Origin of the sequence: Phenylobacterium sp. (assembly GCF_030651755.1) — a bacterium.
In the GTDB taxonomy this organism is placed as follows: Bacteria; Pseudomonadota; Alphaproteobacteria; order Caulobacterales; family Caulobacteraceae; genus Phenylobacterium.
Map to the genome: position 1 here is coordinate 1 of NZ_JAUSBZ010000100.1, position 56,025 is coordinate 56,025.

At 68.5% G+C, this 56,025-nt stretch carries 50 protein-coding genes, 1 tRNA gene and 1 riboswitch (1 of these 52 only partly in view); of the genes, 29 read left to right on the forward strand and 22 right to left on the reverse strand.

The genetic code is table 11. The features are described from left to right. Positions 1–144: 144 nt before the first annotated feature. Positions 145–1,413, reverse strand: coding sequence for an adenosylmethionine--8-amino-7-oxononanoate transaminase (locus Q7V15_RS09165; protein WP_304755257.1), 1,269 nt, complete (start codon positions 1,411–1,413; stop codon positions 145–147). A 64-nt stretch (positions 1,414–1,477) separates the two neighbouring features. On the opposite strand from Q7V15_RS09165, the gene bioF reads away from it, so the two are divergent. From bioF to Q7V15_RS09180, 3 genes are read left to right on the forward strand one after another with little or no spacing between them, the layout of a single operon-like run. Further along, positions 1,478–2,632, forward strand: coding sequence for an 8-amino-7-oxononanoate synthase (bioF, locus tag Q7V15_RS09170; protein ID WP_304755259.1), 1,155 nt, complete (start codon positions 1,478–1,480; stop codon positions 2,630–2,632). After that, complete coding sequence (bioD, locus tag Q7V15_RS09175; RefSeq protein ID WP_304755260.1) at positions 2,632–3,291, forward strand: dethiobiotin synthase; 660 nt, start codon at positions 2,632–2,634, stop codon at positions 3,289–3,291. The genes bioF and bioD overlap by 1 nt, the downstream gene beginning before the upstream one ends. 28 nt (positions 3,292–3,319) lie before the next feature. Continuing rightward, a complete protein-coding gene (locus tag Q7V15_RS09180) occupies positions 3,320–4,741 on the forward strand; it encodes a protein adenylyltransferase SelO (protein ID WP_304755262.1) in 1,422 nt (473 codons plus the stop codon). On the opposite strand, the gene Q7V15_RS09185 is transcribed toward Q7V15_RS09180, so the two are convergent. The 3 genes from Q7V15_RS09185 to Q7V15_RS09195 form a co-directional block, all read right to left on the reverse strand. Further along, a complete protein-coding gene (locus Q7V15_RS09185) occupies positions 4,738–5,652 on the reverse strand; it encodes a DMT family transporter (RefSeq protein WP_304755263.1) in 915 nt (304 codons plus the stop codon). The genes Q7V15_RS09180 and Q7V15_RS09185 overlap by 4 nt on opposite strands. Continuing rightward, the gene (gluQRS, locus tag Q7V15_RS09190) at positions 5,649–6,500 is read right to left on the reverse strand and encodes a tRNA glutamyl-Q(34) synthetase GluQRS (RefSeq protein ID WP_304755264.1); all 852 of its coding nucleotides are present in this window, start codon (positions 6,498–6,500) and stop codon (positions 5,649–5,651) included. The genes Q7V15_RS09185 and gluQRS overlap by 4 nt, the downstream gene beginning before the upstream one ends. Positions 6,501–6,628: 128 nt before the next feature. Further along, positions 6,629–7,252, reverse strand: coding sequence for a TetR/AcrR family transcriptional regulator (locus Q7V15_RS09195; protein ID WP_304755266.1), 624 nt, complete (start codon positions 7,250–7,252; stop codon positions 6,629–6,631). Positions 7,253–7,724: 472 nt separating this feature from the next. On the opposite strand from Q7V15_RS09195, the gene Q7V15_RS09200 reads away from it, so the two are divergent. After that, positions 7,725–8,285: an HNH endonuclease gene (locus Q7V15_RS09200; RefSeq protein WP_304755267.1), complete on the forward strand. Its 561-nt coding sequence runs from the start codon at positions 7,725–7,727 to the stop codon at positions 8,283–8,285. An 8-nt stretch (positions 8,286–8,293) separates the two neighbouring features. Here the strand turns inward: Q7V15_RS09200 and Q7V15_RS09205 are convergent, their stop codons facing one another. The 4 genes from Q7V15_RS09205 to Q7V15_RS09220 form a co-directional block, all read right to left on the reverse strand. Then, complete coding sequence (locus tag Q7V15_RS09205) at positions 8,294–8,677, reverse strand: response regulator (protein WP_304755268.1); 384 nt, start codon at positions 8,675–8,677, stop codon at positions 8,294–8,296. A gap of 111 nt (positions 8,678–8,788) precedes the next feature. Next, positions 8,789–9,946 (reverse strand): MFS transporter, encoded by a 1,158-nt coding sequence (locus Q7V15_RS09210; RefSeq protein ID WP_304755269.1) that lies wholly within the window; start codon positions 9,944–9,946, stop codon positions 8,789–8,791. A 176-nt stretch (positions 9,947–10,122) separates the two neighbouring features. Further along, complete coding sequence (locus Q7V15_RS09215) at positions 10,123–10,686, reverse strand: demethoxyubiquinone hydroxylase family protein (protein ID WP_304755271.1); 564 nt, start codon at positions 10,684–10,686, stop codon at positions 10,123–10,125. Beyond that, positions 10,683–11,198, reverse strand: a complete 516-nt coding sequence (locus Q7V15_RS09220) for a disulfide bond formation protein B (RefSeq protein ID WP_304755272.1) — start codon at positions 11,196–11,198, stop codon at positions 10,683–10,685. Before Q7V15_RS09220 ends, Q7V15_RS09215 begins: the two co-directional genes overlap by 4 nt. A 141-nt stretch (positions 11,199–11,339) precedes the next feature. Here Q7V15_RS09220 and hppD point away from each other — a divergent pair, with 141 nt between their 5' ends. The 6 genes from hppD to Q7V15_RS09250 are packed head-to-tail and all read left to right on the forward strand — an operon-like array spanning position 11,340 to position 16,409. Continuing rightward, on the forward strand, positions 11,340–12,443 hold the full coding sequence (gene hppD / locus Q7V15_RS09225; RefSeq protein WP_304755273.1) for a 4-hydroxyphenylpyruvate dioxygenase: 1,104 nt from the start codon (positions 11,340–11,342) through the stop codon (positions 12,441–12,443). A 2-nt stretch (positions 12,444–12,445) separates the two neighbouring features. Beyond that, complete coding sequence (locus Q7V15_RS09230; RefSeq protein ID WP_304755274.1) at positions 12,446–13,483, forward strand: isoaspartyl peptidase/L-asparaginase family protein; 1,038 nt, start codon at positions 12,446–12,448, stop codon at positions 13,481–13,483. After that, positions 13,483–14,616, forward strand: coding sequence for a homogentisate 1,2-dioxygenase (locus Q7V15_RS09235; protein ID WP_304755276.1), 1,134 nt, complete (start codon positions 13,483–13,485; stop codon positions 14,614–14,616). Before Q7V15_RS09230 ends, Q7V15_RS09235 begins: the two co-directional genes overlap by 1 nt. Continuing rightward, the gene (locus tag Q7V15_RS09240) at positions 14,613–14,888 is read left to right on the forward strand and encodes a hypothetical protein (protein WP_304755277.1); all 276 of its coding nucleotides are present in this window, start codon (positions 14,613–14,615) and stop codon (positions 14,886–14,888) included. The genes Q7V15_RS09235 and Q7V15_RS09240 overlap by 4 nt, the downstream gene beginning before the upstream one ends. Positions 14,889–14,910: 22 nt before the next feature. After that, a complete protein-coding gene (locus Q7V15_RS09245) occupies positions 14,911–15,918 on the forward strand; it encodes a fumarylacetoacetate hydrolase family protein (protein WP_304755278.1) in 1,008 nt (335 codons plus the stop codon). Beyond that, a complete protein-coding gene (locus tag Q7V15_RS09250) occupies positions 15,915–16,409 on the forward strand; it encodes a MarR family winged helix-turn-helix transcriptional regulator (protein WP_304755279.1) in 495 nt (164 codons plus the stop codon). The genes Q7V15_RS09245 and Q7V15_RS09250 overlap by 4 nt, the downstream gene beginning before the upstream one ends. Here Q7V15_RS09250 and feoB read toward each other — a convergent pair. Beyond that, positions 16,406–18,283, reverse strand: coding sequence for a ferrous iron transport protein B (gene feoB, locus Q7V15_RS09255; protein WP_304755280.1), 1,878 nt, complete (start codon positions 18,281–18,283; stop codon positions 16,406–16,408). The two genes, Q7V15_RS09250 and feoB, sit on opposite strands and share 4 nt — an antisense overlap. Next, complete coding sequence (locus Q7V15_RS09260; protein ID WP_304755282.1) at positions 18,280–18,624, reverse strand: FeoA family protein; 345 nt, start codon at positions 18,622–18,624, stop codon at positions 18,280–18,282. The genes feoB and Q7V15_RS09260 overlap by 4 nt, the downstream gene beginning before the upstream one ends. 167 nt (positions 18,625–18,791) lie before the next feature. On the opposite strand from Q7V15_RS09260, the gene Q7V15_RS09265 reads away from it, so the two are divergent. After that, positions 18,792–18,876 (forward strand) — tRNA-Leu (locus Q7V15_RS09265). 111 nt (positions 18,877–18,987) lie between these two features. Here Q7V15_RS09265 and Q7V15_RS09270 read toward each other — a convergent pair. Further along, entirely contained in the window at positions 18,988–20,397 is a 1,410-nt protein-coding gene (locus tag Q7V15_RS09270) for a DASS family sodium-coupled anion symporter (protein ID WP_304755283.1), read from the reverse strand. A 214-nt stretch (positions 20,398–20,611) separates the two neighbouring features. On the opposite strand from Q7V15_RS09270, the gene Q7V15_RS09275 reads away from it, so the two are divergent. The 5 genes from Q7V15_RS09275 (at position 20,612) to Q7V15_RS09295 (ending at position 24,648) form a co-directional block, all read left to right on the forward strand. Continuing rightward, positions 20,612–21,646, forward strand: coding sequence for a hypothetical protein (locus Q7V15_RS09275; RefSeq protein ID WP_304755284.1), 1,035 nt, complete (start codon positions 20,612–20,614; stop codon positions 21,644–21,646). A gap of 30 nt (positions 21,647–21,676) precedes the next feature. After that, complete coding sequence (locus Q7V15_RS09280; RefSeq protein ID WP_304755285.1) at positions 21,677–22,603, forward strand: DMT family transporter; 927 nt, start codon at positions 21,677–21,679, stop codon at positions 22,601–22,603. A 138-nt stretch (positions 22,604–22,741) separates the two neighbouring features. Beyond that, complete coding sequence (locus Q7V15_RS09285; RefSeq protein ID WP_304755286.1) at positions 22,742–23,311, forward strand: tetratricopeptide repeat protein; 570 nt, start codon at positions 22,742–22,744, stop codon at positions 23,309–23,311. A 65-nt stretch (positions 23,312–23,376) separates the two neighbouring features. After that, a complete protein-coding gene (locus tag Q7V15_RS09290; RefSeq protein ID WP_304755287.1) occupies positions 23,377–23,742 on the forward strand; it encodes a hypothetical protein in 366 nt (121 codons plus the stop codon). A 57-nt stretch (positions 23,743–23,799) separates the two neighbouring features. Then, on the forward strand, positions 23,800–24,648 hold the full coding sequence (locus Q7V15_RS09295; RefSeq protein ID WP_304755288.1) for a neutral zinc metallopeptidase: 849 nt from the start codon (positions 23,800–23,802) through the stop codon (positions 24,646–24,648). A 3-nt stretch (positions 24,649–24,651) separates the two neighbouring features. Here Q7V15_RS09295 and Q7V15_RS09300 read toward each other — a convergent pair whose 3' ends face one another. The 4 genes from Q7V15_RS09300 to Q7V15_RS09315 all read right to left on the reverse strand — a co-directional run bounded on the left by Q7V15_RS09300 (position 24,652) and on the right by Q7V15_RS09315 (position 29,382). Continuing rightward, the gene (locus Q7V15_RS09300; protein ID WP_304755289.1) at positions 24,652–25,341 is read right to left on the reverse strand and encodes an aspartate/glutamate racemase family protein; all 690 of its coding nucleotides are present in this window, start codon (positions 25,339–25,341) and stop codon (positions 24,652–24,654) included. Continuing rightward, entirely contained in the window at positions 25,338–26,342 is a 1,005-nt protein-coding gene (locus Q7V15_RS09305) for a D-cysteine desulfhydrase (protein ID WP_304755290.1), read from the reverse strand. Before Q7V15_RS09305 ends, Q7V15_RS09300 begins: the two co-directional genes overlap by 4 nt. A gap of 117 nt (positions 26,343–26,459) precedes the next feature. After that, complete coding sequence (locus Q7V15_RS09310) at positions 26,460–26,855, reverse strand: MAPEG family protein (protein ID WP_304755291.1); 396 nt, start codon at positions 26,853–26,855, stop codon at positions 26,460–26,462. A gap of 112 nt (positions 26,856–26,967) precedes the next feature. Further along, positions 26,968–29,382 (reverse strand): TonB-dependent receptor, encoded by a 2,415-nt coding sequence (locus tag Q7V15_RS09315; RefSeq protein WP_304755292.1) that lies wholly within the window; start codon positions 29,380–29,382, stop codon positions 26,968–26,970. A gap of 141 nt (positions 29,383–29,523) precedes the next feature. Between Q7V15_RS09315 and Q7V15_RS09320 the strand changes: the two genes are divergently transcribed. Further along, positions 29,524–31,125, forward strand: a complete 1,602-nt coding sequence (locus tag Q7V15_RS09320) for a tetratricopeptide repeat-containing sulfotransferase family protein (RefSeq protein ID WP_304755293.1) — start codon at positions 29,524–29,526, stop codon at positions 31,123–31,125. Between the two features lie 21 nt (positions 31,126–31,146). Here Q7V15_RS09320 and Q7V15_RS09325 read toward each other — a convergent pair whose 3' ends face one another. Then, positions 31,147–31,587 (reverse strand): DUF6491 family protein, encoded by a 441-nt coding sequence (locus Q7V15_RS09325; protein WP_304755294.1) that lies wholly within the window; start codon positions 31,585–31,587, stop codon positions 31,147–31,149. A gap of 131 nt (positions 31,588–31,718) precedes the next feature. Continuing rightward, a riboswitch (TPP riboswitch) is annotated at positions 31,719–31,827 on the forward strand. On the opposite strand from Q7V15_RS09325, the gene Q7V15_RS09330 reads away from it, so the two are divergent. Together Q7V15_RS09330 and thiC are read left to right on the forward strand one after the other, a co-directional pair. Then, complete coding sequence (locus Q7V15_RS09330) at positions 31,822–32,229, forward strand: hypothetical protein (RefSeq protein ID WP_304755295.1); 408 nt, start codon at positions 31,822–31,824, stop codon at positions 32,227–32,229. It overlaps the preceding riboswitch by 6 nt. Before the next feature lie 32 nt (positions 32,230–32,261). Beyond that, positions 32,262–34,097 carry a phosphomethylpyrimidine synthase ThiC gene (gene thiC, locus Q7V15_RS09335; RefSeq protein WP_304755296.1) on the forward strand — a complete coding sequence of 612 codons (1,836 nt, stop codon included), beginning with the start codon at positions 32,262–32,264 and terminating at the stop codon, positions 34,095–34,097. A gap of 6 nt (positions 34,098–34,103) precedes the next feature. Here thiC and Q7V15_RS09340 read toward each other — a convergent pair whose 3' ends face one another. After that, positions 34,104–34,583: a DUF421 domain-containing protein gene (locus Q7V15_RS09340; protein ID WP_304755297.1), complete on the reverse strand. Its 480-nt coding sequence runs from the start codon at positions 34,581–34,583 to the stop codon at positions 34,104–34,106. Positions 34,584–34,763: 180 nt separating this feature from the next. Here Q7V15_RS09340 and Q7V15_RS09345 point away from each other — a divergent pair, with 180 nt between their 5' ends. Both Q7V15_RS09345 and Q7V15_RS09350 read left to right on the forward strand, forming a co-directional pair. Then, positions 34,764–34,979, forward strand: a complete 216-nt coding sequence (locus Q7V15_RS09345; RefSeq protein ID WP_304755298.1) for a hypothetical protein — start codon at positions 34,764–34,766, stop codon at positions 34,977–34,979. Between the two features lie 74 nt (positions 34,980–35,053). Then, positions 35,054–36,982, forward strand: coding sequence for an alpha/beta fold hydrolase (locus Q7V15_RS09350; RefSeq protein WP_304755299.1), 1,929 nt, complete (start codon positions 35,054–35,056; stop codon positions 36,980–36,982). A 5-nt stretch (positions 36,983–36,987) separates the two neighbouring features. Here Q7V15_RS09350 and Q7V15_RS09355 read toward each other — a convergent pair whose 3' ends face one another. Next, positions 36,988–37,341: a DUF1428 domain-containing protein gene (locus Q7V15_RS09355; protein WP_304755300.1), complete on the reverse strand. Its 354-nt coding sequence runs from the start codon at positions 37,339–37,341 to the stop codon at positions 36,988–36,990. Positions 37,342–37,419: 78 nt separating this feature from the next. Next, positions 37,420–37,887, reverse strand: a complete 468-nt coding sequence (locus Q7V15_RS09360) for a YaiI/YqxD family protein (protein ID WP_304755301.1) — start codon at positions 37,885–37,887, stop codon at positions 37,420–37,422. A 159-nt stretch (positions 37,888–38,046) separates the two neighbouring features. On the opposite strand from Q7V15_RS09360, the gene Q7V15_RS09365 reads away from it, so the two are divergent. From Q7V15_RS09365 to Q7V15_RS09395, 7 genes are all read left to right on the forward strand, one after another. Further along, a complete protein-coding gene (locus Q7V15_RS09365) occupies positions 38,047–39,666 on the forward strand; it encodes an MBL fold metallo-hydrolase (RefSeq protein WP_304755302.1) in 1,620 nt (539 codons plus the stop codon). A gap of 57 nt (positions 39,667–39,723) precedes the next feature. Continuing rightward, positions 39,724–40,560, forward strand: coding sequence for a universal stress protein (locus Q7V15_RS09370; RefSeq protein ID WP_304755303.1), 837 nt, complete (start codon positions 39,724–39,726; stop codon positions 40,558–40,560). A gap of 120 nt (positions 40,561–40,680) precedes the next feature. After that, positions 40,681–42,636 carry a TonB-dependent receptor domain-containing protein gene (locus tag Q7V15_RS09375; RefSeq protein ID WP_304755304.1) on the forward strand — a complete coding sequence of 652 codons (1,956 nt, stop codon included), beginning with the start codon at positions 40,681–40,683 and terminating at the stop codon, positions 42,634–42,636. Next, positions 42,637–46,581 (forward strand): cobaltochelatase subunit CobN, encoded by a 3,945-nt coding sequence (cobN, locus tag Q7V15_RS09380; protein ID WP_304755305.1) that lies wholly within the window; start codon positions 42,637–42,639, stop codon positions 46,579–46,581. It begins immediately after the preceding gene. Further along, complete coding sequence (locus tag Q7V15_RS09385) at positions 46,568–47,038, forward strand: MotA/TolQ/ExbB proton channel family protein (protein WP_304755306.1); 471 nt, start codon at positions 46,568–46,570, stop codon at positions 47,036–47,038. Before cobN ends, Q7V15_RS09385 begins: the two co-directional genes overlap by 14 nt. Next, positions 47,038–47,343 (forward strand): DUF2149 domain-containing protein, encoded by a 306-nt coding sequence (locus tag Q7V15_RS09390; RefSeq protein WP_304755307.1) that lies wholly within the window; start codon positions 47,038–47,040, stop codon positions 47,341–47,343. The genes Q7V15_RS09385 and Q7V15_RS09390 overlap by 1 nt, the downstream gene beginning before the upstream one ends. A 116-nt stretch (positions 47,344–47,459) precedes the next feature. Continuing rightward, on the forward strand, positions 47,460–49,055 hold the full coding sequence (locus Q7V15_RS09395) for a leucyl aminopeptidase (RefSeq protein ID WP_304755308.1): 1,596 nt from the start codon (positions 47,460–47,462) through the stop codon (positions 49,053–49,055). A 53-nt stretch (positions 49,056–49,108) separates the two neighbouring features. Here the strand turns inward: Q7V15_RS09395 and Q7V15_RS09400 are convergent, their stop codons facing one another. The 3 genes from Q7V15_RS09400 to Q7V15_RS09410 all read right to left on the reverse strand — a co-directional run bounded on the left by Q7V15_RS09400 (position 49,109) and on the right by Q7V15_RS09410 (position 54,792). After that, the gene (locus tag Q7V15_RS09400) at positions 49,109–50,629 is read right to left on the reverse strand and encodes an ATP-binding protein (protein WP_304755309.1); all 1,521 of its coding nucleotides are present in this window, start codon (positions 50,627–50,629) and stop codon (positions 49,109–49,111) included. Between the two features lie 341 nt (positions 50,630–50,970). Further along, complete coding sequence (locus Q7V15_RS09405; protein WP_304755310.1) at positions 50,971–53,118, reverse strand: malate synthase G; 2,148 nt, start codon at positions 53,116–53,118, stop codon at positions 50,971–50,973. Between the two features lie 252 nt (positions 53,119–53,370). Next, entirely contained in the window at positions 53,371–54,792 is a 1,422-nt protein-coding gene (locus Q7V15_RS09410; protein ID WP_304755311.1) for a short-chain fatty acyl-CoA regulator family protein, read from the reverse strand. Positions 54,793–54,941: 149 nt separating this feature from the next. On the opposite strand from Q7V15_RS09410, the gene Q7V15_RS09415 reads away from it, so the two are divergent. After that, on the forward strand, positions 54,942–56,025 hold the 5' portion of the coding sequence (locus Q7V15_RS09415) for an isocitrate lyase (RefSeq protein ID WP_304755312.1). Its footprint extends 509 nt past the window's final position; the window shows 1,084 of its 1,593 coding nt (coding positions 1–1,084); its start codon is at positions 54,942–54,944; the stop codon falls past the right edge of the window.

Genomic DNA, 56,025 nt, shown 5'->3' on the forward strand with positions numbered 1-56,025 from the left:
CCGCGGGTGTCGCCCATGAAGAGGGCCTCGGTCTCGGGATAGCGGGCGAACAGCCGCGCATAGACCAGAGGCGTCGGGTCATCGCTGCGCTCAGCGATCAGGTCTAGACTGTCGAGAATGGCCTGGGCGTTCATGACCACCAGCCTAGCCCTGCGATCCCGCGACGCCCAGGACCTTTCGGATCGCCCCGGTCAGCTGCGCCAGCTCGGCGTCGGTGGTGACGAAGGGCGGGGTCAGATAGACCACCTTGCCCATGGGCCGGATCCAGCAGCCCAGCGCGGCGAACTGCTGGCAGAGATCGCCTGCGTCCACCACAGCGTTGAACTCCACCACCCCGATGGCGCCCAGGGCGCGGACATCGACGACCCCCTTGGCCTGGCGGCAGGGCTCAAGCCCGTCGCGCAAGGCGACTTCGATCCGCGCCACATCGGCCTTCCAGCCGCCGGCCTCGAAGATGTCCAGCGAAGCGCCGGCCGCCGCGCAGGCCAGCGGATTGGCCATATAGGTCGGCCCGTGCATCAGGGCCGCGCCCGCATCGTCAGACCAGAAGGCGTCGAAAATTCGCCGGCTGGCCACGGCGGCCGACAGGGGCAGGGTGCCACCGGTCAGCGCCTTGGAGAGCGTGACGATGTCGGGCGTCACGCCTGCGCCCTGACAGACAAACAGGTCGCCGGTGCGGCCAAAGCCGGTGAATATCTCATCGAAAATCAGCAGCACGTCATGCCGGTCGGCCAGGGCCCGCAGGCGGCGCAACACCTCGTCATCATGGATCAGCATGCCGCCGGCGCCCTGAATGCGGGGCTCGACGATCAGGGCGGCGATCTCGTGGCCCTTCTGCGCCAGCAGGGCGTCCAGCGCGGCTTCGCTGTCGGCGTCCCGGGGCAGGGCGATCACGTGCTGACTCGGCATGACGCCGGAAAACAGGCTGTGCATGCCTTCTTCCGGGTCGCAGATGGTCATGGTGGCCAGGGTGTCGCCGTGATAGCCGCCGAGGAAGCTGACGAACTTCGAGCGACCTGAGACGCCGCGGTTGATCCAGAACTGGATGGCCATCTTCATGGCGATCTCCACCGAGACCGAGCCGCTTTCGGCGAAGAAGACGTGATCGAGGTCGCCGGGCAGCAGCGCCGCCAGGCGCCTCGCCAGGTCATAGGCCGGCGCATGGGCCAGGCCCCCGAACATCACATGCGGCGCCCGGGCCAGCTGGTCCGAAACGGCCTTGGCGATATGGGGGTGGTTGTAGCCATGGCAGGCGGTCCACCAGCTGGCGATGCCGTCCACCAGCTCGCGGCCGTCCTCGAGGATGATGCGCGCGCCCTGCGTCCGCGCGACCGCCAGGGGCGCAGGCGCAGTCTTCATCTGGCAGTAGGGCCGCCACACATGGGGGGCGCCCCGGTCGAGCCAGTCGGTCATGGAGGCCTCCTTCGCCAAGCAAGGGCGCTTTAACGCGGGCGCGGCCTCGTGCATACCGCGCCCCGTGACCGACAGCCTCTCCGCCTTCGCCGCCGCCAAGCTCGCCGATCTGGACGCCGCCCACCTGCGCCGCCGGCTGACGGCGACCCATCGCCTGGACGGCCTCTGGGTGGAGCGGGACGGGCGGCCGCTGCTGTCTTTTTCCTGCAACGACTATCTGAACCTGTCGCACCATCCGGCCGTGATCGAGGCTGCGGCTGCGGCGGCCCGCGCCTACGGGGCCGGGGCCGGGGCCTCGCGGCTGGTGACCGGCGACCATCCATTGCTGGGCGAGCTTGAGACGCGGCTGGCGGCTTTCAAGGGGACGGAGGCGGCTTGCGTCTTCGGCTCGGGCTATCTGGCCAATGCAGGCCTGATCCCGACGGTGGTCGGTCCTGGCGATGGGGTATTCGTGGACGAACTGGCCCATGCCTGCATCTGGGCGGGCGCGCAGCTGTCAGGGGCGAGGATCATTTCTTTCGCCCACAACGACGTGGCGGACCTCGCGGCGAAACTCGAGGCCGAGCGCGTCGGCCTGCGTCACGCCCTGATCGCCACCGACGGGGTCTTCTCCATGGACGGGGATCTCGCGCCGCTGGACGTCATCAGCGATCTGGCGCAGGCCCATGAAGCCTGGTTGCTGGTGGACGACGCCCATGGCCTGGGGGTTGTCGGGCAGGGGCGCGGAACCGCCGCCCTCTATCCGAGCGCCCGGATCGACCTGGCCATGGGGACCTTTTCCAAGGCGGTGGGCGGTTATGGCGCCTATGTCTGCGCCAGCGGTCCGGTCGTCGATCTGCTGCGCACCCGGGCGCGGACCTTCGTCTATTCCACGGGCCTGCCGCCGGCCAGCGCCGGGGCGGCGCTCGCGGCCCTGGACATCATCGCGGGCGACGCAGAGCTCACCGCCCGCCCCCTGGCCAAGGCGCGGAGGTTCACCAGGGCGCTCGGCCTGCCGGACGCCCAGAGCCCCATCGTGCCGGTGGTGCTGGGGGAGGCGAGCCGCACGCTCGGCGCCATGCAGGCCCTGGAGGCGCAGGGCTTCCTGGCCGTGGCCATCCGCCCGCCCACCGTGCCGGCTGGCGGCGCCCGCCTGCGGCTGGCCTTCACGGCGGGCCACGATGACGCCGACATCGACCGCCTCGCCCAGGCCGTGGGCGCCTTGATGGAGACCGCCTGATGCGCGCCCTATTCGTCGCCGGCGCCCACACCGATGTGGGCAAGACCTACGCCGCCTGCGCCCTGATCGCGGCGGCGTTGGCGCGGGGCCTGTCGGTCGAGGCCTTCAAGCCGGCGGTCAGCGGCATTGATCCGGCCGACTGGGGCGACAGCGATCCCGGGCGGCTGCTGGCGGCCCTGGGCCGCCCCCTGACAGAGGCTGCCCTTGAGGCCATGTCGCCGCTGCGGTTTGCGGCCGCCCTGTCGCCGCCCATGGCCGCCCGGCGGGAGGGCCGTGATCTGCGCCTGCAGACCCTGGTCAGTCTCTGCCAGACGGCGCTGGCGGCCAGCTCCCCCGACCTGATGCTGATTGAAGGGGCCGGCGGGGTGATGTCGCCCCTCAGCGAGGACGCCACCAATCTCGATCTGATGGCGGCCCTTGGTCTGCCCATCATCCTGGTGGGCGGCTCCTATCTCGGCGCCATCAGCCACACCCTGACGGCGGCCAAGGTGATCCAGGGCGAGGGCCTCACCCTGGCGGCGGTTGTCATCAGCCAGGACGCGGCGCCGGACGCGCCGGACTTCGCTGAAACGATCAGCGATGTGGCGCGCTTCCTGCCAGGCGTTCGTGTGATTCCAGCCCCGCGGGGCGGGCAGGACTGGGCCGGAGCGCTTATCTGATCCGCAGCCGCCAAGGGAGCCGCCGACCATGCCGATCTCGCCCGCCTATCAGCCCGATCCGCAGTTCCTGACCCTGGGGCCGGACTTCGCCGATCCCGTCGCGGCCGCCGACTTTCCCCAGACGATCCTGCGCTATCGCAATGACCGGGCCGCGGCCACGGTAGGGCTGGACAGCTTCAGCGAGGCGGAATGGCTCGCCCATTTCGGCCGGTTTGCGCCGCTGCCGGACAATCTGAAACAGCCCCTGGCCATGCGCTATCACGGCCACCAGTTCCGCACCTACAATCCCGAGCTCGGCGATGGCCGCGGCTTCCTGTTCGCCCAGCTGCGGGAGGCCGGGACCGGCCGCCTGCTGGATCTTGGCACCAAGGGGTCGGGCCAGACCCCCTGGTCGCGGTCGGGCGATGGCCGACTGACCCTGAAGGGCGGCGTGCGCGAGGTGCTGGCCACCGCCATGCTGGAGGCCCTGGGCGTGCCCACCTCGCGCTCCTTCTCGCTTGTCGAGACCGGCGAGGCGCTGGAGCGCAATGATGAGCCGAGCCCCACCCGCGGCGCGGTGCTGACGCGGCTGTCCCACAGCCACATCCGCTTTGGGACCTTCCAGCGCCACGCCTTCGAGGAGGCGCCCGAGCGCATCGGCGCCCTGATCGACCACGTCATCGCCTGCTACTATCCCGAGCTTGAAAGCGCGGAGGATCGCCCGGCCGCCCTGCTGGAGGCGGTGACCGGTCGGGCCGCGCGGCTGGCGGCGACCTGGATGGCGGCGGGCTTCGTCCATGGGGTGCTCAACACCGACAATATGAACATCACCGGCGAGAGCTTCGACTACGGCCCCTACCGGTTCCTGCCGCGCAATGATCCCAATTTCGTCGCCGCCTATTTCGACCACAGCGGGCTCTACAGCTTTGGCCGTCAGGCCGAGGCGGTGTTCTGGAACCTGCGGCAATTGGGGGGTTGTCTTAGTCTGGTGAGCGAATCGGAGCCCCTGGTCGAGGCGCTCAACGGGTTCGCCGGCCGCTACAGGACCGAGCTCGCCGCGGCCATGGTGCGCAGGCTGGGCGTTCGCAGCCGGGGCGCCGAGGCCGATTCCAGCCTCGCCCAGGCGGCCTTTCAGGCGCTGGCGGCCGGGGGCGAGCCCCTGCGCTGGGAGCCCTTCTTCTTCGACTGGTTTGGCGGTGATGAGGCCCGCGCCCTGGCCGGCGTCCGCGGCGACATCTATCGCCAGGAAGGCTTTGCGGACTTCCGCGCCCAGCTGGCGACCTTTGAGCCGGTCAAGCCAGATGCGCTCAATCACGCCTATTTCGCAGCATCCGAGCCCCAGGAGCTGATCTATGAGGAGATCGAGGCGATCTGGGCGCGTATCGATCAGGCCGATGACTGGAGCGCCTTCGACGCCAAGCTCGCCGCCCTTGAAACCGCCCGCCAGGCCTATGGCCTGAGCAGCGACTAGAGGGGTTTGGGCGCGCTGGCCGCCGGAACCCGCGGCGGCCTGGCGCTCCACTGGGCCAGCGCCACCCCGGCCAGGGTGACGGCGCCGCCCAAGGCCTGAACTGGACCGAGCGCCTCCGCAAACAGCAGCCAGCCGGCGGCGGCGGCCACCACGGGCTGGATCAGCACCACGACTGAGGCGGTGGCTGGCGGCAGGCGACCCAGGGCCCAGGCGATGGCGCCCTGACCGGCCACATGCAGCACGCCGAGGCCCGCGCAGGCCGCCCAGCCCCCCAGGCTGGCGGGGATCACGCTCTCCCCCAGCAAGAGGGCGGCGATCAGCAGCAGGGGGGCGCCGGTCAGGCTCGACCAGAACATGATCTTCAGAGCCGCCTCGGTGCGCCGGGCGGCGCTGACGGCGAGGAAGTAGAAGGCGTACCACAGGGCTGTCAGGGCGGCGGCCGCATTGCCGAGGCCTGGGGCTGGCCCCACCGCGCCGTTGCGGGCCGCAGCCATGGTGAAGGCGCCGGCGAGCGCCAGGGTCACCGCCAGCAGGAAGAGTTTGCGGGGCGTCTGACGCAGGAAGATCCAGGCGAAGGCCGTCACCACCACCGGGGTCAGATTGGTCAGCACCGTGGCGTTGGCCACCGAGGTGAGCGCGATGCCGTAGTGCCAGAAGCCGAGGTCCAGGGCGAACATCACCCCGGCGATCATGGCCAGGCGCGAGGGCCCGCGTCCGAGCCCTGCGCCCGCCCGCCGGGGCATCAGGGCCAGCAGCGGCAGGGCGAAGGCCAGGCGCCAGAAGCCGGCGGCGGCCGAGCCGGTGTCGGACAGGCGGACCAGGATCGGCACGAAGCCGATGACCACCGCGCCGAAGATCAGCACCGCCAGGGCGCGGCCATCGCCGGTCTGGGACGCTTGCGGCGAGGTCACAGGCCAATCTCCTGGCGCAGACGCTCAGGCGTGAGGCCCGCGCCGCGAAGGGCCTGCAAGGTCTCGGCCCGGTCACGCTTGGCGTAACGTTTCCCGTCGGGCCCCGCCAGCAGTCGGTGGTGGCGATAGACCGGCGCGGGCAGGGCGAGCAGGGCCTGCAACAGACGCTGCACATGGGCGGCCTCAAAGAGGTCGCAGCCGCGGATGACATGGGTCACCCCCTGCAGGGCGTCGTCCACCACCACAGCCAGGTGATAGGCCACCCCCACATCCTTCCGGGCCAGGACCACATCGCCGCCAAGCTCCGGGCGCGCGCAGATCAGGCCGGTTTCGCCGTCTGGCCCTGCGCCCTCTTCCTGGAAGGTGAGTTGGTCGAACCCGCCGAGCCGCGCCGCTGCGGCCTCCAGGGACAGGCGCCAGGCGAAAGGCTCGCCCCGGTCCAGGCGCTGGGCTTCCTCGATGGCGGGAAGCGGCGCGCTGCGGAAGGTGTCCATGGCGCCGTGCGGGGCGCTGGCCATAGCCTGGGCCACCTCCTTGCGGGTGCGGAAGCAGCGATAGACGAGGCCTTCGCCCTGCAGGCGCGCGAGCGCGGCCTCGTAGTCGGCCAGGTGCAGGGATTGGCGGCGGACGGGCTCTGGCCATGAAAGGCCGAGCCAGGCCAGGTCCTCGAAGATGGCCGCCTCGAACTCCGGTCGCGCACGGGTGGCGTCGATGTCCTCGATCCGCAAGATGAAGGTCCCGCCGGCCGCCTGCGCCGCCTGATAGGCCAGCAGGGCCGAATAGGCGTGCCCCCGGTGCAGCAGCCCGGTGGGGGAGGGGGCGAAACGGGTGACGAAAGAGGCGTTCACGCCATGGGCTCTAGAGCGCGTTCCGATAAGTGGGAACCGGTTATCGGGACGAAACGCGCTCAAGTCTCTGAGTGTAGAGCCTGATTCAACGATCAGACGATTCCGTCTGATCGCATCAGGCTCTAGCCCTACAGGCCCTTGGCGAACACCCCCACATGGGCGAGCACGCCGCGCAGGAAGGCCTCCTCGCCGCCGAGGGCTTCCTTCAGGGGCTCGAACTGCTTGAAGCTGGTCATCTCGGCCAGGCCGTGGGCGGCGCACCAGCAGGCGATGGTGGCGAGTTCCAGCCCGATCTCGTCTGAGGGATCTGCGCCGGCGGAGATCAGCACCTCGCGCACCCGGCGATAGGCGCTCTCCTCGTTCTCATGGACGTGGGCGGGCATGTCGGCCTTGTCCCGGGAGCAGTCGTACATCACCCGGTAGAGGTCGGGATGCTGGCTGGCGAAGCGCACATAGGCCACCCCAAGCTCCCGAACCCGTTCAGGCGGCGAGGTCTTGGCGTCGCGGGCCGCCTGGAAGGCGACATCCAGCTTCTCCCAACCCTCGTGGGCCACCGCGTCGAGCAGTTCGCTCTTGTCCTTGAAGTGGTGATAGGGGGCGGCCGGACTGACCCCGGCTTCCCGGGCCACGGCCCGCAGGGAGAGGGCGCCGGCGCCCTCTTTCTCCAACAGGCGGCAGGCCGCCTCGACCAGGGCGCGCCGCAGATCGCCATGGTGATAGGGCCGAGCCTCGGGGGAATCAGATTCTCTCATTACCCCGAGTGTAATTCTCTATCTGATCGCCGTAAAGATCATCTTGACGCCGCTTAGATGTGCGCTATCTTAGCGTTGTTCAAATAAGAAACCCGCCCCCTCCCCGGGGCGCAAACTCAAAAGGTGTGTGTCATGTCTCTCGCTTCCCTGTCGGCCGCCGAACGCGTTTTCGACCGCCTCACCCCGGCCCTGTTCGTGGCGCTCAGCCTCGCCCTGGCGGGCGCGCTTCTGGGCGCCTTCGCCTGAGGGCGAACCGTTTCTCTCAGTCTGTCGCCATGAGGGGACCCATCGGGTCCCCTCTTTTTTGTGTGCGCCAAGGTGCGCAGGTCGCCATGGAGCCGTCACAGAATCGCGATTATGGTGATGAGGCGCCTGGGTCTCCCAGGGGCGACACGAGAGGGAGGATCTGCGTCTTCAGTCTCAGTGCATTGGACATAGGGCGCGCCGCGCCCCTGATTTTGGCGTTCCGGCGATGCAGGTGATCCAGCATCCCCCGTCGGGCTGGCCAGCCCTTGTGCTCAACGCCGACTATCGGCCGCTCAGCTACTATCCCCTGTCGGTCTGGCCCTGGCAGGAGGTGATCAAGGCGGTGTTCCTGGATCGGGTCGACGTGGTCTCCACCTATGACCACATGATCCGCTCGCCCTCCTTCTCCATGCGTCTGCCCAGCGTCGTGGCGCTAAAGAGCTATGTGACGCAGGACCGCCCGCCGGCCTTCACCCGCTTCAACCTGTTCCTCCGCGACGGCTTCGCCTGCCAGTACTGCCGCTCGGGCGAGGATCTGACCTTCGACCATGTGGTGCCGAGGTCGAGGGGCGGCCGCACCAGCTGGGAAAACATCGTCACCGCCTGCGCGCCCTGTAACCTGGCCAAGGGCGGCCGCACCCCCCTGGAGGCCGGCATGCGACCCCTGATGATTCCCCGGCGACCGCAGGCCCATGAGTTGCAGGAGCGGGGCCGGCGCTTCCCCCCCAACTATCTCCACCAGAGCTGGCTCGACTACCTCTATTGGGACATCGAGCTGGAGGCGTGAGGATCGCCCTAACTGTCAGGCAGGGCGGCGCGGATCGCGGCAACCAGGGCCGCCCGGTCGAAGGGCTTTTCGAGGGCGCCCTGGGCGCCGAGGGCGCGGGCGGTTTCCAGGATGGTTTCCGGGTTGATGCTGCGCCATCCCCCGGACATGGCGATGATGGGAAGCTGGGGCCACTGTTCGCGGATGGCGCGAATGGTCTCCATCCCATCCTGGTCGGGCATGAAAATGTCAATGATCACCAGTGAGATCGGTAGATTTCTCAGGAACTCGACAACGCGTGGGGCCGACTCACAAAGAACAGACTCAAAACCTTCCAGGTCCAGAATGGCGGCGATCGCCTGTAACAATGATACATCATCATCGACCAGTAGTATCTGAGGTCGAGTCGTCATGAACGCGGGCTCCTAGAATCGGCCCGTTTCTAGAAGCATTCGGTTCGGAGCGCATTTGCGCTCGCCCAGAAAGCGAAGTCTGCACGCCCAGGGATGGGGCCGTGTCAGCGCTCAGCCGATGGCGCGACGACCTTCGGTGAATCGCCAGAACACAGCCGCGCCAGTGGCGATCAGGCCGGCGGCGAAGGTCACCGACAGGGCGCCGGTCTGGGTGAGGAGGGCGCCGCCCAGGGCGCCGCCAAAGGCCTGTCCCAGGGCGGCCGAAGACCCATTGAAGGCCAGCGCCAGGGGCGCTGAGGCCGGCGCCCTGGAGATCAGGCGGGTCTGGATGACCGGCATGATCGAGAAGAGGGCCGTCGATCCGGTCAGGACCGCCATCCCGACGATGGCGTAGGCCAGGGCGCCCGGGGCGGCCGTCCGCGCAAGCTCCAGGCCATGCAGGGCCGCAGCCGCCGCCAGGGCGAGGAATCCTAGTGTGACGCTCAGGCTCCCGGCGCTCCGGTCGGCGGCGCGCCCGCCCAGGGTGAGGCCCAGAAAGCTGCCGACGCCCACCAGCATCTGGAAGGCGGCGACGCTGGCGCCGGTCACCTCGATCTGCAGGCGCAGGATCGGCGCGATGTAGGTGGTGATGGTCATATTGGCCCCGAAGGCCAGGAAGGTGGCGGCGAAGAGCGGCAGAACCCCGGCCCCGCGCAGCCCCTGACCTAGGCCAGGCGCCGGCGGCGTCACCCGGGGGACAAACACGAGGATGGCCGCCAGGGCGAAGGCGCTCAGGCCCGCCGACAGCAGGAAGGTTGCCCGCCAGCCAAAGGCCGCGCCCACCACGCTGCCCATGGGGATCCCCATCAGGAAGGCGACCGTCATGCCGCCCATGACGATGGCCAGGGCCGAGCCCCGCCGCTCCGGCGGAACCAGGGCGCTGGCCGCAGCCGAGGCCGCGGGGCCCGCCATGGCGCCGACGGCGCCCAGGATAGCCCGTAGGATCATCAGGGTTCCGTAGCCTGGGGTCATCAGGCAGGCGAGGTTGAGCAGAACCGCGACGCTGAGGGCCACCGTCAGGACCCGCTTGCGCTCGAACCGGCCCACCAGGAAGGCCAGCGGCGGTCCCGCCAGGGCCGAGGTCAGGACATAGACGGTCTGGAGTTGACCCGCCGCCCCGACCGAAACGCCGAGTTCAGCGGCCATGGGCTCCAGGAGGCCTGCAAAGATGAAGGCGCCGGACCCGAAGGCGAAGGTCGACAGGGCCAGGACAAAGACGCGGAAATTCAATGGAGCGGCCCGGCGACTTGTCCCACGCCGCAGCGCCCAAGGATGTTCTGCATGGCCAAGTTCCCCCCGCGATCTGGCGCCGCCTATTCCTCGATCAGAAGGCCGGCCGCCCCCGGGGTCAATCGCAGGATTTCTGTGGGCGCGATCAGGCGGCGGCGACTAGGGCGTGGTCGCGGTCAGACCTTCTCGCTGATCTTGATTGCGGTGCGGCAGCCGGCCTGGATCACCGCCGAGAGCAGGCCATAGCCGGGGGCGTCGTGGGCGCCTTCCTCAATGGCCAGGTCGCGATGGGCCAGCTCCTCATCGCGGAACTTGGCCAGTTCGGCGGCCAGTTCGGGATCGCGGTCGGCCAGTTCGGCCACCTGGCCGGCATAGTGCTGCTCGATCACCGATTCTACGGCCTCGGTGCAGGCATGGGCGGCCTTCTCGCCCATCAGGGCCGTGCCGGCGCCCAGGGCGAAGCCGGCCAGGCGCCACAGGGGCGTCATCACGGTGGGCCGGACGCCGTGCTGGTTCAGAAGCGCGTCGAAGCGGGCCAGATGGACGGCCTCATGCCCCTCCATCTCTTCCAACTGCGCGGCCAGGCGTTCCTTGCCCTTGGCGGCGCCCAGGACGGCGCGCTGGCCCTGATAGATGTGGACCGCCCCCAGTTCGCCGGCATGGTCGACCCGCAGAATCTCGGCCAGCCTGGCTTCCAGGGTTCCGGCGCCCGGGCGGGCGGGGACGGGTTTGTCGCTCATCGCTTGGCTCTTTCATAGGCGGCCGCGGCCAGGCTCATCGCCGCCAGGGCCAGGGAGATGACCGCGTTCCAGCCGGCCATGGACAGTCCGGCGAAAACCCAGGGGGCGGTGTCGCAGGCCGGCGCAGTGATCCTCTCCCCCGCCAGCAGCCCGCTCATGGCCTCCAGGCTGACCGCCCCCCCGGCCGAGGCGCAGGCGGCCGGCCCCGGCCACCACTTCCATTCTGCGCCGGCGTGATAGACGGCCACGGCCGTCCCCACCAGGAAGACGAGGGCCAGGATCAGGTTGAAGACCGGACGGAAACGGGCGCCCCCTTGCAGCCGCGTCAGGATCATTCCGGCCAGGGCCACGCCGGCGGCCACCCAGTAGACCTCCCGCTGACGCAGGCAGAGGGTACAGGGCGCCAGATCGCCGAAGGTCTGGAAGCCATGGGCGATCGCCAGCATGCCCGCCGAGGCGAGCAGGGCTGAGAGGCGCCAGCGATGAAGGATGGGATCAAGGCCTGAGATCATGGGAGGTGATTGAACTGCAAATCGAGGCGCAGCGCCACTAGCCCGCAAGCGCCGCAGCTGAATCCCCCCAGGCGGCTTGTCTCCCGCCGCCGTTTTGGTAGATAGTTGCATCTGATACTATCTCGCCGACGGGAGACCACCATGACCGCTCTTGCGACCGCCGCCGCCTCCGCCACCGACCTGTTCGAAAACCCCCTGGGCACCGACGGGTTCGAGTTCGTGGAGTTCACTTCGCCTGAGCCCGAGCGCCTGGGCGGCCTGTTCGAGTTGATGGGCTTCACCGCCGTCTCGCGGCACCGGTCGAAGAATGTGGTCCGTTATCGGCAGGGGGACATCAACTTCCTGCTCAACATGGAGCCCTCGGGCCAGCCGGCCGACTTCCGCGCCGCCCATGGGCCTTCGGCCAACGCCATGGCGTTCCGTGTGCGGGATGCGGCCAAGGCGCTGGCCCTGGCGGTCGAGCGCGGCGCGAGCGCGGTGCAGGGACCGGTGGGTCCGATGGAGCTCAATATTCCGGCCATCGAGGGGATCGGCGGCTCGAACCTCTATCTGGTGGACCGCTATGGGGCTCAGGAGATCTACGACGTGGATTTCGTCCCCATCCCGGGCGCGGCCGAGCAGGAGGCCGGGCGCGGGGTCGGCCTGACCTATCTCGACCACCTGACCCACAATGTGTTTCGCGGAAACATGGCCAAGTGGGCGGACTTCTATGAGCGGATCTTCAACTTCCGCGAAATCCGCTATTTCGACATCGAGGGCGCCCAGACAGGCCTGTTGTCCAAGGCCATGACCAGCCCCTGCGGCAAGATCCGCATCCCCCTGAACGAGAGCCGGGACGACCACTCCCAGATCGAGGAGTTCCTCAAGGACTACAAGGGCGAGGGCATCCAGCACCTGGCGCTCGGGACCGACGACATCTACGGTGCCGTGGAGACCATGCGGGAGCGTGGGGTCCGCTTCCAGGACACGCCGGAGACCTATTACGACCAGCTCGACGCCCGGGTGCCCGGCCATGGCGAGAACCTGCAGCGCCTGCGGGCCGACCGCATCCTGGTGGACGGCGCGCCGACCGAGGGCCAAGGTCTGCTGCTGCAGATCTTCACGGAGAACATGGTCGGTCCGATCTTCTTCGAGATGATCCAGCGCAAGGGCAATGAGGGATTCGGCGAGGGCAACTTCAAGGCGCTGTTTGAGTCCATCGAACTCGACCAGATCCGCCGGGGCGTGCTGCCGAAGAAGGACTAGACATGCGGACGTTCGCTTTGGCGGTGGTGCTGGCGAGTTTGGTGACGGGAAGTGCGATGGCGCAGCCGAAGTGGGCGATTGTGGTGCATGGGGGGGCGGGCGTCATCGAGCGCGCCGATCTCACCCCTGAGCAGGAGGCGGCCTATCGCGCGGCCCTGACCAAGGTGACGGAAGCCGGCGGCGAGGTCCTGGCCAAGGGCGGTTCGGCCCTGGACGCCATCGAGGCGGCCATTCACCTGCTGGAGGACGACCCCCTGTTCAATTCCGGCCGGGGGGCGGTGTTCACCGCCGAGGGCCGCAACGAGCTGGACGCCTCGATCATGGATGGGGCGACCCTGAGGGCCGGGGCGGTAGCGGGCGTCACCCGCACCCGCCATCCGATCTCGCTGGCTCGGGCGGTGATGGAAAAGTCGCCGCACGTCATGCTGATGGGCTCAGGCGCCGACACCTTCTCGAAGGAGGCCGGCCTGGAGCAGGTCGAGCCGAGCTACTTCTTCACCGAGCGTCGCTGGCGCTCCCTGGAGAAGTTCCTGGCTGAACAGAAGCTGCCGGTTCCGCCGAGGCCTGCGGGCGCGGTGGTCGCCGATGAGGCCGCGGCCCTGGCCCATGACGAGGGCAAGTATGGGACTGTGGGCGTCGTGGCCCTGGACCAGGCCGGCCATGTGGCGGCCGGCACCTCGACCGGCGGCACCACGGGCAAGCGCTGGGGGCGGGTGGGCGACAGCCCGATCATCGGCGCGGGCAACTACGCCTCGGACGCGTCTTGCGCGGTCTCGGCCACCGGGACCGGCGAGTATTTCATCCGCCTGACGGTGGCGCGCGAGATCTGCGCCCTGGTGGAGCACAAGGGCCTGTCCCTGCAGGCCGCCGCCGACGAGGTGATCCAGACCAAGCTCACCGCCCTGGGCGGCGACGGCGGCGTCATCGCCGTGGCCCCCGACGGCCAGATGGCCTGGAGCTACAACACCTCGGGCATGTACCGCGCCCGGCTGGCGGACGGCGAACCCCTGAGCGTGGGGATCTACAAGGACGAACCCTGATGGCGACCCGCAACTGGATCCCCGTGCGTGGGGCGCAAGGGACGCATTCGCGCCAAGCCCATGCCGACATGCCGGCCGGCACCTATGAGCGCGAGATCTCCAAGGAGGGCTTCTTCGGCCCCGCCGCCTTTCTGCACCATCCAAGGCCGCCCACCGGCTGGACGAGCTTCGAGGGCCCTCTGCGGCCCCGGGCCTTCGACCTGGCGCGGCTGAACGAACCCCAGGCCTCGCCCTGGAGCGCGCCGGTGGTGCTGCACAACGCCGCCACCGAGATCCGCTTCTGGAAGCTCGCCCAACCCATGCCAGGCCTGGCGCGCAACGCCGATGGCGACCAGCTGCTGTTTGTCCATCAAGGGGCGGGCGATCTCTTCTGTGACTATGGCCGCATCGCCTTTGTCGCCGGGGACTATCTCTATCTGCCCCGGGGGACCATGTGGCGCCTGGCGCCAGCTGAGCCCTGCGCCATCCTGACCATCCAGGCGACCAACAGCCACTTCACCCTGCCCGACAAAGGTCTGCTGGGTCCCCACGCCATCTTCGACCCGGCCCTGCTGGACACCCCGGTGATGGACGAGGCCTTCTGCGACCACCAGGCTCAGGACGACGAGACCACGGTCGCCATCAAGAAGCGCGGCCAGGTCTCGACGGTGACCTATCCCTACAATCCCCTGGACGCGGTGGGCTGGCATGGGGAGCTGGCGCCGGTGCGCCTGAACGTCAGCCATATCCGCCCGGTGGTCAGCCATCGCTACCACCTGCCCCCCAGCGCCCACACGACCTTCCTGGCCGACCGGTTCGTGGTCTGCACCTTTGCGCCGAGGCCCTTCGAGACCGATCCGGGCGCGCTGAAGGTGCCGTTCTTCCACAACAATGACGACTATGACGAGGTGCTCTTCTATCACGCGGGCGACTTCTTCAGCCGCGACGGCATCGATGCGGGCATGATGACCTTCCACCCGTCGGGTTTCACCCATGGGCCCCATCCCAAGGCGCTGAAGAACATGCTGTCCCAGCCCAAGCCGGCCACCGACGAATATGCGGTGATGATCGACACCCGCGATCCGCTGGAGGTGGGCGAGGCTGCGGGCGCAGTGGAGAACACCGCCTATGTCGACAGCTGGAAGGCCCGATGACCGCCGCCATCCATGACGACCTGGAGGCCGCCGCCCAGGAGGAGCTGACCCAGGCCTGTGATCTCGGCTGGCGGGCGCTGGCGCCCTGCACGCCGTGGGGCGACACCTTCGAGGGTTTCAGCCCCCAGGGCCGGCCGGTGTGCTTCGAGCGGAACTACATGTGGGAGGACAGCCCCGGCGGCGACATCCGCGTGGAGGTCCACGTCTATGAGCCCCGCGCCTTCGAGGCCGGTGTGCGTCTGGTGCAGACCCTGATTCAACAACAATCCTAGCCCTCAAGCGGAGACCCCCAAGATGAAGCTCGCCTCGCTGAAGTCCGGCCGTGACGGCCGGCTGGTGGTGGTCTCCAACGACCTGGCCTGGTTCACGGATGCGGCCACTGTGGCGCCGACCCTGCAGGCGGCCCTGGACGACTGGGAGCGATGCGAACCCATGTTGCGGGCCCTGGCCGAGAGCCTGGAGCACGGCGGGGTGCCCAAGGAACGCTTCCACGAACACGAGGCCGCCAGCCCCCTGCCGCGGGCCTATCAGTGGGCCGACGGCTCGGCCTATGTGAACCATGTGGAGCTGGTGCGCCGGGCCCGCGGGGCGGAGATGCCGCAGAGCTTCTGGACCGATCCGCTGATGTACCAGGGGGGCTCCGACGGCTTCCTGGCGCCCCGCGATCCCATCCCGCTGGCCGATGAGGCCTGGGGCTGCGACCTGGAGGCCGAGGTGGCGGTGATTACCGGCGATGTCCCGCAAGGGGTGAGCCCGGCCGACGCGCTGAACCATGTGCGCCTGGTGCTGCTGGTCAATGATGTGTCCCTGCGCAACCTGATCCCTGACGAACTGGCCAAGAGCTTCGGCTTCTTCCAGTCCAAGCCGGCCTCGGCCTTCTCGCCCGTGGCGGTGACGCCGGACGCGCTCGGCGAGGCCTGGCGGGACGGCCGCCTGCACGGGGCGGTGGAGGTGGAGCTGAATGGCAAGGTCCTGGGCTGTGCCGACGCCGGCGTCGACATGACCTTCGACTTCGGTGTGCTGATCGCCCACGCGGCCAGGACCCGGGCGCTCGCGGCGGGCACGATCATCGGATCGGGGACGGTGTCGAATCGCGGCCCCGACGGCGGTCCAGGAAAATCGGTGGCTGAGGGCGGCGTCGGCTATTCCTGCCTCGCCGAGGTGCGGACGGTGGAGACCCTGGCCCATGGCGCGCCCAGAACACCGTTCTTGAAAGCCGGCGACACGGTGCGGATTGAAATGCGCGATGGGCGCCGACACTCGATGTTCGGCGCCATCGAACAGGAGGTCCAGGCCCTATGACCGCACAGCCCAGGACGATGCCGGCTGACACTACCGGCCTCCAGCTGGACGCCTATCTGCCCTATCGCCTGTCGGTGGCCTCCAACGCCGTCAGCCGACTGATCGCCCGGGCCTATGAGGACCGGTTTGGCCTTAGCATTCCGCAATGGCGGCTGACCTGCGTGCTGGCCGAGGATGGCCCGATGAACCAGAGCGCCCTGGTGAGCCGCACGGGCATGGACAAGGTGACTGTCAGCCGCGCGGCCCAGGGCCTGGCCAAACGGCGCCTGCTGGTGCGGTCGGAAAATGACCTGGACGGCCGGTCCCATGTGGTGGCCTTGAGCCCGGAAGGCCTTCGCCTGCACGCCGAGATCGCGCCCCTGGCCTTGGCCTATGAGGCCGCCCTGATCTCGGGTCTCGACCCCAGCGAAGTGGCCCTGCTCAAGCGCCTGCTGTTACGCCTGCAAGGCGCCGCCGGCGTCCTGGCCGGGGAGCGAACCGAGGCGAGTTAGCCCCAACCCAGGGCGACCGCACCGTGATAGACGGCCATGGCCGCCAGGTAGGCCAGGGTGATCATGTAGGCGAACATCACAGAGGGCCACAGCCAGCTGTTGGTCTCGCGCTTCACCACGGCCAGGGTCGGGGCGCATTGCGGCGCGAACACGTACCAGGTCAGGAAGGCCAGCCCCATGGCCAGGGACCAGTCGGCCGACAGGGCGCCGGCCAGGGTGCCCACCTGCTCCTCGGCGTTGGCCACCGCATAGACGGTGCCCAGTGCGCCCACGGCGACCTCCCGGGCGGCCATGCCCGGAATGAGGGCCACGGTCATCTGCCAGTTGAAGCCGATGGGGGCGAACAGCGGGTGCAGCAGGTGGCCCAGCTGGCCGGCGAAGCTGTAATCAATGTCCGGCCCCGTGGCGCCTTCCGGCGGATAGGGGAAGGTGGACAGGACCCAGATCAGCACCATCAGCGGCAGGATGATCCGGCCGGCGCGGTTCATGAAGATCGCCGCCCGCTGCCACAGATTGCGCAGCACGCTCTTGGGGTCAGGGGTCTTGTAGGTCGGCAGCTCCATCAGGAAGGGCTCGACCTGGCCACGCCAGAAGAGCCTGCGGGCGATGAAGGAGATGGCCAGCGCGCTGGTGATGCCGGCCACATAGAGGCCGAACATCACCAGCCCCTGCAGGCTGGCGAAACCCCAGACCGTCTGGTTGGGAATGAAGGCGGCGATGATCAGGGTGTAGACCGGGATCCGCGCAGAACAGGTCATCAGCGGCGCGACCATGATGGTGGTCAGGCGGTCGCGCCTGGAGTCGATCACCCGGGTGGCCATGACCCCTGGAATGGCGCAGGCGAAGGACGACAGAAGGGGAATGAAGGCCCGGCCGTGCAGGCCGGCCCCGCCCATGATCCTGTCCATCAGGAAGGCGGCCCGGGCCATATAGCCGAAGTCCTCCAGGAGGATGATGAACAGGAACAGGATCAGGATCTGCGGCAGGAAGACCAGCACGCTGCCGACCCCGGCGATCAGGCCATCGACGATCAGGCTCTGCAAAAGACCGTCCGGCAGCACCGTGGCCACCAGGCCGCCCAAGGCCCCCATGCCCCCCTCGATCCCGTCCATCAGAGGACCGGCCCAGGCGAACACCGCCTGGAACATGACAAACAACAGGGCCAGCAGGATGGCGAGGCCCGCCACCGGGTGCAGCAACACCCCGTCGATCTTGCCGGTCAGGGTGTCGGGACGTTCGGCCGGCCGCACATGGGCCTTCATGGTCCGCTGGGCTTCGGCGTGGGCCTGGCGGATCTCCGCAGGCGAAGGCTCGTGCCAGGTGTTGGGAGCCTCCAGGGCGCCGGTCGCCGCCAGGGCCTCGACCTTGGCTTCAATCTGGGCGACCAGATCCTCGATGCCCCGCTTGCGGGTGGCCACGGTGGTGACGATCGGCGCGCCGATGTCGCGGGACAGGCCCTCCAGGTCGATGCGCAGGCCCTGGCGCTGGGCGATGTCGAACATGTTGAGCGCCAGCACCATGGGCCGACCGACCTGCCGCAGCTCGAGGATCAGGCGCAGCACCAGGCGCAGATTGGTGGCGTCGGCGACGCAGACCACAACGTCGGGCGGGGTCTCCCCCTTCAGCTGGCCGAGGATCGCGTCCCGGGTCACCGCCTCGTCGGGGCTGCGGGCGCGCAGGGAATAGGTGCCGGGCAGGTCGAGCACCGAGACGGTGCGCCCGCTGGCGGTGGTGATGGTCCCTTCCTTCCTCTCCACTGTCACGCCGGCATAGTTGGCCACCTTCTGGTGGCTGCCGGTCAGGGCGTTGAACAGGGCGGTCTTGCCGGAGTTGGGATTGCCGACCAGGGCGATGCGGGCGCTGGCTATGCTCATCGGGCGTCGGGTCCAGCCGCCGAGGACTCCAGGCGGATCACGATGTCGACGGCGTCCCGCCGGCGCAGCGCCACGCGCATGTCGTCCAGTCGAACGGCGATGGGATCGCGGCCGATGGCGCCTTCGTGGATCACTTCGATGGTCGCGCCCTCCACAAAGCCCAGCTCCAGCAGGCGGCGCTCAAGCTCCTGAGCGTCCAGACCCCCAGGACTGGCGGCGACTCCCGAACCAACTGCGCCGATCACGCCTCGATCCCCCCGCCGCGCCTGGCTCAACCGAAGCTCGCCTGTGGCGAGGTCCGCCGCGGCGGTTAGGGGCTGCGAGAGGGATAGATCGTCCATGGCGGAATCCGACGACGGGGGCGTGGGACGCGGCGGAATGCCTGCGAACGATTATCAGTTACGACTGAGGCGCCCGCGATGCAAGCCCTGTGGCTGGGCTTGCGGCCTGTCCGGCGCGAGGCTCCGTTGACGCGCCGTATCCTCCCGCTAGATTGCGCCACCCGCGGGCCCCTGTGGTGGAATTGGTAGACGCGCCGCACTCAAAATGCGGTACCGCAAGGTGTGTCGGTTCGAGTCCGACCGGGGGCACCAGACCTTGATGGCGGCGGCGGACGCCGGCCTGGCGGCCGAAACGCTCCAGATTTATGGGTTGGAGCGCGCTTTCAACGCAAAAAGCCGGTTTCCACTTTTGCGGAGCGCGCCCTAGGTCGCCGCGAAGACCAGCGGCACGGCGATCAGGGCCGCCATTGAGAGAACGGCGGCGGCGATCAGATTGAGCCAGAGGCCGGACCGACTCATCTGCGCGATGCTGATCAGGCCGCCCCCATAGACGATGGCGTTCGGGGGCGTGGCGACCGGCAGCATGAAGGCGCAGGAGGCTGCGATCGCCAGGGGCAGGGCGAACAGCATCGGATCGACCCCGATCGCCAGGGCCAGGGCTCCGCCGATGGGCAGGAAGGTGGCGGCCGAGGCGGTGTTGCTGGTCAGTTCGGTCAGGAAGATCATCGCCACGGTGACCAGGACGATGAGGGCGGCCACCGGCCATCCCCCCAGGATGCTGAGAAGCTCTCCCAGCCAGGCGGCCAGTCCGCTGCTGGAAATCGCCGCCGCCAGGCTGAGCCCGCCGCCGAACAGGGTGAGCACTCCCCAGGGAAGGCGTTTGAGCTCGGCCTCGGTCACCAGGCGGTCGCCCGGCGCCTGGCCTGAAGGCAAGAAGGCCAGGGCCGCCGCTGCGGCGATGGCGATCCCGGTGTCGTTGAGCCACGGGGCGTAGGGGGTCAACAGCGGGCGGAAGACCCAGGCGAAGGCGGCGAGGGCGAAGACGATCGACACCCGCTTTTCCGCTGTCGTCATGGCTCCGAGGCGGGCGCGCTCCTCACGGAAAAGGACGCTGGCTTCCGGCAGGGTCAGCTTGACGGGGTTCAAGGTGGTCAGGACCAGCCAGGCCCCGGCCAGCAGGAGCAGGGCGACGGGCACGCCAATCATCATCCATTGGCCAAAGCCGATCTCGACGCCGTGTTCCCGGGCCATGTAGCCGGCCATCAGCGCATTGGGCGCTGTGCCGATCAGGGTCGCCATCCCGCCGATGCTGGCCCCATAGGCCACGGCCAGAAGCAGGGCGATTCCGAGGTTGCGAAGGGAGACCGGATCTTCCCGCCCGCCATGGTCCTGCGCCAGGGCCAGGATCGCCAGGGCGACGGGCATCATCAGCACGGCCGACGCCGAGTTGCTGATCCACATGGAGATGAGCGCGGTGGCGCCCAGCATTCCGGCCACCAGGCGACGCGGGGTCGCGCCGGCCGCCGCGGCGCAGCCGAGGCCGATCCGCTTGTGCAGCCCGCTGCGCTCCATGGCCGCGCCGAGGACGAAGCCCCCCAGAAAGAGGAAGATCACGGGGTCGGCGTAGGGCGTCGCCGCCTCGCGGATGTCGCTGACGCCCAGGGCTGGAAACAGCACCAGAGGCAAGAGGGCGGTGATCACCAGGGGGGCGGCCTCGCTCATCCAGAGGATAGCCATCAGGACGGTCACCGCCGCCACCGGCCGCACGGCCGGGCCGGAGCCGAAGTCCGGCGCCAGTAGAATGGCGACAAACGCCCCGAGGGCGAGCGCCAAGCCAGCCAAACGGCCGCGCCCCTCGGCTTTGGCCGACCTGTCCTGAAACTCTAACTGCACCCTTGGAGTCCCCCCTTAGCCGCGTCGCAGCGGCCTCCCCGACGGCAATATGGACCCAAGGCCGCCCGCGGCGCCAGCCGTGGCCGTCCCCCTCCGGCGGTAGTCGTGCTAACCTAAGGTCAATCAACGTCCTCGGACGCCATCAAGAGACCTCATGGACGAGACCAAGACCACGGCCGGGAATGAGCCGGAGCTGGTCCCGCCCCACGGACCATCCCCAGACGGAGGAAAGCCGGGCGAACCAGACGTCGCCCGGCTGGTGCTCCAGTGCGCCATCCCGTTTTTTCTGAGCAGCATGAAGCGGCTGGAACACCTGTCGGGGGGCGACTCCCTGTCCGGGCTGCTCACCCTGGGGATTCTTGAGGCCAATGTCCGCCACGTGTCGCGCGACCCGGTTCTGGCCCGCCGCCACGCCCAGTTCGAGACGCCGCCACCCGACGAGACCCGTCGACCCATCAGCGCCCGGGCCCTCGCCGCTTCCCTGGGCGTTCCCTATGACGCCGTGCGCCGACGGGTGGCGGCGCTGGAGGCCGCCGGGATCTGCGTGCGCACCGCCAAGGGGGTCTATGTGCCCAGCGCCGTGCTCATGACGGAGGCCAATCGGGGCGCCCTGGCCCGCAGCTACCTGGCCGTGAGCCAGCTCTCGCGGGAGATCATCACCCTGGCGCCGGGCCTCGATCTGACGGGGGGTGTCGCCGCGCCGCCGGATGTCGGACCCCTCACGGCGCCAGAGCGCCTGGCCGCTCGCATCACGGTGGAATACGTCCTGCGATTCGCCGAGCGGCTCGTGGGTGCAGCCGGCGACTTCAGTCGCGGCCTCATTCTGCTGGCCATCCTGCAGCACAATTTCGAGCCCCTGCGGCAGGACCCCGTCCTGACGCGGCGCTACGGCGGCCTGAAAAGGGCGCCTCCGGATGACATGCTGGCGCCCATCAGCGTCCTGGCCCTGGCCGGGGTGATTGGCCATCCCTTCGAGACCACCCGACGCCATGTGAACCATCTGATCGGCGACCGCCTGTGCGCCCGCACCCGGGGCGGGGTCATCGCCCCGGCCGCCGCCCTCCAGTCTGAATTGGCTCAGGGGTTGATGGCGGCCCATCTGGGCGATCTTCAGCGCGCCTTTGGCGCCATGGCCCGCCTCGGTCTCGTCTTCGACGGAAAACAGGAGCCGCCTGCGGCCAGAGATTGACCTTGGCCCCTCGTCGGGTCATGGCCAGCCATGGCCAGCGCCAGTTCCGTCCCCACCCCAGGTTCCGGCCCGGAACGTCCTGCCGCGAGGATCGGGCTGGGGGTCCTTCTGCGGGTCTGCGCCATGGCCTGTCTGGCGGGTCTGTTTGGCCTGGTGAAGGTGGCGTCGGAGCGGGGAGTCCCGATCTTTGAAACCCTGTTCTTCCGCAACGCCTTCGCCTTCATTCCCATCGCCATCTACATCTTGCGGACCAGCGGGTTTGGGGTTCTGAGGACCAGCCGACCGGGCGCCCACGCCATCCGGGCCATGGTCGGCCTGACCGGCATGATCGGCGGTTTCGTCGCGGTGTCGCACCTGCCCCTGACCGAGGCCACGGCCCTGTCCTTCTCCGCGCCCCTGTTCATGACCGCCCTGTCGGTTCCGCTCCTGAAGGAAGCGGTGGGGCCGCACCGCTGGGCCGCCGTGGCGGTGGGGTTTGTGGGCGTGCTCATCATGATCCGGCCCGACCCCGCCAATCTGGCCAATATCGGCGTCATCTTCGCCCTGATCGGCGCCGTCGGCTCGGCGCTGGCCATGATCACCATCCGCCAGATCAGCATGACCGAACCCGGGCCGCGTATCGTCTTCTACTTCACCGTCGCCGGCGCCCTGGCCGGACTGGCCAGCCTGCCCTTCGGCTGGGTCATGCCCGACCGGGAGACCTTTGCGCTGCTGGTGCTGATGGGCCTGCTGGGCGGGGTCGGGCAGCTTCTGCTGACCGAAGCGATCCGGGTGGCCCCGGTCGCGGTCGTGGCGCCCTTCGACTACACCCAACTGGTCTGGGCGAGCCTGTTCGCCTTCCTTGTCTGGGATGAACTGCCCCGACCGCTCACCCTGGTCGGCGCCGGCGTCGTCGCCGCGAGCGGTCTCTACATCCTCTACCGGGAGACGACCCGGCGCCGCGAGACCCGGAGCTGAGTCCTCCCCCGGTTGATATTCAACGGTAAATTGCGCCCCTGACGTGTTCTGTCACATTGACGGAACGTCGATACGAGAAGACTCTGCCCCTGTCGTCGGCGTTGGGCCGGCGAAAGACTCCAAACAGGAGGTCCCACCATGGTGCGTGGCCTTTCCATCCTGGCGGCCCTCGCCGCCATCGCCGCTGTCCCCGGCGGCGCCCACGGCGCGGTCACCGTCATCGGCGGGGGCATGGCCGAGGCCTGTTCCCGCGCCGCCGTCGATGGTCGGTCCGACAGGCGCTTCGAAGAGTTCTGCGACATCGCTCTGGAAACCGAGTTCATGAACGCCCGCGATCGGGCTGGCACCCATGTCAATCGCGGCGTCCTGCGCATGCGACGGGCGGAGTACGCGCCGGCCATCGCCGATTTCGATCTGGCGGTGAAGATGAAGCCAGACCTGGGCGAGGGCCACGTCAATCGCGGCGCAGCCCTGATCGGCCAGCGGAAGTATGCTGAGAGCCTCCCGTCCATCGACCGTGGTCTGGAACTGGGGGTCGAAGAGCCGGCCAAGGCCTATTACAACCGCGCCCTGGCCCATGAGGGCCTGGAGGACGCCCGCTCGGCCTATCTCGACTACCAGAAGGCTCAGGAGCTCGCGCCGGAGTGGGCTGCGCCGGCCGAGCAGCTCACCCGGTTCTCGGTGACCACCCGAACGGAGTCCAACTGACCCGAAGGACGGAGCCCGGGTGGGACTCCGCGCGTTGGGTAGGGAGCTTCCGCCGGAGTCGACGCATGCGCCTGCCCTTCACGATCCTGGTCCTGACCCTGGCCGCCGCCGCGCCGGCGGCGGCTCAGGACGCCTATCTGCAGCACCAGATCGGGGTGCTGGAGGCCGAGCTGCAGCTGGAGCGCCAGCGGTCCGTGGCGTTGAACAATGAGCTGAACGCCCTTTCGGCCCAGGCTCAGACCGAGCGCGCCTCGCAGGATCTACGTCGCCAGCAGGCCCCGCCGATCTGGATGACCGGGCCGGAGGTCCCCTGGCTCGGCGCCGCTCCGGGCCTCGACACCAGCGGCGCGCCCGAGCGTGTGCAGATTCCTGACGGTCGCCTGGCCGATTCTCGAGCGCGGGTCGCCGCGATCCTGGAGCGCAGCCGGTAGTAGGCGCAGCCCTCCGATCAGGGCATGGTTGGCGCAAGGCTTTGAGAGGGACGGCGGATGCGGTGGCGCGGGGGACGACGCTCTGGGAACATTGACGACCGCCGAGGGCTCGGCCCTGTGGCGGGCGGGCTCAGTATCGGCGGTGTCGTCCTGGCCCTGATCGGCTATTTCGTGTTTGGCGTGGACCCCTCGACGACGCTCAGCGTGGTCAATGGCGCAGGCGCTCCAGCGGCCCAGAGTTCTGGGGTTCGCGGCGCCCCTGACGATGAGGCCGGCCAGTTCGTCGACGTCATTGAGACCTCGACCGCTGAGGTCTGGACCGAGATTTTCGCCCAGGCGGGCCAGACCTATGAACCACCGGCGGCCATGGTGCTCTACGAGCAGGCGACCGGCACCCGTTGCGGGACAGGCCAGGCGGCCATGGGGCCCTTCTATTGCCCGGCTGACCGCAGCGTCTATCTGGACCTGTCCTTCTGGGATGACCTGGAAAACAGGTTCGGGGCCGCGGGCGAGGCGGCCCGGGCCTATGTGATCGCCCATGAAATCGCCCACCATGTCCAGAACCTGACCGGCCAGATGAACCAGGCCCAGCGCATGGGCTCCCAGGGCGCCGAGAGCGGGGCGGTGCGCCTGGAGCTTCAGGCTGATTGTTATGCCGGCGTCTGGGCGGCTCGGGCTGAGCGTACGTCGGGGGGCGCCGTCGCCCTGGGTCCCGACGACATCGCTCAGGGCTTGGCGGCGGCCTCGGCCATTGGTGACGACACCCTGCAGAAGCAGAGCCAGGGCCGGGTCGTGCCCGACGCCTTCACCCACGGCTCCAGCGCCCAGCGCATGGCCTGGTTCCGGCGGGGCGCAGAGACCGGCGACCCCAACGCCTGCGACACCTTCAGCGCGGCGCGCCTGTAGGCGTCAGATGGGCGGCGGCGGTTCGTGCTCCAGGCACACCGCCACGCAGCGCTGGGCCAGCAGGTCGCCGGCGTCGATCAGGGGGACCTGGGTGTCGGCCGGTCCCAGCACCAGCGGCGCCTCGGTGCAGCCGGCGATCAGGGCCTCGGCCCCCTCGGCCACCAGTTCGCGGGCGAGCCCGGCCATCTCCGCGCAAGCCTCCCGGGAGAGGTCGCCGGCCTTGATCCGATAGAGGAGCGCCATGAAGGCCCCCTGCCGCTCGGCCGGCAGCGTGACCAGGCCCAGGCCCCGGGCGGCGAGATATTCCCGATAGAGCCGAAGCGCCCCCTTGGTGCCCAGCACGCCGACCCGGCGGGCGCCGGTCTCGGCCGCAGCCTTGGCCGCGCCGCCGATCATGTCGATCAGCGGCAGACCTGTGGCCCGGACGATGAGGTCGGCATGGGCATGGGCGGTGTTGCAGGGCATGGCCAGGATTTCAGCCCCGCCACCCGCCAGACCGCCGGCCATCTCCGCCAGAACGGGACCCGCCGCTGCGCCAGGAACATTGCGGTCAGGGACCTGGGGGTTCAGATCCATCAGGACCCGGATGTGGTCCTGATCGCGCTCGGCAGGGGTGTAGGCCTGCAGCTTGGCGAGGAATTCCAGGGTCGCCCGCGGCCCCATTCCCCCAAGAACCCCGAGGATCAGACTCATGACAGCTGGCCTTCCAACTCGCCCTGATAGCCGAACAGGCCCTGGGCGCCGCCGGTGTGCAGGAAGACCACGGTCTCGTCCTTGAAGGCGCCCCGGGCGCACAGGTCGATGAGCCCCTTCATGGCCTTGCCGCTATAGACCGGATCCAGGATCAGAGCCTCGGTGCGGGCCGCCAGCTTCAAGGCGTCGATCACCGCCTGGTCGATCAGGCCGTAGCCGGCGCCCACATAGTCACAGTTGGCCGCCACGCGATCGCGGCTCACGCGGCCTTCCTGACCCAGCAGGGCGCAGGTCTCCTGGGCGAGCTTGAACACATTGGCCTCCTGGGCGGCCTGGGGCGCGCGCACCCCGATGCCCAGGACCGGAATGTCGGCGCCGATCACCGCCAGGCCCGCGACCAGGCCCGCATGGGTGCCGGCGCTGCCGGTGGCGGTCACGATGCGGTCGATCTTCAGGCCCATGGCGTCGGCCTGCACCACCAGCTCCCGGGCGCAGTCGGCATAGCCCAGGGCGCCGACCGCATTGGAGCCGCCGCCGGGGATCACATAGGGCCGGCCGCCGCGCTCACGCACCCCCTGGGCGACGCGCTCAAGGGCGGCGTTCATGTCGCTGCCGCCGGGCACAGTCTCGATGTTCGCGCCCAGCAGGCGGTCGAGGAGCACATTGCCCGATTGGTTGTAGTCCACGGCGCTGGAGCCGGTGCGCGCCTCCAGGATGATCTCGCAGGCCATGCCGAGCTTCGCGGCGGCCGCGGCCGTCTGGCGCACATGGTTGGACTGGATCGCGCCCTGGGTCACGAGGGTGTCGGCGCCCTGGGCCACGGCTTCGCCCGCCAGGAATTCCAGCTTGCGGGTCTTGTTGCCGCCACCGGCCAGGCCCGTGGCGTCATCCCGCTTGATGAACAGGTTCAGACCGCCCAGCGCTTCCCCCAGTCGGGGAGCAGCCTCAAGCGGCGTGGGCAGGTGGGCGAAACGGACGCGGGGAAAGCGGGCCAGGTGCATGATCGGCTCCTCGATGAACTCGAGCGTGCCCTAGAGCATGAAGCGATCAGACGGAACTGTCTGATTATCAGAACGCGCCCTGTCACGCGCCTGACCCGTCGTCTGCGTTCCACCCGGTCAGGGAACGAGGATCGGCGCCGCCACCAGGCCAAGCCCGACGATGCTGACCAGCCAGGCCAGGGACCGGAGGCCGCGCACGCCGAAGGCGTAGAGCGGCACATAGGCCACCCGGGCCCAGAAATAGACCTGGGCGCCGATGGCGCTCAGCTCGGTTCCGCGACCGGTCACATGGGCGATCAGCACGACGCCGATGAAGATGGGCAGGGTCTCGAACAGATTGGCCTGGGCCCGCTGCAGTCGCTGGGCGCGGGGACTGAGGGGCGGCATCTCCTCGTCCCGGGCGCCGGTGTTCCACTTCAGGCCGTACTGGGCGGTCCGGGCCATGTCGAAGAGCAGGATCTGGATGAAGGCCAGGACCAGCGTCCAGGCCAGCATGACGAGTTCAATGGTCATCGCGTCGTCCCCCTTTTCGCTCCCTGGCGGAGCTTCAGCGCAGGAGGGGACGCCGGCGCCGGGCCGCCGTCAAGGACGACCCGGCGTCAACGCGGTCAGGTGCGGGACGGACTCAGCCCCCGAACCTGCGGCTGAAGCGCACCCCGATGGCCCGCGGCGGCAGGACATAGGTGTAGTGGCTGCGCACATAGACCCGGTCGCCGTTCCCGTCGAAGACCGGCTGATTGAACTGGCTGGTTCCCCGGGCGCCGGTCTCGGCGAACTCATTGAAGAGGTTCTTCACATAGAGCGTCGCCGTCCAGTCGCTGGTCCCCAGGGAGACCGCGGCGTTGTGAACCTGGTAGCCCTCGAGGGTCAGGCTCTCGGCCCGGCCGCCGGTCCGGGTCAGCACGTCCGACAGGGCGGTGACGCCATAGTTGAAGCCGAAGTCCAGGCCGTTGGCGAGGGTCCGCTCATAGTCGACGAACAGGCTGCCCTGGTGCTCCGGAGATCCCGGCAGGCGATCCCCGGGCATGCCGTCCTCATAGGTGATGGTGCTCTGGAAACCCGGAGGATTGAACCGGGGCACCAGATTCGGAGTCACCTCGGTGAGCTCTGAGGTGTTGTAGGAATAGCTGCCCCGCACGGTCCAGGACTCAGCCAGCCGGCCGATGAAGTTCACCTCGACCCCCTTGGACTCCGCGGCCGAGCCATTCTTGGTGATCGGGATCAGGCCGTTCTCGGTGGCCGAGGAAACCTGTGGGTCACTCCATTCAATGAAGTAGGCCGAGCCGTTCAGGGTCAGGCGATTGTCGAACAGCTGCGTCTTCAGCCCGATCTCATAGTTCAGGGTCTTGTCCGGCTGATAGGCCAGTTCGTTGGGCAGGGCGCAGCTGATCTGGTTGGTCGGCAGGGGCACAGGGCAGGGGCCGACCCCGTTGGAGTTGCCGATCCGGTAGCCCTCGCTGACGGTCAGATAGCCCAGGATATTCTCGCTGAACTTGTAGGAGGTGTTGAACTTGTAGAGCCAGCCGCTGTCCTTCTGGCCGCCGGGTTCGAAGTTCAAATTGATCTCGTCTGGGCCGGCGCCGAAAAACACGCTGTAGAGCAGCGGGAAGTCGACGGCCTGGAAGGTCTCCAACTCGTAGGAATAGCGCCGGGCGCCGACGGTCACCTGCCAGGCCGAGGTGATGTCGTAGGAGACTTCGCCATAGAGGGCCTGCTCCTTCAGGTCGGTCAGGCCCACATTGTAGTATTCCAGGGCGTCAGGTCGCTCTCCTCCCAGCCATTCCGCATAGCCCGGGGTGAACTCCTTGCTCGAGGCGTTCGAGTCGAGCTCGTAATAGAAGCCGCCCAGGATCCAGTTGAAGGGGCCTCCGTGGTCGGAGACCAGGCGTAGTTCCTGGCTCACAACCTGCTGGCCGGCCTCCTCCAGGGTATAGGCGGTGAAGGTCGGGAAGGCCTCGTAGCTGTATTCCAGGCTGATCAGCAGGTCTGTCTGATCGCGCTGACCGCGTTCGGTGTAGCGCGACTTGCCGGTGGACGAGGTCAGCTGGGCGAAGCCCAGGTCGGCGGCGATCTCCAGGGCGATCAGTTCGTTCCACCGGCGGTTGGGCTCCAGGACCCGCTCGGCCGAAACATAGTCGCCGGTGGCCAGGGTGCTGCGGCGATGGCTGACCTGACGGGCGCCGATGTCCTTTTCCTGGAAGTGATAGGTCAGGGTCCCGTCCAGCCAGTCGGTAGGAGCCCAGCGGGCCGCCAGGCGGCCGGAGGCCACTGACTCGTAGTTCGCATCCTTCTTGCTGGTGAGGTTCTGGGAGACCGCGGTCGGGTTGCTGAAGTCTGGATCGGGGTCGGAAATGCCCGGCTGCTGGACCAGGAAGTTGTAGTCGATGAAGCCGCTGTCGCTCAGCTGATCGAAGGAGGCGCGCAGGGCGAAGGTGTCGCTGAGCGGCGCATTGAAGGTGACGCCCAGGTCCCGGGACAGGCTGCTGGCCTCGCTGTACTGATAGGCGTCTGCGCGGACCTCCATCATCGGCGCGAGGAAGCTGGGCTTGTTGGGGATATAACGGATCGCACCCCCAAGCGTGCCCGCGCCATAGAGCGTGCCCTGCGGCCCCAGGAGGATTTCCACCCGCTCCAGGTCGTTGGTCCGCAGGTCAACATAGAGCGGGATTTCGCCGACATAGGTGGCCACCGTGCCGCCGCCGCCGCTGACCCCTTCGGCGGACCCCAGGGGGTCGGCGTTGAGGCCGCGAACGATGATCCGGTTGTCGCCGCGGGAGCCCTGGTCGACGATGTGGATGCCGGGCACCCACTTGGCCACGTCGGACAGGTCCTTGAGCCCCTGTCTCTCCATTTCGACGGCGCCGACGGCGGCGATGTTGATGGGCGCATCCTGGACGGTCGAGTCTCTCCGGGTGGCGGTGATGACCAGTTCCTGGACTTCGACCGGCTGGGCGGAGACGATGGTCGGGGTCGCGACGGTGACGGCGAGCGTGCTGATCGAGGTCAGCAGGATGGCCCGCGGAGACAGGTTGAGACGCATGATGGTTCTTCCCCTCGGCTTTGCTGAGAGGCAGGCTGCGGAACGGCTGGACCGGGCCTCAAGGGCCTTGTTGCACCGCAGAACGCAATTATTCAGTATGACGAAATTATGTGCGCGTATGCGCTCGTTTGACGGCGCCCCATGACCGAAACGTCCATTGAGGCCGACGCGGACGGCCCTGGGAGTCGCCTCGCCAGGGCCGAGCGCCTGATGGCGCAAAAGGCCTATGAGCCCGCCCACGCCCTTTGCATGGAGGCCCTGGCGGCCGATCCCCAAGCGGCCGGCGCCTGGTTCCTGCTGGGCGTGCTGGCGGCCGATCACGACAATCCGGGCAAGGCCGCCGAGCTGTTTGGCAAGGCCGCGTCCCTTGATCTCGATGATCCCCGGGCGCCGGCCCAGCTGGCCCGCTGCCTGATTGCGCTGAACCGCCGAGACGAGGCCCTGACCCAGGCCCAGGTCGCCGCTGGCCGCGGGCCTGCGGACGCCCTGACCCTCGATACGTTGGGCGTGGTCTATAGCCGGGCGGGTCTGCATGATCGCGCCATCGGCTATTTCGAGGCGGCGTTTGCGCGCGAGCCACGCCATGCGAGCTTTGCTTATAACCTCGCCGCGTCACGGCAGTTTTCCGGGGACTTCGACGGCGCCGAGACGGCCTACGCCCAGGCGCTGGCCCTGGATCCCGACCTGCACCGCGCCTGGTCGTCCAGGGTTCAGCTCAGACGTCAGACCTCAGAGGCCAATTTCCTGCCGGAGCTTGAGGCGCGGTTTTCGGCAGCGGACTCAGCCGAGGCGCGCCTGCACCTTGGCCACGCCCTGGCGAAAACCCACGAGGATCTCGGCGACTTCGCCCAGGCCCTCGACTGGCTGATCGCGGCCAAGGCGGCCAAGGGCCGACAGGTGGGCTACGATCCCCGGGCCGACGCCGAGCTCTTCGCCGCCGCCCAGGCGACCTTCCCGCCAGGGACAGCGGCCCTGGGCCACCGGTCGGATCGGCCGATCTTTGTGGTGGGTCTGCCGCGCACCGGCACCACCCTGGTGGATCGCATTCTTTCCAGCCATCCACAGGTCGCCTCGGCGGGCGAACTGACCAATTTCGGTCTGGTCCTCAAGCGCATGACCGGTTCGCCGGGCGCCTTCGTGCTCGACGAGACCACCCTTGAGGCGGCCGGCGACCTCGACCTGCGCAAGGCTGGCGAGGCCTATCTGAAGAGCGTGGAAGCCCTGGTCTCGGGGAGTGGTCGCTTCATCGACAAGATGCCCCTGAACTTCGTCTATGCGGGGCTCATCCACCGGGCGCTGCCCGATGCGCGGATCATCTGCCTGAGGCGCCATCCCATGGACGCCTGCCTGTCGAACTTCCGGCAGCTCTTCGCCACCGGCTTTTCCTATTACGACTACGCCTACGACCTGGCCCATACGGGGGCCTATTATGGCGGCTTCGACCGGCTGGTGGCCCACTGGCGCGACGTCCTGCCCGCCGACCGATTCACCGAACTCGCCTATGAGGATCTGGTCGCCGACCAGGAGGCTGAGACGCGGCGGCTCCTGGACTTCTGCGGCCTGGACTTCGATCCCCGCTGCCTGGCCTTCCACGAGAACACAGCCCCGGTGGCCACAGCCAGTTCTGTCCAGGTGCGCAGCCCGATCTACGCCACCTCCATCGGACGCTGGCGTCGCTATGGACCAGGCCTTGCCCCCCTACGTCAGGCGCTGGAGGCGGCTGGGGTTCAGGTGGAGGATTAGGCCAGGTTCAGGACCGCTTCCTCAGGGCCGCTGGTCGCGGGGCAAGGCGGCGACCTCGGCGGGGGTGAGCTTGCGGATTTCCTGCACCAGGCAGGGCGTGGCGCCGATGGGCGAGGCCACGCGCACATCCAGGTCCATTCGGTCGCAGACCATGTCCGAGCCCCCCGACGGGATCAGCACCAGGGGGTCGGAGGCGCTGGTGGTCAGGCAGGCGTTGCGCATGGTCACGCGAAACACGTCCTGCGGACCGACGCTGGTGCGGAACAGGACGGTGTTGCGGTCGACAATCTTCTGGCCGCGAATGGCGTTCAGGCGGAAGCAGGCGCGGCCGGCTTCGGGACCGCCTGCGGCCATGGACTGGGCGGTCGGCCCGCCGACGGGAGCCTGAGGCCCCCCTGCGGCGCAGCCGGCCAGGGTGAGGGCGCCGAGGGCGGCCAAGGCCGTAGCGAACGGGACGGTCATTGCTGTCTCCTCCTGTGGCCAAACGAGGGGCCTGCCCCCGATGTTCCAGTCCGTCAGCCGGTCTCGCGGCACAATGGGGCCAAAGCTTGACCCGCCGCCCCTTGGCGGACCGGTCGGTGCGGACTAGAGTTCTTTCGTCCTCGGGGGGCCGCGCTTGGGCGGCTGAGAGGCGGGGGAGCCCGCGACCCGTTGAACCTGATCCGGGTCATGCCGGCGAAGGGAACGGAGAGCGCCATGGCGCGTGTGCTGGAATCGACACGACTGACCGCCCGGATTCTCGGGCCGTTCCTCGCCCTGGCTGGCGCGGCGGCGGTGCTGCGCCGTGATGATCTGGTGGACCTGATCCAGGCTTTCCAGGCCGACCCGGCGCTGACCTTCGTCACCGGCATGCTGCTTCTGCTGGCGGGGCTGGCCCTGATGGCGGTTCACCAACGCTGGCGTACGCCGGCCGAAATCGCGCTCAGCGTGACGATCTGGCTGCTGACCCTGCGCGGCGCCTTCCTGTTGTTCGCCCCCAGCGTCCTGTTCGACCTTGCCGACAATGTCATCGCCTCGACGCCCCTGGTGGTGGCTGCTGGCCTCGCCGCCGTGGGCGTCGGGGTCTGGCTGACCCTGGTGGGATACCGCCAGGCCGCCGCCTGAACCTCATTCCGACATCCTCACAGAGACCCTCCATGAACAAGCCGCTGACCCCCAGTCTCGACGCCGACGCCATCCCGACCGGGGAGCGCCCGGGCTCGAAGAAGGTCTATGAGGCCGGGCGGCTCTGGCCGGATATCCGCGTGCCCTTCCGGGAGGTGGCTGTGCATGAAAGCGCCGGCGAGCCGCCGGTGACCCTCTATGATCCGTCGGGTCCCTATACCGATCCTGCGGCCAGCATCGATATCGACAAGGGCCTGCCGCGCACCCGCGAGCCCTGGGTCGTCTCCCGTGGGGATGTGGAGGTCGTCGCCGACCCCCGGAACGTCAAGCCCGAGGACAATGGCTTCGCCCGGGGCGCCCACCTGGCGCCGGAGTTCAGCCAGCCTCGCCGGATCTACCGCGCCCGGCCCGGGGTCAGCGTCACCCAGATGGACTATGCCCGCCGCGGCATCGTCACGCCGGAGATGGAATATGTGGCCATCCGCGAGAACCTGCGCCGCAAGGAGGGCGAGGCCTTCATCCGCGACGGCGAGGACTTCGGCGCCTCGATCCCCGACCTGGTGACACCGGAGTTCGTCCGCGATGAGATCGCCCGCGGCCGGGCGATCATTCCGGCCAATATCAACCACACCGAGCTGGAGCCGATGGCCATCGGCCGGAACTTCCTGGTCAAGATCAACGCCAATATCGGCAACTCCGCGGTGCTCTCCACCGTCGCCGATGAGGTCGACAAGATGGTCTGGGCCATCCGCTGGGGCGCCGACACGGTCATGGACCTGTCCACCGGCCGCAACATCCACAACATCCGCGACTGGATCATCCGCAACAGCCCCGTGCCCATCGGCACCGTCCCCATCTACCAGGCCCTGGAAAAGGTGAACGGCGTCGCCGAGGACCTGAACTGGGAGGTGTTCCGCGACACCCTGATCGAGCAGGCCGAACAGGGGGTGGACTACTTCACCATCCATGCCGGCGTGCGCCTGGCCTATGTGCCGCTCACCGCCAACCGGGTCACCGGCATCGTCTCCCGCGGCGGCTCGATCATGGCCAAATGGTGCCTGGCCCACCACCAGGAGAGCTTCCTCTACGAGCACTTCGAAGACATCTGCGAGATCATGCGGGCCTATGACATCAGCTTCAGCCTAGGCGACGGCCTGCGGCCCGGCTCCATCGCCGACGCCAATGACGCCGCCCAGTTCGCCGAGCTGGAGACCCTGGGCGAGCTGACCCAGGTGGCCTGGAAATACGGCGTCCAGACCATGATCGAGGGGCCAGGCCACGTGCCCATGCACAAGATCAAGGCCAATATGGACAAGCAGCTGGCCGTCTGCGGCGAGGCGCCCTTCTACACGCTGGGCCCGCTCACCACCGACGTGGCGCCGGGCTATGACCACATCACCAGCGCCATCGGCGCCGCCATGATCGGCTGGTTCGGCACCGCCATGCTCTGCTACGTCACGCCCAAGGAGCATCTGGGCCTGCCCGATCGCAAGGACGTGAAGGACGGGGTGATCACCTACAAGATCGCCGCCCACGCCGCCGACCTCGCCAAGGGCCATCCCTCGGCCCGCGCCTGGGACGATGCGCTGTCCCGGGCCCGGTTCGAGTTCCGCTGGGAGGACCAGTTCAACCTGGGCCTCGATCCAGAGACGGCGCGGCTCTATCACGACGAGACCATGCCCAAGGAGGCGCACAAGACGGCGCACTTCTGCTCCATGTGCGGCCCCAAGTTCTGCTCCATGAAGATCAGCCAGGACATTCGCGAGGCCGCCCGCGCCCAGAATGAGTTCGCCGATCGCGGCATGGCGGAGATGAGCGAGAAGTTCCGGGCGACAGGCGGCGAGGTCTATGTGCCGACCAAGCCCTGAGGGGCTTCAGCCCTTCAGGACGGCGCTGAGGCTGCCGTCTGACTCCAGCACCACGAAGGCGGCGTCCGAAAGCTGGGCGCCGCCCGAGGTGCGGATGGCGGCGACCAATTCCTCCTGCGTAACCCTTTGCTGACGCAAGGCGCCCGGCAGGGGTTCCCCATCCTTCAGCAACAGGCTGGGCTCTGACTTGACCAGCCGGTCGACCCCTTTGATGCGGACTGACAGGAAGGTGACGCCGTATTGCAGGCCGACCAGCAGGGCGAGCGCCGCCACGCCCTCGGCCAGGGCCAGATCCTTGGAGGTGAGGATGCTGGAAAAGGTCGAACCAATCGCCACTGTCACCACCAGATCGAAGGCGTTGAGCTTGGACAGGGTCCGTTTGCCGGAGGTCCGTAGGACGACGACCAGGGCGAGATATGCTGCGGCCCCGACCACCAGGATGCGGACGATCGGGTCCCAGCCTGTGAACAGGGCGTCAGGCGACATGGAGGCGAAGATGGGGCGAGCGCATGGGCCATCAACCCTTCGGGGGGGCAAAGGCTCCACCGCCACGGGAAGCCTTGACGTTGATCAAGGCGCCGCCTCCTCGACAGACCAAGCTAAACCTGCGTCAGGAGCATGATGATGGACGGTGAAGACCCCCAGCCGCAAATCGGCAGACGGCCCATGCTGCGTCGCGCAGCGTGGGGCATGGCGGCGGCCTTGGCCGGGTTCACCCTGGTCAGCGCGATGCTGGCCGTCTCCTACGGCCGCACCCCGATGCTGGAACAGGCCCTGTTTCAGCTGGGTCTGGGGGCTACCACCCTGATCGCCGCCATCGGCCAGGTCCTGATCCTGGCCGGTCTGACCCTGCTGTGGAGCGCCCTGCGCCGACAGCGGTGATTGTCGTCGGCCGCCATTGACGGCGGCGGTGGGACGCGAAAGGCTCCACCCCTTCGTTCGCCCAGGGGTCGGTCATGGTGTTGCGTACAATCTGTCTTGGAGCGGGGCTGGCCCTGTGCATGGCCGCAGGCGCGGCCGCCCAGGTCGAGCGCCGGGAGATCGGCCAACTGGTCTATGAGGGCGTTCCCGCCGCCCCGCCCGGGCTGCAGGCGGCCATTTCGCCCTATTACGAGGTTCGCTCGGCGGAGTTCAAAGACTGGCTGGCCGACGGCTCCATGCTGATCTCCACCCGGTTCGGCGAGACGACGCAGATCCACAGGCTGACGGCGCCCGGCGCGGCGCGGACCCAGCTCACCTTCTTTGCTGAGCCGATCACCGCAGCCAAGGCGCAGCCCGGCGCGAGCCGCTTCGCCTATCGGCGGGATGAGGGCGGCTCGGAATATTATCAGGGCTTCCTGCGGGATGTGGACGGACAGGAGGTGCGGCTGACGGCGCCCGACACCCGCAATAGCGACTTCGTCTTCTCCAAGGACGGCGCGGTGGTGGTGTGGAGCCAGGTGACCCCGGGCGATCCCAACTATGACATCATGCTGGCCCAGACCTCGGCGCCGGACTCCCGCCGGGTGGTTCTGGAGGGGCAGGGCGCCATGGCGCCTGCGGCCATCTCGCCCGACGGCCGGCGCATCCTGATCAGCCGCTACAATTCCATCGCCTTTGTGGAGCTGTTCGTCCTTGACGTGGCCTCGGGCCAGCTGACGCCGGTGGGGCCAACCGATCGCCAGGTGTTCTATGAGGGCGCGGCCTTCGTCGATGGCGGCGCGGGCGTGGTGACCCTGTCGGACGACGGTTCGGAGGTGGCCCGTCCGGTGGTGTTTGATCTCGCCACGGGCGCCATGCGGGACCTCGCCCCCGGGTCAACCTGGGGCGCCGAAGGCTTTGATCTGTCGCCGGACGGCAGGACCATCGCCTATGTGGTCAATGAGGAGGGCTATTCGAAGGTCCTGCTGCGGGATGTGGCCAGCGGCCGTCTGCTGCCTGGGCCAGACCTGCCCAAGGGCGTGCTGACCGCCCTGAAGTTCTCCAAGGACGGCGCGCGCCTGGGGCTCAGCCTCTCCACCTCGACGACCTCAGGGGATGTCTGGGACTATGAGCTTTCCAGCCGCCGGCTGACCCGCTGGACGCAGAGCGAACTGGGCGGCTTGAACCCGTCGACGCTCGTGGAGCCGGCTCTGTTCCGCTACCCGACCTTCGATGACCGCTCGATTCCCGCCTTCATCTATCGCCCCGAAGGCGCGCGCGGAAAGCTGCCGGTGGTCATCCAGATTCATGGTGGGCCTGAGGGTCAGGAACTGCCGAGCTTCAATCCCCGCCGCCAGTCCTGGGTCAACGAGCTGGGCGCCGCCGTGATCATCCCCAATGTCCGGGGCTCCACCGGCTATGGGAAGACCTACCTCTCCCTCGACAACGCCGAAAAGCGCGAGGACTCGGTCAAGGATATCGGCGCCCTGCTGGACTGGGTTGCGACCCAGCCGGACCTGGACGCCCGCCGCGTGGCCGTGGTCGGTCAGTCCTATGGCGGCTACATGGCGCTCGCCGTCGCCGCCCACTACAACGACCGGCTGGTGGGGGTCATCGACCTCTACGGCATCTCCGACTTCATCACCTTCCTGGAAAACACCGAAGGCTATCGCCGCGATCTGCGCCGGGCCGAATATGGCGATGAGCGCGACCCGGCCATGCGGGCGGTGTTCGAGAAGATCTCGCCGGTCAATATGAGCGACCGGATGAAGAAGCCGATGATGATCTATCAGGGCGCCAACGATCCCCGGGTGCCGGCCTCGGAATCCGAACAGATGGTCGCCAGTCTCCGGGCCCAGGGCACGGAGGTCTGGTACATCCTGGCCAAGGACGAGGGCCACGGCGTGCACAAGAAGTCGAACCAGGAAGCCGTGCGCGCCACCGAGGTCCAGTTCTTGAAATCGGTGCTGAACCCGGCTCCTTGAGGCGGTTAGCGGATGATCATCGACTCAAAGCCGCCGAAGATCATCCGCCTGCCATCGAAGGGCAGCTTGTCCGGCTCATAGGCCATCCGGGAATCGGCCATCACCTTGGCCATGACCTCGTCGCGCTTTTCGCGAGAATCGTAGGTGGCCCAGGCGAACACCACCACCTCGTCGTCCTTGGCCAGGACCGCGCGGGGGAATGAGGTCACCTCGCCGACGGGCGTGTTGTCGCCGACGCACTCCACATAGCTCAGGGCGCCGTGCTCCATCCAGACCTCCGAGGCCAGGGTGGCCATGGCCTTGTAGGCGTCCAGATTGGCCTTGGGGACTGCGAGCACGAAGCCGTCAACATAGGGCATGGGTCTATCCTTGGTGGGGTCAGGTCACGGCTCAAGGACGGATGGCGCCCGCAGACTCCGACAGCCGCCGCGCAATTCTCACCGTTGACGGCGGCGCTCCTTCTGGATCACCTCGTCCAGGGCCTGCAGGAACCGGGAACGGTCGTTGCGGTCGAAGGGCTTGGGGCCGCCGAAGATGTCGCCGGTGGAGCGCAGTTGCTCCATCAGGGCCCGTTGAGCGATGGCCGAGCCGATGGAGTCCTCGGTGAACAGCTTGCCGTTGGGCGCGATGGCGTGGGCGCTCGCCTGCAGCACCCGCTCGGCGAGCGGAATGTCGTTGGTGATGGCCACGTCGCCCGGCGCCACATGCTCGGCGATCCAGTCGTCGGCCACGTCGGGGCCGGCGTCGACGATCACCCGCTCCACCATGGGGGACGTCGGGATCATCATGAAGGCGTTGGAGACGACCCAGGTCTTCAGGCCATAGCGCTGGGCGACCTTGTAGACCTCGTCCTTCACCGGACAGGCGTCGGCGTCGATGAAGATCTCGATGGGCTTGCGGCTCATGGAAGGCTCCCTGGGGCGTCGGTCTCCGTCCTAGCCGAGATGCGTCCCAAGGGGGACCGCTGCGGCACAGAGTTCTGCAACTTGATCTGGATCACAGGGTGAGGCGAGCAGGCGTCCGATGGTCCTGACCTGTCCGTCGCAGCTTTCGAAGGCGTCCCCATGTCCATCACCCTGACCTTCCATGGCGCCGCCGGGTGCGTGACCGGGTCCTGTGTGGAGGTCGAGACCCCGAAGGCGCGGCTGCTCATTGATTGCGGCATGTTCCAGGGACCCAAGACCCTCAAGGCCCTGAACTATGCCGATTTTCCCTTTGATCCGAAGACGGTCGACGCGGTCCTACTGACTCACGCCCATCTCGACCATGCCGGCCTGCTGCCCAAGCTGGTCAAGGCGGGCTTCAAAGGCCCGATCCACGCCACCGCAGCCACCCGGGACCTTTGTGGCGTGATGCTGCCCGATGCTGGCGGCATCCAGGAGACCGAGGTCCGCCACCTGAACCGGCGCAATCTCCGCCGGGGCCTGCCGCAGGTGGAGCCGATCTACACCGCCCGGGACGGCGAGCGGACCATCCGTCAGTTCTCCAAGGTCAAGCTCGGGGTTCCAGCCGAGATCGCCCCGGGCGTCCGGGCCATCTACTGGGAGGCGGGTCATATCCTGGGGGCGACCTCCATCGAACTTCGGGTGGAGACTGAAGAGGGTGAAACCTCGTTCCTGTTCTCCGGGGACATTGGGCAGGGGGGGCGTGACTACGCCGCCGACCCAGAGGGGCCCATCGGCGTCGATCACCTGATCCTCGAGTCGACCTACGGAAACCGCGACCGACTGAACCTGGCGCCGCCAGAGCGCCGCGCGGCGCTCGCCCAGGAACTGCGCGACGCTCATGCGGCCGGCGGGCCCGTCCTGATCCCCACCTTCGCCGTGGAGCGGGCCCAGGAGATCATCGCCGATCTGGTCGCCCTCATGGAGGCCGGCGACGTCCCGGAAGCCGACATCTTCCTGGACTCCCCCCTGGCCATCGAGGCCACCGAGGTCTTCCAGCAGCGGGGCTATAACCGCACGACGGGGGTCAATCCTTTCGACCGCCTGCGCGCCGGGGGGCGGCTGAACTTCCTGCGCAAGCCGGCCGAAAGCGACCGGATCGAGCGCCTGCGGGGCTGGCACATCATCCTCGCCGGCAGCGGCATGTGCGACGCCGGCCGGGTCCGGAAGCATCTCAAGCGGCTGCTCTGGCGCCGGGAGGCCACCGTGCTCCTGTCGGGCTATCAGGCGGTCGGAACCCTGGGCCGCATCCTGGAGGAGGGCGCTAGCCGGGTCAGCATTCAGGGCGAAGAGGTGCAGGTTCGCGCCCGCATCCGCGCCCTCGACATCTATTCCGGCCACGCCGATGCTGGCGGCCTCGTGGCCTGGGCCAAGGCCCGCGCCCCGGTGGCCGGCGCCGTCTTCCTCTGCCACGGCGAGCCCGACGCCCTTGAGGGTCTGAGGGACCGTCTGGTCACCGCCGGCTTCGAGGGGGCCGCCATCCGCATCCCCGATCTCGACACCACCTATGTGGTCTCCGGCGCCGCGGTGGAGGCGACAGGTGGCGGCGCTGCGCCGCGGCCGCCCCGGCTCCCTCCAGGGGCGGCGGTGAAGGCCGATTGGCACAACGCCCGGATCGCCCTCAACATGGCCTTGAACGCCGCCCTGGCTGATGCGCCGAGCGACGCGGCGCGCGAGGCGCTGCTGGCGAAGCTGGCTGAGGCGCTGGGTGAACAAAACGACCCGGCGTCGGCGCCATGACCCTGGCCTCGGGTTGCGGTCCCAGGCAGGATGAAAACAACTTCAAGGAGACCCCTGATGTCCTTTCGTCAAATCATTGTGCAGGTCGATGAAAGCCAGGCCTCAGGGCTCCGGGCGAAGGCGGCGGCCGACCTTGCCCAACGTCATGGGGCGCAACTGACCGGGGTCTTTCTCACCAGCGAATATGTTCGCCAGTACATGGCGGCCGAGAGCCTCACGGCGCTGCCGGCCGATGTGGTGCAGCGGGTCTTGAGCGGCCATGACGAGGCCGTGGCCAAGATCGCTGGCGAGGCGAAAGCCCAGTTTGAAGCCGCCTGCGCCGAGAGCGGTGTCGAGCACGGCTGGCGAATGGCGGGCGGCGACTCTCCGCAGGCCTTCCTGGCGGTGGCCCGGCGCAGCGACCTGACCATCTTCCCCCGTCAGGCCAAGGCCTGCCTCAGCGAGCATGGCTTGAGCGCAGCCCAGGTCACCCTGGCCAGCGGCGGTCCGGTGCTGATCATGCCGGACGACGACTACGCCCCACCGGTGGGACGTCGCGTGCTGGTGGCCTGGAACGGCGGGCGGGAAGCCGCCCGCGCCCTGCAGGACGCCTGGCCGATCCTGGAACAGGCCGAGACCATCCATGTCCTGACCGTCTCCCCCGATGGGGAAGGGGGGCCAGATGGCCAGCTGCAGAGTCTGCTGGCGAAACATGGGGTCAAGGCGCAGCTGATTGTCGATCCCAGCCAGGACGAGTCCGCCGTCGAGGTGATCGAGCGGCAGGTGGCCGAACTGGGGGCTGATCTGCTGGTCATGGGACTATACGGACGGCCCCGGCTGCAGGAGCTGCTGCTGGGCGGGGTCAGCCGTCGGATGGTGGCGGCCAGCCCCATCCCGATCTTCGCCTCCCATTAGGGCGCAGGCGCCGCCTCTGGGCGCGCCTGTCACAAACCTCGCCTTCCCTGCGAAGGCCGGGCTTGACTCCGAGATATGTTATAACGTTACACCTCCCGCGTTCTTTGTGGGAGGCGTTCTGTGTCGCTGTCTATTGCTTCGTCCCGTTCCTGGGTTCCGTCCCGTCGCGCCGCTCTGTTGGCCAGCCTCGCCTGGCTGATCCCCCTGGCGCCGGCCGTCGCTGACGACGCCACCGACCTTGCCCAGGTGGTGGTCACCCCCATGGCCGGTCCCCAGGCCCTGCGAGACGCGCCGGCCACCATCTCGGTGGTGAGCCGCGCGGAGCTGGAGGCGCGCCCCATCGCGGATCTCAGTGACGCCCTGCGCGATGAGCCCGGGGTCAACATCACCGGGATCGGCATGACCCGGCGGGGAATCAGCCTGCGGGGCATGCCGGTGGAGCATACGCTGGTCCTGGTGGACGGACGACGGATCAGCGCTGTCGGCGGCCTGGTGGCCCATGCGGACTATGACCTCGCCTGGACGCCGGTGGAGGCCATTGAGCGGATTGAGGTCGTGCGCGGCCCCATGTCCTCCCTTTACGGCGCCGACGCCCTGGGCGGGGTGGTCAACATCATCACCCGCAGCGCCACAGACGCCTGGGTGCGCAGCGCGACGCTGAACGGCTCTGTCCCCGAGCGGGGGGCCGGGCGCAGCTATCAGATGGGCGCCTATGCCGGCGGCCCCCTGGTGGAGGGCGTGCTAGGTTTGAGCCTCTACGCCGACTCCACTGGACGGGACCCCACCTATCAGGAGGCCGATCCCCGGCAGGCCGAACTGGAAGGCCGCCGGGCGCTGAACGCCTCGGCCACCCTCAGCTGGACGCCGGATGACTCCCAGCGGATCGACCTGACCTACGGGGCCGGAACCGACTTCCGCTATCGGGATACGGTCACCACCGGAACGGCGCCGGTCTATTACCGATTCTCCGACGACATCACCCGCCAGCAGATCTCCGCCAGTCACCGGGGCGACTTCAGCTTTGGCCAGACCCTGGCGCGGGCCTATCGCAGCGAGGTTGAGCGGGTGAACATCCGCTCGCGGAACCAGACCCCCAGCGGCACGGTGCGCATCGTGGAATCTGTGGTCGATGGCCATGTAAGCACGACGTGGGGCGCCCATCAGTTGAGCGCCGGCGGCGAGGCCCGCCGCCAGGAGCTGCGCAATCCGGCCGTGAACGCCCAGGGCCGCAGCGAAGCCGACCAGTACGGCCTCTTCATCCAGGACGCCTGGAGCATCACCGAGCAGTGGTCCCTGGTGGGCGGCGCGCGCTTTGACCATCACGACACCTATGACTGGCAGACCAGCCCGCGCCTCTACACGGTGTTTCACCTCAATGAGCGCCTGACCCTGAAGGGCGGGATCGGTCGCGGGTTCAAGGCGCCCAGCCTGACCCAGCTGTCACCCGACTATCAGGTCGTGGCCGCCGGTGGCCGGTTCACGGTCTTCGGCAATCCGGACCTCAAGCCCGAGATCGGCACGACCTATGAGGCCAGCGCCGACTATGCGGGCGAGGGCTGGTCGGCGCGTCTGGGGGTCTTCCAGAACGATCTTGAGGATCTGGTGGAGACCCAGTGTGTCCGACTCTGCGGCATCCGCGGCCGCGAGGTGCGCGTCTATGGCAATGTCGCCGAGGCCCGAATCCGCGGGCTGGAGCTCGGCGGGGATGTGAACCTTCCGGCCCAACTCAACCTGTCCGCCAATCTCACCCGCATGGAGACGGAGAACCGGCTGACCGGCCAGGACTTGCTGGAGCGCCCGAAGACCCGCGCCAACGCCACCCTGCGCTGGCGGCCGACCCCGGGGCTGAGCGCCCAGTTGCGGGGGCAATATGTGGGCGAGCAGACTGTCAGCACCGGCCGCCTGCCCGACTATAGCCTGTGGTCCCTGGAGGCGAGCCAGCGTCTGTTCGAGGGGGTGACCCTGCGGGTGGGCGTGGAAAACCTCACCGACCAGCGGCTGGCGGAGAAGTCTGGCTCCTTCACCTATGCGGAGCCCGGCCGCCTCTATCACCTTGGCTTCAATCTGAGCTTCTAGGTGCGGCGCGCACGCCTTTGGCTCGCGGGGCTCAGCCTCTGGCTGGCGGCGGTCCTGGGGCCGCCGGCCTTGGCCGCGACCAACGACGATGGCCCGTTGATGCGGGTCATCACCACCGACTTCGTTCTGCCGGGCAAGATTGAGCGCCTGCGGAACCTGGCCGAGGCTGAGGGCCTGGGCCTGGATGGAGTCTGGGTCGAAACCGATGAGCGGCCGGCCGAGGCCTGGTTCGACGGGGCCGATCTGATCCTGATCGACACGCCGCGGGCCAATGACCTGGCCAAGGTCATGGGCCGATTGGAGGGGGGGCTGGAGGACGCTCCGGTTCCCTGGCTGCGGGTCGGCGGCGGTCCCCCGGCCTTCGGCGGCGGACTGCGGCCCGAGGCGGCGGCCCGGCTGAGCGCCTATTACGCCAATGGCGGGGCGGCCAATCATCAGGCCCTGTTCGCCTATGCGGCCGCTATGATCTCCGGCGCGGATCTGAGCGGATTTCCCGCGCCGCAGGCCCTGCCGGCCAGCGGGATTTACCACCCGGACGCCGCCAGGCCGTTCGCCGCGGTGGCGGACTATCTCGCCTGGGGCCAGGGCCGCTGGGCGGCGGACGCCCCGCGCCTGGGGATCATCACCTATGGCGGCGCCATTTCCAGCGGCGAGACGGCCCTGCTGGACGCCCTGGCCCGCAGCGCCGAGGCCAGGGGGGTTGCTCCGGTGGTCTTCTGGTTCGAGGCTGCTCAGGCCGACGCCATCTCCCAGATCGCCGCTCCGGCCGGCCTCGACGTGCTGGTCAATCTGCAGCACCTGCAGAACGGCGGCGCGCGCAAGGCCGAGTTCGAGGCCCTGGGCCTGCCGGTCCTGTCGGGCTTCGTCTACCGGGAGGGCGACCTCGCCGCCTGGCGGGCCTCGCCCACCGGCCTGGCGACCCAGTCCACCGCGGTTCTGCTCGCCACGCCGGAGGCCTGGGGGGTGAGCGACCCCATGGTGCTGGCGACGGTGGATCGGGGGGAGACGCGGCCGATCCCGGCCCAGGTGGACGCCCTGATCGCCAAGGCCGCCCGGCTGGGCGCCTTGCGGAACAAGGCCAATGCCGACAAGCGGCTGACCCTGATGTTCTGGAACCATCCCGGGGGCGAGAAGAATCTGGGGGCGTCGAATCTCAATGTGCCGCGCAGCCTTGAGGCCTTGAGCGCCCGACTGGCGGCCGAGGGCTATGACGTGCCGCCGACCGAGGAGCAGGCCCTGATCAGCGGGGCGCAGGCCCTGCTCGGGGGCTACTACCGGCCAGAAACCCTGGATGACCTTCTGGCCCGGGACCTGGCCGCCACCCTGCCGGTGGCCGCCTACCGAGCCTGGCTCGACGCCCAGGCCCCGGAGATCGGCGCGGCGGTCCGCCAGCGCTGGGGCGCGCCTGAAGACCACTGGGCGGTGCGCCGCGTGGCGGGCGAACCCCACTTCGTCATTCCCCGGCTGAGCCTGGGCAAGCTGACCCTGATGCCCCAGCCCCCCCGGGCCGACCGGCCAGGGGAGTCCTATCACGACACCAAGGTCCCGCCGGGCCACCTCTATCTGGCAGCCTATCTGCTGATGCGGGAGCCGCTGGCCAGCGACGCCCTGATCCACTTCGGCACCCACGGGACCCAGGAATGGACCCCGGGCAAGGATCGCGGCCTGTCGGTGGAGGACTATCCCTTCCTCACGGTCGGGGACGTTCCGGTCTTCTATCCCTACATCCAGGACAATGTGGGCGAGGCCATCCAGGCCCGCCGGCGCGGTCGGGCGGTCACCATCAGCCACCAGACCCCGCCCTTCGCCCCGGCCGGCCTCTATGACGAACTGCGCGACGTCCACGCCCTGGTGCACGAGTACGGGCAGCTGGAGGATGGGCCGGTGCGCCAGCGCACCGCCGCGCAGATCGCGGAGCTGACCGTCCGCGAGGGCATCGCCCAGGACATCGGCTGGGACGGTGGCCGCGTGGCGGCTGATTTTCCCGACTACATGATCGAGCTGCACGACCATCTGCACGCCCTCGCCGCGTCCGTGACGCCGCTGGGCCTGCATACCTTTGGCGAGCCGGCGGCGCCGGAACAGCGCCTGCTGACGGTGATGCAGCAACTGGGGCGGCCCTATTACCAGCAGCTTGGCCTCGACGCCGACGAGGTGTTCGCCGAGGACGCCGAGCAGATCCGCCAGAGCGAACCCTATCTCCTGCTCCAGCGGCAGCTGCGGGAGGGGGAGCCCCCTGAGGCCGTGGCTGACGAGGCTCTGCGCGCCCTCCTGGCGCGGGCCGCCGAACTGGATCGCCACCTGGCCGAGACCGGGGAGATGGAAGCCCTGCTGGCCGGCCTTGCGGGCGGCTTCATCGCCGCGGGGCCGGGCGGCGACCCGGTGCGCAATCCCGACGTGCCGAGCGGCCGCAACCTGTTCAGCTTCGAGCCTGACAAGCTCCCCACCCTGGCGGCCTATATCGCCGGCGGCGAGGCCTTCGACCGCCTGCAGGCCGCCTATGTGGACCAGCATGGCGAGCCGCCGCGCAAACTCGCCTTCACCCTCTGGTCTGGGGAGGCGGTGAGAACGCTGGGGGTGGTGGAGAGCCAGGCCCTGCACGCGCTTGGCCTGCGTCCCGTCTGGGACCAGGGGGGACGGGTGGTGGACCTGGAGATCGTCCCGGCCGCCGAGCTGGGACGCCCGCGGGTGGATGTGGTCTTCCAGATCACCAGCGTCTATCGCGACCAGTTCGACGGATTCATGCGGCTGCTGGGCGGGGCGCTGACCCGGCTGGCCGCCCTTGAGGAGGCCGGCAACACCATCGCCGCCAACAGCGCCAAGGTGGAGGCCCAGCTGATCGCCGCGGGCCAGCCGGCCGATCAGGCCAGGCGGCTGTCGGCCATCCGCCTCTTCAGCAACGCCCCTGGCGACTATGGCAGCGGGGTTCCGGCCGCCGTGCTGGACTCCACGGCCTGGGAGTCTGACGGCGAGGTGGCTGATCGGTTCCTCTCGCGCCTGCAGTACGCCTATGGGGCTGAGGCCTGGGGGGAGACGGTCGAGGGGACCAACCTCTTCGCCGCCCAGCTCAGCGGGGTCCAGGCCGCGTTGCTGTCGCGCTCGTCCAACCTGCACGGCGTGCTATCGACCGACCATCCGTTCGAATATCTGGGCGGCCTGTCCATGGCGATCCGCAAGCTGGATGGGGCCAGCCCCGACCTGTTCATCACCGACGCCCGGGGCGCGACCCCGCGGGTGCGAACCGCCGCCTCGGTCCTCTCCGACGAACTGCGCAGCCGCTATCTGAACCCCCAGTGGATCACCGCCATGCAGGGAGAGGGCTATGCCGGGACCCTGGAGATCCTCGACGTCACCAACAATCTGTTCGGCTGGCAGGTGACCGATCCGGCCATGGTCCGCCCCGACCAGTGGCAGGCCATGCACGAGACCTTCGTCATGGATCGGCGGAAATTGGGGCTGAACGACTGGTTTGAGGCCCATAATCCCACCGCCCAGGCCCAATTGATCGAGCGGCTGACCGAGACCATCCGCAAGGGCTATTGGACCCCTGACGCCGAAACCCTGGCCGAGCTCTCCAAGCGTTGGTCAGAGCTGACCAAGGCCGGGGCCATGGCCGGCGAGGCGGCCACCACCGCCTTGCTGAGCAGCGGCTTTGGCCTGTCGGCGCAGGCCCCCGTGGCGGGCGCCGCCGCCCCCCAGGGCCAAGCGTCCCCGGGCGAGGCCTCGCCGCCGGAGCCCGCCGCGGAGGTCGCGCCTGCGCCGCCCCCCGTCGTTCGGGGTCAGGTGCTGGAGAAGGTGCAGCCGCCGGCGCCCCCGACCCCCCTGTCCCACTGGCGGGCCCTGCTGGGCCTCGTCGCCCTACTGACCTTCACCCTGATCGGGGCGGCCGGTCAGGCCCAGTCCCGTCCGCGTTCCTTCCTGGAGTTGTCCCATGCACGGCCTTGAGGCTGGTCTGTTCGACCTCGCCCGACTGTTTCTGCTGCCGGCCCTGGCCCTGATCGTCATCGCCCTGGCCTATGCCTTCATCGCCCTGGGCGCCTTCCTGATGGAGTTCGCCCAGCGGCGCTCAGGCGCCTACAGCTCCCGCCTCATCGCCCATCAGGCGGCCACGGGCGCGTCGAGCGAGGATCTGGAGCTGTGGATCATGAAGCGCCTGGAATGGCTGCGGATCACCTCGCGCAGCGCCCCCATGCTGGGCCTGGTGGCGACCATGATCCCCATGGGCCCGGCTCTGCTGGCGCTTGGCGAAGGCGACGGGCGAACCATTGGCGAGAACCTGGTGGTGGCCTTTTCCGGCGTGGTCCTGGCCCTGATCGCCGCCAGCATCACCCATGTCATCCTGACCATCCGGCGGCGCTGGTTGCTGGAGGAGCTGCGCAGCTTCGAACGCGGGGCGGCCTGATGCGCTTCCTCGAGGACGATGAGGCCGACGACCCCATCCTGTCGGTGGTCAATCTGATCGATGTCTTTGTGGTGGTGATCGCCATCCTGATGATCGTCATCGTCCAGAACCCGCTCAACCCGTTCAACGCCGAGAACGTCATCGTGGTGCAGAACCCAGGCGCGGCGGACATGACCATGATCATCAAGGAGGGCGAGGAACTGACCCGCTATGAATCCTCCGGCGCCATCGGCGAGGGCCAGGGGGTCAAGGCCGGGATCACCTATCGTTTGCCCGACGGCAAGATGGTCTATGTGCCCGAATAGATGACCTTGCGGGGCTTGCCGCGGAGGCGCGGAGGCTCTTGATTGGCGCTCAAGCTGTCGCCCTGCCGCCGCTGACCAGCCGCCGCGGCGACGTTGTTCAAGATCTGGAGTTCCGCATGATTCCTCGCCGCATGATCGCCTTCGCCGCTCCCGGCGCCCTGGCTCTGGCGCTCTGCCTGCCCACCGCCGCCGATGCGCAGCCCCGAGGCGCCCAGGCGCCGGCCCGGGGAGCCCTCGCGGTTCCCGCCACCCAGCGCCCGGTCACCTTCGCTGTCCAGGCGCCGGCGCCCGGTGGCGTGCTTGTCCTGCCCCTTGCGGCCGAAGGCGATCTGGCGCGGCGCGGCGCCAGCCTTGGTGAGGCCGAACGGGCCGCGGTGGCCCGGGCCCTGACGTCTGCGAAGTTCACCTATGCAGACGGCAAGTCCCTCACCTTGCGGGGCCTTGGCGCCTGGGATCTGATCCAGGTGGTGGGCCTGGGGGAACAGGCTGACGCCAAGGCCTATCAGGCCGCTGGCGCTGGCGCTGGACGCGCCCTGCGGGACGAGGCCGGCGCCATCACCGTTCTGGCCGAGGGCCTGCCTGCGGCGGCGGTGGCCGAACTGGCCATCGGCCTGGGGCTGGGGGAATACCGCTCGGACTTCCATCAGGCCAAGGCGCGCGGGCGTGGGGCGACGGGGCCGATCACCATGGTCAGCGAGGCCGCCCCATCGGCCGAGGCCCTGTTCCGACCGAGGGGGCAGGCGCTGGTGACGGGCATGGCCTGGGCCCGGGACGTGTCCAACGAGCCGGCCAACATACTCTATCCAGAGTCCTTCGTGGCGCGGGCGCGGGCGAGCCTGGCCGGCGTGCCTGGCGTCAGCGTCGAGGTGCTGGACGTGCCGGCCATGGAGCGCCTGGGCATGGGGGCGATTCTGGGGGTTGGCCAGGGTTCGGAGCGCCCGCCGCGCATGCTGATCATGCGGTATCGCGGGGCCGGCGCGCCCGCCGCCCCGGTGGTGCTGGTGGGCAAGGGGATCACCTTCGACACCGGCGGCATCTCCATCAAGCCCAGCGCCAATATGGGCAACATGAAGATGGACATGTCCGGCGCCGCCAGCGTGACGGGAGCGTTCATGGCGCTGGCCAAGGCCGGCGCGCCGGTCAATGTGGTGGCCATCGCCGCCCTGGCCGAGAACATGCCCGATGGCCGCGCCATCCGGCCGGCCGATGTGCTGACCGCCATGAACGGCAAGACCATCGAGATCGTCTCCACCGACGCCGAGGGCCGACTGGTCCTGGCCGACGCCCTGTCCTGGGTCGACGCCAACCTGCAGCCGTCCGCTGTGGTGGATGTGGCCACCCTGACCGGCGCGGTGCGGCAGGCCCTGGGGGACAAGTATGCCGGCCTGTTCAGTCGGCATGACGCCCTGGCCCAGCAGTTGACGGCCGCCGGTGAGGCGGTGGGCGAGCCCCTGTGGCGCCTGCCCTTGCATCCCAGCTACGGCACCGACATCAGCTCCACCATCGCCGATCTGCGCAATGGCGGCGGCGAGGGCGCCGGCGCCGGCACAGGCGCCCACTTCATCGGGGAGTTCATCAGCCCGGATACGCCCTGGGCGCATCTGGATATCGCCGGCGTCGCCTATGGCGCGGCCACCGTCGCCAAGCCCGCAGGTTCGGCAGGCTTCAGCGTCCGCCTGCTCGAGCGCTTCGTCCGCGACTTCCAGCCGTGAACTGCGCGCCCGGGACGGTTGAGCAAGGACTTTGCAATAGCGTTCTTGCCGCGTCAGGCAGAGATGGCGCCCGCCGCGTCCGGGATTTGATCTGGCGCGGGAGGCTCAAGGGCGCGACCCATGGCCTGGATCAGTTGTCCGGCGTCTATGGGCTTGAGGACGTGATCTGTCATGCCGGCCGCGCGACAGGCGTCGATATGGGCTGGCTCGCCGGCGCCTGTGACGGCGATGACCGGAGTGTGCTGATTGGGGCCGGCGCGGCGGCGCAGTTCGCGGGTAACCGACATGCCGTCCATGCCGGGCATGTGGCAATCCATCAGAACGAGATCAAAGGCCTGCGCCTCAAGCAGTCCAAGGGCCTCGAAGCCGGACGCCGCCTCGGTCAGGCGAACATCCATGTCTCGCAGCATCAGGCCGACGGCGCGGCGGTTGATCTCATGATCGTCGACCACCAGAACCGCCAGCGGAGGCAGGTCCAGGCTTTCGGTTGCGGCATCTGAACCCGAAGTCGGGGCCAAGGCCTGAGGCAGGGGTAGGGTTACGGTGAAACATGCCCCCTTGCCAGGTTGGGAGGCCGCCACCAGATCCCCGCCCATCAGGCGCGCCAGGTCACGGCTGATGGCGAGGCCAAGCCCGGTTCCGCCGTGAGTGCGGGCGACCTCGGCCCCTGCCTGCTGGAAGGGGGCGAAAAGTCCCTCAAGGGCCGCCGGCTCCAGACCGGGGCCGGTGTCCTCTACCGAAAGAACCAGGAGGTTGTCTGGCCAAAGGCTGACAGTCACGGTGACGGCGCCAGCGTCGGTGAACTTGATGGCGTTGGACATCAGATTGTTGAGGATCTGACGCAGTCGCGTCGGGTCGCCTGTCACCCATTGAGGACATGTCCGCCCCCCATCCAATCGCAGTCGCAGCCCCTTGCGACGGGCCTCCGCGCGCCAGAAGGACAGCTGTTGCGCCAGGAGCCGACGCAGGTTGAACGGGATGGTCTCCACGCTCATTCGCCCGGCATCAAGTTTCGCCTGATCCAGTAGATCGTTCAGCAGGGTGCGCATCATGGCGCCGGCCTCGGCGATCAGCTCGGCCTTGGCCGCGTCGCTGCCTTGGCCGTGACGCCGAATGTCCTCGGCTCCGGCCAGGATGGCGCTGATCGGGGTGCGCAACTCGTGGCTCACCACGGCGATGAAGGCGGACTTGGCCGCTACGGCGCTTTCAGCCTCAAGGCGGCGCCGGTCGCTTTCGGCATGGGCGTCGCTCTCACGTTTGCGGGCTGCAGCGGCCTCTCGCCAAATGGCGCCAGCGACCCCGAGGACCATAAGGCCTGCGGAACCCATGGCGAAGATGCTGCTCCAAGGTGCGCCCACCCATCGGGACTCGATCAGCAGCAACACCGTCATCAGGGCGAAGGGCGCAAGCGCAGCTCGGAACATATGGCGCGAAGCGATATTGGCCAGGACGATGTAGCAGGTCGCGCCCGCCAGCATCCAGCCGCCGCTAGCGGCGCCCCATGGCCCGTCGACAAGCGGCCCGACCAGGGAGATTGAGGCGAACACAAAGGCGTTGAGCGCCGTGAACCACATCAAACCCTTCGCTGACTTGGCTGTCACGGGACGCGATAGGGGGTATGCGCGCCTTTCATAGACCTGCAGGAGGACAAATGTCGTCCACCAGGCGGCCATGAGAGCCCACCCCACAAAGGCGCCGAACAGAGCCGCAAGTACGGTCGCGGCAACGAGCCGAGCCCGCACCGTGCGATGCCGCCCTCGCAGGACGGTGGTGATATCTTCGATGTCCGCAGGCGACATGCAGAACTCCGTTCTCCCAAAGAACGGTGTCATCTGCTGTTTAAGTTTCGCCTAATCCAGCTGTGGCCGACGGTCGCGGGACCCCTGGCTGCAACCGTGCTGGACGCAACCTGGGATCAGCCCGCCCCCTGAGCCTTCCGCTCCCGCCGCCGGCGGGTGAGGATGTGCTCGGTATAGCCGTTGGGCTGGGCGCGGCCTTCGAACACCAGCTCCAGGGCCGCCTGGTAGGCGACGCTGGCGTCGAGATCGGGGCTCATCGGCTGATAGAGGGCGTCGCCGGCGTTCTGGCCGTCCACCACCTTGGCCATGCGGGCGAAGGTCTCGCGCACCTGGGCCTCGGTGCAGACCCCGTGGTGCAGCCAGTTGGCGATGTGCTGGCTGGAGATCCGCAGGGTCGCCCGGTCTTCCATCAGCCCGACGTCGTGGATGTCCGGCACCTTGGAGCAGCCGACCCCCTGGTCGATCCAGCGGACCACATAGCCGAGGATGCCCTGGACGTTGTTGTCCAGCTCCTGGGCCACGTCGGCGGCGTTCCAGTTGGACTTGGCGAGCGGCAGGGTCAGCAGGTCTTCGAGGCCGGTGGGCTCGGTTGCGTCCATCGAGGCCTGCAGGGCGGCCACGTCCACCTGGTGATAGTGCAGGGCGTGCAGGACCGCGGCGGTGGGTGAGGGGACCCAGGCGGTGTTGGCGCCGGCCTTGGGGTGGCCGATCTTGGCGGCCAGCATGTCCTTCATCATGTCGGGGGCCGCCCACATGCCCTTGCCGATCTGGGCGCGGCCGGGGAAGCCGGTGGCCAGGCCGATCTCCACATTGCGCTTCTCATAGGCCGGCAGCCAGGGCTCGGCCTTCATGGCGTCCTTGCGGACCATGGGGCCGGCTTCCATGGCGGTGTGAATCTCATCGCCGGTGCGGTCGAGGAAGCCGGTGTTGATGAAGACGATCCGCTCACGGGCGGCGTAGATGCAGGCCTTGAGGTTGGCGCTGGTGCGGCGCTCCTCGTCCATGACGCCGATCTTGACCGTGTTGCGGGGGATGCCGAGCGCATCCTCGACCAGATCGAACAGATGGACGGCCAGCGCCACCTCGTCGGGGCCATGCATCTTGGGCTTCACCACATAGATGGAGCCGGCCGGGCTGTTGGCCTTCTGGCCCTTCAGGTCGTGCAGGGCCGCAGCCACGGTGATCAGGGCGTCGACGGCGGTCTCATAGGCGTCCTGGCCGCCATAGCGCACCGCGTCGGTGGTCATGTGGTGGCCGACATTGCGCACCAGCAGCAGGCTGCGGCCGCGCAGGGTCAGGTCCGAACCGTCGGGCGCTGTATAGACACGGTCGGCCTCCAGCCGGCGGGTCTCGGTGCGGCCGCCCTTGGGGAAGCTCGCCTCCAGGTCGCCGCGCATCAGGCCGAGCCAGTTGCGATAGACGCCCGTCTTGTCCTCGGCGTCCACGGCGGCGACGGAGTCCTCGCAGTCCTGAATGGCCGTCAGGGCGGCCTCCACCAGCACGTCGGCGACGCCGGCCGGGTCGTCCTTGCCGATATTGCTGGACCGGTCGACCAGGATCTCCAGGTGCAGGCCGTTGTGGCGCAGCAGCACGCCGTCCGGCGCGTCCTTCGACCCGCGCCAGCCGGCCAGCTGGCCGTCGGTGGCGAGCCTGGCTTCGGCCCCGTCCTTCAGGCGGACCACCAGGTCCTGGCCGTTGATGGCGTAGCCGACGGCGTCGGCGTGGGAGCCGGCCGACAGAGGGGCCACCTGGTCCAGCAGCTGGCGGGCATAGGCGATGACCTTGCCGCCGCGCTCGGGATCATAGCCCTTGCCGCCGGTGGGCGGCTCCAGGGCGTCGGTGCCGTACAGCGCGTCATAGAGGCTGCCCCAGCGGGCGTTGGCGGCGTTCAGCGCATAGCGGGCGTTGGACACCGGGACCACGAGCTGCGGCCCGGCCAGACGGGCGATCTCGGCGTCGACGTTCTGGGTGTCGATCTTGAAGGCCGGCGGGGCGGGAACCAGATAGCCGATCTCGCGCAGGAAGGCGGTCTGTTCGGCGACGCTGACCTCCTTGCCCCGGCGCTCGCGCCACCAGGCGTCGATGGTGGTCTGCAGCTCGTCCCGGCGCTTGAGCAGGTCGGCGTTGCGCGGGGTGAAGTCGGCCAGGACGCTTTCCAGCGCCGCCCAGAAGGTCTTCGGCTCTACGCCCGTCCCCGGCAACAGCTCGCCTTCGACAAAGGCGTGCAGCAGATCGTCGACCGAAAGGGTGTTGCTGATGTCCATGCGCTTAACCAGGGCTCTCGATAAGGCGTTCGGGGGAGACGCCCCACGGGGCGGGGCGTTCCTGCTCGGCCGCTTTACTGCACGGAAGCGTCGCGCTTTGAAGCCCCAAATGCGAACAAGATCGGCTACAGGCCGGGCTCTGCGCCCTGGTTGGGCGCGCGGGGCGCAGGATGAAGTTTGCGCAGGCTGCGGCGACCCAGCGCATTTCATTGCGCTCAGGCGGGCCTCGCAGGAAGGTCCCGCCCTCAGGCCTCAGTTGTCGGAGAATCCGAAGGGCGCGCTGGTCCGGCGGATATCGTCCACCAGGATCTGCCGGCCGATGGGGGGCGCCGAGCGGGCCGTACATTCGGTCCGGTGGCAAAGCCGGCAGGTCACCCCGATGGGCGTCGCCGTTTCAGGGCCAAATCCTGGACGGTCCTGGGTGTAGATCAGACGGCCGGCGTGTTCGGCCGCGCAGCCGAGTGCGATCGCTCGCTCCACCCGTTGGGCCCCATAGGCGCCGCCGCCGGCGCTGACCGTGCGGGCGATGGAAAAGAACCGCTGGCCATCCGGCAGCTCCAGCCACTGGGTGACGATCTGGCGGGGCGTGCGGAAGGCCTGGTGGACCGACCAGAGGGGGCAGCCGCCCCCATGGCGGGCGAAGGGAAAGCCCGCCCCGTCCAGGCGCTTGGAGACATTGCCGGCCTCATCCACCCGGATGAAGAAGAAGGGCGCCCGCTCCTGGCCGGGCTTCTGCAGGGTGGTCAGCCGGTGGGCGGTCTGCTCGAAGCTCGCCCCGAACTGACGGGCCAGGGCCTCGACGTCATAGCGCCGCGCCTCCACCGCCCTGGCGAAGGCCGAATAGGGCATCAGGATCGCCGCCGCCGCATAGCTGGCCAGGGCCCGGCGGGTCAGGCGCTCGCCGCTTTCGGTGGCGAAGGCGCCCTCGGACAGGGATGTCTCCACCTCCTGGCGCATCTCCAGATAGGCCAGCTGCAGGGCGATCTGGAAGGTCTGGCTGGCGGTGTCGAGGGAGTCGTCCAGCAGGATTTCCTTGCGGTGCTGGTCCAGTCGCCGCACCGAGCCGACCATGACGTTGGGGGGCAGCCGCCTCACCCGCAACCCATGGCGGGCCTTCAGATAGCCGACCATGTTTTCGTGGGCGAGGACCCCCTGGGCCAGTCGCTCAGCGGCGTCATCCAGGTTGGGAAAGTTGTTGCGCCGCGCGGCCAGGAACCGCCGGGACTCGGCCACCGGATCGGGCGCCTCGGCGAGGGTTCCGCCCCCCTGAGCGTGCGCCTCGGCGCTGCGGTCGGCCAGGGCCAGCTGCTCCTCGCGATAGGCCGTATAGAGCCGCAGCAGCGCTTCGGTCACCCCTGGGAAGTTGGTCGCCACATCGGCGGTTTCCAGACCCGGCAGATCGATGTCGGCGAACATCGGATCCTTCAGCACCCCTTGCAGCCGGGCCGCGTCGTCGGAATCGGAGTTGCCCGCCAGCGCGGCCACATCGATGCGGTAGGTCTGGGCCAGGCGCAGCAGCATTTCGGCGCTGAGCGGCCGATGGTTGCGTTCCAGCAGCGCGATGTAGGAGGCCGAGACATCCAGGTCGGAGGCCATGTCCGCCTGGGTCAGGCCCAGATCCCGGCGCATCCGCCGCAGGTTGGCGCCGACATAAAGGCGACGTTCGCTCGACATCCCAGGATCCTTCTGACGTAGGCGTCCTTACAACATTACAATCAAAATCTGTAAAGTTTGACATCCCAACCGCGCGGGGGCTTTCGCCGCCCCCGGCCGGCCCTGTAGGCAGCGCCTCAAATCCCCGGCGGATTTCGAGGAGAAGCGAAATGGCCTACCAAGATCACACCACCAAGATGAGCGAGCTCATCAAGAGCAAGAACGGGACCTGGGACGGGATCAACCCCGAATCCGTGGCCCGGATGCGGCTGCAGAACCGCTTCCAGACCGGCCTGGACATCGCCCGCTACACCGCGGCGATCATGCGCAAGGACATGGCGGCCTATGACGCCGACCCGTCCCTGTACACCCAGTCGCTCGGCTGCTGGCACGGCTTCATCGGCCAGCAGAAGATGATCTCCATCAAGAAGCACTTCGGCAACACCGACCGTCGCTACCTCTATCTGTCGGGCTGGATGGTTGCGGCCCTGCGCTCGGACTTCGGCCCGCTGCCCGACCAGTCGATGCACGAAAAGACCTCGGTCCCGGCCCTGATCGAAGAGCTCTACACCTTCCTGCGCCAGGCCGACGCCCGTGAGCTGGGCATGATGTTCCGCGACATCGACGCCGCCCGCGCCGCCGGCGACAAGGCCAAGGAAAAGGCCCTGCTTGAGGCCGTCGACAACTACCAGACCCACGTGGTTCCGATCATCGCCGACATCGATGCCGGCTTCGGCAACGCCGAGGCCACCTATCTGCTGGCCAAGAAGATGATCGAGGCCGGCGCCTGCGCCCTGCAGATCGAAAACCAGGTCTCCGACGAAAAGCAGTGCGGCCACCAGGACGGCAAGGTCACCGTCCCGCACGAGGACTTCATCCAGAAGGTCCGCGCCTGCCGCTACGCCTTCCTGGAGCTGGGCGTCGAGGACGGCATCATCGTCACCCGCACCGACTCCCTGGGGGCTGGCCTGACCAAGCAGATCGCCGTCAGCCATGAGCCGGGCGACCTGGGCGACCAGTACAACAGCTTCCTGGACTGCGACGAAGTCGATGCCTCGCAAGTGGGCAACGGCGACGTCATCATCAGCCGCAATGGCAAGCTGCTGCGTCCCAAGCGCCTGCCGTCCAACCTGTTCCAGTTCCGTGAAGGCACCGGCGCCGACCGCTGCGTCCTGGACTCCATCACCTCGCTGCAGAACGGCGCCGATCTGCTCTGGATCGAAACCGAGAAGCCGCATGTCGAGCAGATCGCCT

Bases quoted from the DNA above. Each gene is read 5' to 3' on its own strand.
- Q7V15_RS09165 (WP_304755257.1), bottom strand. From the start codon at position 1,413: ATGACCGACTGGCTCGACCGGGGCGCCCCCCATGTGTGGCGGCCCTAC.
- bioD (WP_304755260.1), top strand. From the start codon at position 2,632: ATGCGCGCCCTATTCGTCGCCGGCGCCCACACCGATGTGGGCAAGACC.
- Q7V15_RS09180 (WP_304755262.1), top strand. From the start codon at position 3,320: ATGCCGATCTCGCCCGCCTATCAGCCCGATCCGCAGTTCCTGACCCTG.
- Q7V15_RS09195 (WP_304755266.1), bottom strand. From the start codon at position 7,252: ATGAGAGAATCTGATTCCCCCGAGGCTCGGCCCTATCACCATGGCGAT.
- Q7V15_RS09200 (WP_304755267.1), top strand. From the start codon at position 7,725: ATGCAGGTGATCCAGCATCCCCCGTCGGGCTGGCCAGCCCTTGTGCTC.
- Q7V15_RS09205 (WP_304755268.1), bottom strand. From the start codon at position 8,677: ATGACGACTCGACCTCAGATACTACTGGTCGATGATGATGTATCATTG.
- Q7V15_RS09215 (WP_304755271.1), bottom strand. From the start codon at position 10,686: ATGAGCGACAAACCCGTCCCCGCCCGCCCGGGCGCCGGAACCCTGGAA.
- Q7V15_RS09220 (WP_304755272.1), bottom strand. From the start codon at position 11,198: ATGATCTCAGGCCTTGATCCCATCCTTCATCGCTGGCGCCTCTCAGCC.
- hppD (WP_304755273.1), top strand. From the start codon at position 11,340: ATGACCGCTCTTGCGACCGCCGCCGCCTCCGCCACCGACCTGTTCGAA.
- Q7V15_RS09230 (WP_304755274.1), top strand. From the start codon at position 12,446: ATGCGGACGTTCGCTTTGGCGGTGGTGCTGGCGAGTTTGGTGACGGGA.
- Q7V15_RS09235 (WP_304755276.1), top strand. From the start codon at position 13,483: ATGGCGACCCGCAACTGGATCCCCGTGCGTGGGGCGCAAGGGACGCAT.
- Q7V15_RS09240 (WP_304755277.1), top strand. From the start codon at position 14,613: ATGACCGCCGCCATCCATGACGACCTGGAGGCCGCCGCCCAGGAGGAG.
- Q7V15_RS09245 (WP_304755278.1), top strand. From the start codon at position 14,911: ATGAAGCTCGCCTCGCTGAAGTCCGGCCGTGACGGCCGGCTGGTGGTG.
- Q7V15_RS09250 (WP_304755279.1), top strand. From the start codon at position 15,915: ATGACCGCACAGCCCAGGACGATGCCGGCTGACACTACCGGCCTCCAG.
- feoB (WP_304755280.1), bottom strand. From the start codon at position 18,283: ATGAGCATAGCCAGCGCCCGCATCGCCCTGGTCGGCAATCCCAACTCC.
- Q7V15_RS09260 (WP_304755282.1), bottom strand. From the start codon at position 18,624: ATGGACGATCTATCCCTCTCGCAGCCCCTAACCGCCGCGGCGGACCTC.
- Q7V15_RS09275 (WP_304755284.1), top strand. From the start codon at position 20,612: ATGGACGAGACCAAGACCACGGCCGGGAATGAGCCGGAGCTGGTCCCG.
- Q7V15_RS09280 (WP_304755285.1), top strand. From the start codon at position 21,677: ATGGCCAGCGCCAGTTCCGTCCCCACCCCAGGTTCCGGCCCGGAACGT.
- Q7V15_RS09285 (WP_304755286.1), top strand. From the start codon at position 22,742: ATGGTGCGTGGCCTTTCCATCCTGGCGGCCCTCGCCGCCATCGCCGCT.
- Q7V15_RS09290 (WP_304755287.1), top strand. From the start codon at position 23,377: ATGCGCCTGCCCTTCACGATCCTGGTCCTGACCCTGGCCGCCGCCGCG.
- Q7V15_RS09295 (WP_304755288.1), top strand. From the start codon at position 23,800: ATGCGGTGGCGCGGGGGACGACGCTCTGGGAACATTGACGACCGCCGA.
- Q7V15_RS09300 (WP_304755289.1), bottom strand. From the start codon at position 25,341: ATGAGTCTGATCCTCGGGGTTCTTGGGGGAATGGGGCCGCGGGCGACC.
- Q7V15_RS09305 (WP_304755290.1), bottom strand. From the start codon at position 26,342: ATGCACCTGGCCCGCTTTCCCCGCGTCCGTTTCGCCCACCTGCCCACG.
- Q7V15_RS09310 (WP_304755291.1), bottom strand. From the start codon at position 26,855: ATGACCATTGAACTCGTCATGCTGGCCTGGACGCTGGTCCTGGCCTTC.
- Q7V15_RS09315 (WP_304755292.1), bottom strand. From the start codon at position 29,382: ATGCGTCTCAACCTGTCTCCGCGGGCCATCCTGCTGACCTCGATCAGC.
- Q7V15_RS09320 (WP_304755293.1), top strand. From the start codon at position 29,524: ATGACCGAAACGTCCATTGAGGCCGACGCGGACGGCCCTGGGAGTCGC.
- Q7V15_RS09325 (WP_304755294.1), bottom strand. From the start codon at position 31,587: ATGACCGTCCCGTTCGCTACGGCCTTGGCCGCCCTCGGCGCCCTCACC.
- Q7V15_RS09330 (WP_304755295.1), top strand. From the start codon at position 31,822: ATGGCGCGTGTGCTGGAATCGACACGACTGACCGCCCGGATTCTCGGG.
- thiC (WP_304755296.1), top strand. From the start codon at position 32,262: ATGAACAAGCCGCTGACCCCCAGTCTCGACGCCGACGCCATCCCGACC.
- Q7V15_RS09340 (WP_304755297.1), bottom strand. From the start codon at position 34,583: ATGTCGCCTGACGCCCTGTTCACAGGCTGGGACCCGATCGTCCGCATC.
- Q7V15_RS09345 (WP_304755298.1), top strand. From the start codon at position 34,764: ATGCTGCGTCGCGCAGCGTGGGGCATGGCGGCGGCCTTGGCCGGGTTC.
- Q7V15_RS09350 (WP_304755299.1), top strand. From the start codon at position 35,054: ATGGTGTTGCGTACAATCTGTCTTGGAGCGGGGCTGGCCCTGTGCATG.
- Q7V15_RS09355 (WP_304755300.1), bottom strand. From the start codon at position 37,341: ATGCCCTATGTTGACGGCTTCGTGCTCGCAGTCCCCAAGGCCAATCTG.
- Q7V15_RS09360 (WP_304755301.1), bottom strand. From the start codon at position 37,887: ATGAGCCGCAAGCCCATCGAGATCTTCATCGACGCCGACGCCTGTCCG.
- Q7V15_RS09365 (WP_304755302.1), top strand. From the start codon at position 38,047: ATGTCCATCACCCTGACCTTCCATGGCGCCGCCGGGTGCGTGACCGGG.
- Q7V15_RS09370 (WP_304755303.1), top strand. From the start codon at position 39,724: ATGTCCTTTCGTCAAATCATTGTGCAGGTCGATGAAAGCCAGGCCTCA.
- Q7V15_RS09385 (WP_304755306.1), top strand. From the start codon at position 46,568: ATGCACGGCCTTGAGGCTGGTCTGTTCGACCTCGCCCGACTGTTTCTG.
- Q7V15_RS09390 (WP_304755307.1), top strand. From the start codon at position 47,038: ATGCGCTTCCTCGAGGACGATGAGGCCGACGACCCCATCCTGTCGGTG.
- Q7V15_RS09395 (WP_304755308.1), top strand. From the start codon at position 47,460: ATGATTCCTCGCCGCATGATCGCCTTCGCCGCTCCCGGCGCCCTGGCT.
- Q7V15_RS09400 (WP_304755309.1), bottom strand. From the start codon at position 50,629: ATGTGGTTCACGGCGCTCAACGCCTTTGTGTTCGCCTCAATCTCCCTG.
- Q7V15_RS09405 (WP_304755310.1), bottom strand. From the start codon at position 53,118: ATGGACATCAGCAACACCCTTTCGGTCGACGATCTGCTGCACGCCTTT.
- Q7V15_RS09410 (WP_304755311.1), bottom strand. From the start codon at position 54,792: ATGTCGAGCGAACGTCGCCTTTATGTCGGCGCCAACCTGCGGCGGATG.